The sequence below is a fragment of the Actinomycetota bacterium genome (assembly GCA_030019255.1).
Classification (GTDB): domain Bacteria; phylum Actinomycetota; class Geothermincolia; order Geothermincolales; family RBG-13-55-18; genus Solincola_A.
This window is the reverse complement of sequence record JASEFK010000013.1, coordinates 1-57,671: the sequence shown is the minus strand read 5'-3', so window position 1 is coordinate 57,671 and position 57,671 is coordinate 1. Positions and strand designations below refer to the sequence as shown.

The window sequence follows — 57,671 nt, the reverse complement described above, 5'->3', positions numbered from 1 at the left end:
AGGAGCCCCTGGCCGGTCCCCACGCCGGTTCCGGGAGGCCCAAGGTGATGATCCTGGGTGGGGGTCCCAACCGCATTGGGCAGGGCATCGAGTTCGACTACTGCTGCGTCCATGCCTCCTTCGCCTTGCGCGAGGAGGGCTACGAGTCCATCATGGTCAACAACAACCCGGAGACGGTGTCCACGGACTACGACACCTCCGACCGCCTCTACTTCGAGCCCCTCACCCTGGAGGACGTGCTGGAGATCATGGAGCGGGAGAGGCCGCAGGGGATCATCGTCCAGTTCGGCGGCCAGACCCCCCTCAACCTGGCCGTGCCCCTCATGCGCGAGAACGCCCCCATTATCGGGACCAGCCCCGACTCCATCGACCGCGCCGAGGACCGGGACCGCTTCAAGGCCCTCCTGCACAAGCTGGGGCTGCGCCAGCCGGAGAACGGGACCGCCATGTCCTTCGGGGAGGCCCTGGAGGTGGCCCACCGCATCGGTTACCCGGTGGTGGTGCGTCCCTCCTACGTCCTGGGGGGCCGGGGCATGGAGATCGTCTATGACGACCGGGAGCTGGAGGAGTTCATGCGGGAGGCGGCGGACGTCTCCCCGGACCACCCCGTGCTCATCGACAAGTTCCTGGAGGAGGCGGTGGAGATCGACGTGGACGCCGTGGCCGACGGCCGGGACGTGGTGGTGGCCGGGGTCATGGAGCACATCGAGGAGGCGGGCATCCACTCCGGGGACTCCGCCTGTGCCATCCCGCCCTTCAGCCTGGGGGAGGCCATGGTCCAAGAGATAAAGGAGGCTACCTACGCCCTGGCCCGTGAGCTGCAGGTGGTGGGGCTCATGAACGTGCAGTACGCGGTGAAGGACGACAAGCTCTACGTGCTGGAGGTCAACCCCCGCGCCTCGCGCACCGTCCCCTACGTGTCCAAGGCCACCGGGGTCCCCTGGGCCAAGATCGCCACCAAGCTGATGATCGGAAAGACCTTGCGGGAACTGGGCATTACCCGGGAGGTGGAGATCGAGCACATCGCGGTCAAGGAGGCCGTGCTCCCCTTCAACCGCTTCTTCGGCGTGGACACCATCCTGGGGCCGGAGATGCGCTCCACCGGGGAGGTGATGGGCATCGACCGCGACCTGGGGATGGCCTACGCCAAGAGCCAGATCGCCGCCGGCTCCCTCCTGCCGAAGTCGGGCAACATCTTCGTGAGCGTCAAGGACGCGGACAAGCGCGACATCGTGCACATCTCCCATCGCCTCCACGAGCTGGGCTTCAATATCCTGGCCACCAGGGGGACGGCAGAGGTGCTCCGCCGCAACGGCATCCCTGTGGAGGTAGTCAACAAGATGCACGAAGGACGTCCCCACGTGGTGGACTATATGAAGAACCGCCAGATACAGCTGATCATCAACACCCCCTCGGGAAAGAGGCCGCGCTCCGACCAGTGGTCCATCCGCAGCTACGCCGTGCTCTACAACATCCCTTTGATCACCACCATGAGCGCTGCGCGAGCTGCTTTACACGGGATGGAGTCGCTGCTGGAACGGGGCATGGACGTAAAACCCCTCCAGGACTGGCACGGGGTCAGGCCTTGAATTTTGATACCCTAGGGGGTATATCGGGATGAGGGACCACCGGTCATGCAGCCGGGAAAGGGTAAGGGGTTAACCCCGAATCCAAAATTCAAGACCTGACCCCTTTATCTCTCTTCGGGTCTCAGGAGCTTGCTCAGGAGGAGGGCGGAGGATGGGTCGTAGTACTCCAGGCTCAGGTAGTATTCGTTCCATTCCTCCCCCCGGGGAAGGTTGTTGGCCCAGAAGGTCAGGGTATATGAACGCCGGGCATCCGCAGGGATGAGGGCGAGGCTGTTCGGAGCCCGGTTGCAGGAGGACTGGCAACGCATCGGGGTGAAGGTTCTCGGCGGGAACCTGTTTCCGAGGGGGTCCTCGACCTGGGTTAGAACCAGGTGGAAGGAGCGGGGGTCCATGTTTACGTCTGAATTACCCCGGTTGTGGGCTTCCATGGAAACCGTGAGAACCCTCCCGTTCCCTCCCTCGCTAAGGTAGCATTCTTGAACCGTGAGCTCCACGTCGGGCTGGCCCACCAGGACTCCCGCCACGCGGACGCTGCCCCGGTTTATCTCTGCGGAGGCGGTGAACCAGATGCCCAGCCCCAGGATGGCGAGGGGAATGACCAGGGCTATCAGGAGCCTGGAAGGAAACAAAACCCACCTCCGGAGTTTTGGTGGTTTTGCCCCCCGACTTTGCCTCCCGGCTCACATTACATGATTATTATACACCTGCCAGGGAGTATCTTCTTCCCTGCTCCCAGCCATTCCCCGTTGCCGCCCCCGTGGTTTCCGCCGGGTTGGCCCAGGTCCGCCTCCCCCGATGTCTCCACGGGCAAAACCCGGGAAAGCGCACCGTGCGGGGTTTCGTTGCTGGACCTGGTTTCCATTGGGGATCGGGAATACCTTTCCGCTGCCGCGGGATTGGAAGTACGGGTGTGTCCGGTATAGACCTGGGTGTCCTGGTGATATGGGCGGGATACCGTTTAATCCCGCTCACCCAGGGGAATCCTATGGACATAAAGACGGGGGAGAGGATGAAGGAGATACGCATTCACGGGCGGGGAGGCATGGGCAACGTCACTGCGGCGGAGCTCCTGGCCGAGGCGGCCTTCGCCGACGGCAAGTACGCCCAGGCCTTCCCCTTCTTCGGGGCGGAGCGGCAGGGGGCGCCGGTGGTGGCTTTCGTGCGCATCGCCGACCGCCCCATCCGGGTCCGGCAACAGGTATACGCCCCGGATTACCTCATCGTCCAGGACGCGGGGTTGATCTATAACGCCGACGTCCTGGAGGGGCTGAAACCAGGGGGAACGGTTCTGGTGAACACCACCCGCCCCGGGGACGAGCTTCCCATAGGGGAGGGCTTCAAGGTGTACACGGTACCCGCCCTCAAGGTGGCCCTGGAGGTAATCGGTCGCCCCATTATCAACGTGGTCATGGTGGGGGCCTTCGCCTGCGCCACCGGCCTGGTGAGGCTGGAGGCGGTCACCGAGGCCATAAAGTTCCGCTTCCCCGGGGAGCTGGGGGAGAAGGAGGCCCTGGCCACCCTCAAGGCTTGTAAACAGATAGGGGAGTGCGGCTGATGCGCGTGTTCGTGGGCAGGAGGGTCAAGCCCGGCTCCAGCCTAGAGAACAAGACCAAGGCCTGGAGGGGCAAGCATCCGGTCTACAAGCAGCAGGACTGCATAGGCTGCCAGCGGTGCTTCCTGGGATGCCCGGAAGGCACCGTCTACCAGCTGGACAAGAAGAAGTTCGACGTCAACCTGGACTACTGCAAGGGGTGCGGAATCTGCGCCCACGAGTGTCCGGTGAACGACATCGACATGGTGCTGGAGACGGGGTGCGAGGAACCTTGAGCAACGAGGAGCTAGGGATTCCGGGCCGAGGTTCCTCGATCCGGGGAAGGCGGGAAGTTCAGGCCAGGAATGAAAAAGGGCGCATGAAAAGTCGCAGTGCCTCGATTTGACTGAGGATGTATGCGGGAATACCGTGACCTTAGTTGGTAAATGATGGGAGGTAGCCTTGCGGGCCATTCTTGAGGGTTCGAAGGCCGTGGCCGAGGCGGTGCGCCTGTGTCGCCCCCACCTGGTCTGCGCCTACCCTATAACCCCCCAGACCCACATCGTGGAGGAACTCTCCCGCATGGTGGCCGATGGCCGCCTGGACGCGGGATTCGTCCTCGCCGAGAGCGAGTTCGGCGCCGCCTCCATCGTCCTGGGGGGAAGCGCCGTCGGCGGGCGTGCCTACACGGCCACCAGCTCCCAGGGCCTGCTGCTGATGACCGAGGTCATCTTCAATATCGCCGGCCTGCGCCTGCCGGTGGTCATGACCTGCGCCAACCGTGCCGTCTCCGCCCCCATAAACATCTGGAACGACCAGCAGGACTCCGTGTCCATCCGCGATTCCGGCTGGATACAGCTCTACGTGGAGGACAACCAGGAAGCGGTGGACACCCATATCCAGGCCTTCCGCATCGCCGAGGAGCTGATGATACCGGTAATGGTATGCATGGACGGTTACGTGCTTACCCACACCATGGAACCCGTGGATATCCCGGAGCAGGAGGAAGTGGACCGCTTCCTGCCGCCCTACAAACCCGCCTACCGCCTGGATCCCGACGACCCCTTCACCATGGGGGCCATGGTGGGGCCCGACGCCTACATGGAGACCCGCTACCACGTGCACATGGACATGATGGAGGCCCGCTCGGTCATCCAGCGGGTGGCCGATGACTACGCCCGGGCCTTCAGGCGCCATCACGGCGGACTCATAGAGACATACGACCTGGAGGGCGCCGACCTGGTGCTGGTATCCATGGGTTCTCTCCTGGGCACCATGCGCGAGGCGGTGGACGAGCTCCGCCGGGAAGGCTTGAAGGTGGGCATACTCAAGGTGCGCTGCTTCCGCCCCTTTCCCAAGGAGGCCATCCACGACGCCCTCAAGGGGATAGGAGTGGTGGGAGTCATCGAGAAGGACATCTCCCTGGGACTGGAAGGCACCCTGTGCTCGGAGATTCGCGCCGCCTTCTGCGGCGAGGAGTCCCCGGAGATCTCCAGCTTCATCATGGGGCTGGGAGGAAGAGACATCACCGTGGAGGAGATCAAGCAGGTGGCCCGGGACCTGTTCACCAACCCCGCCTGCCGGGTGGAATTCCGCGGCCTCAAGGAAGAACTCCTGCGGGGGGACGAGGGGCGATAGGGCCGCGGAATGCGGAGTAGAGAGGGTAACCGGGAACGGGGGAGTGCATGGCCCTCCTGCAGGTTCCCCGGGAAGTTATGGAAACTAATGGAAAATTACTTGATTAGGGGAGCTTGGGAATGAGTGAGGGGGAAGGCAGGATCATTAACCTAATGGAACCGGGTCATACCGGTTGCGCGGGATGTGGCCAGGCCATAGCCGCCCGCCTGGTGCTCAAGGCGGCGGGCCCCAGGGTCATCGTGGCCAACGCCACCGGTTGCCTGGAAGTTTATACCACCACATACCCCCGCTCCTCCTGGGAGGTTCCCTGGATACACTCCCTCTTCGAGAATGCCGCTGCCGTGGCCGCCGGGATGGAGGTCACCCTTAAGGCCATGGGGCGCTACGAGGGGGTAAAGATCATCGCCCAGGCCGGAGACGGGGGCACGGCGGACATCGGCATGGGTTGCATAAGCGGAATGTTCGAACGCGGCCACGACATCCTCTACGTCTGCTACGACAACGAGGGTTACATGAACACCGGCTACCAGCGTAGCGGCCTGACCCCGCTGGGAGCGCGGACTACCACCAGCCCCCCGGGACGCCTTTCCTATGGGAACCGCACCAGAAAGAAGAACATGCCCATGATCGCTGTGGCCCACGGGGTCCCCTACGTGGCCACGGCCACCGTTTCCGAGCCCCGCGACCTCATGCGCAAGGTGCAGAAGGCCCTGGAGATAGAGGGTCCCAAGTACCTGCACATACTGGTGCCCTGCGTGCCGGGCTGGGGCTACGAATCCGAGCTCACCGTGGAGCTGGCGCGCCTGGCGGTGGAGACCAACCTCTTCCCCCTCTTCGAGGTGGAGAACGGGGTGATCACCAAGGTGAAGAAGCCCAAGGAGATCCGGCCGGTGGAGGATTACCTGCGTCCCCAGAAGCGTTTCGCCCACCTTTTCCGGCCGGGGGGAGAAGCGGTGCTGGAGGAGCTCAGGCGCATCGCCGAGGAGAACTCCCGCCTGGAGCCGGGCCCGGCGCGCCTCTTCGGCCCGGCGACCCCCGACTCCTGAAGGCAGGAGCAGCAAGGTGTGCCGTTCTTTCCTGATGACGGGAGGTCGTTCCTTCCACGAGGAGAACGGGGGAGCAAGCGGCAAGGCGGAAATCAAGCGGAATGAGCCGCCGGGTTGGAACCTGCCTTGCCCGCTTGGACTTCAGCGGGCGGCCAGCCCGTAGATGAGGTAATCGGCTATGGCCTCGGCCGTCTTCTCCGGGTTCAGCCGCTGGTTGAACATGAACATGTTCAACCCCAGATGCTGGGTGGCTCCGGAGATGAGGTTACCTATCACGTAGGCATCCACCTTGCGGAACAACCCCTGGTCGATGCCGCGCTGGATGAGCTGGGCGATCAATTCGGCCATACGCCGCTGCCACTCTATCACCCGGGCATCGATCTCCGGGTTCATGCCCATGACCTCCTGGATGTAGATGGAGGCGAACTCCAGGTTCTGGGAGAAGTACTCGAAGAGGTCCAGGATGGTGCGCTTGGTGCGCTCCTGGAGCTCCTGGAGGTCGGTGGGCATCTCCTCCAGATTCCGCTTGACCATCTCCTCCATGGTGTTGAGGATTCCGTCCACCAGCTCCACGAAGAGGTCCTTCTTGCTGTCGAAATAGCTGTAGAAGGTAGCCCGGGCCACGTGAGCCTCCTGGAGGATATCCTCGACCGAGCAGCGGCTGAATCCCTTGCGGGAAAACACGCGTATTCCGGCACTGACAATGTCCGCTCTCTTGTCTCTCCTGGGCAACTCGTCTCCTCCTCGCGGTTCACGAATAAGTTTTCAATTTTTATCTATTTTCCCAGCTAAATAGATTGATGTCAAATCGCATATATGTCCTTACCTTCAGCTATTTCGCTTCATCCTGAATAAAGGTGTCAGTTATGACAATCCGTGGTCCTTGCATTAGCCAGGTGGGTTGGGGAGGCAAATGGTTTCCGGGATTCGAATCGGCATCATGAATGATTATGTACGTCGATGGAGCGCCCTTGCTCCGTGGACGTCATCCTCGTAGGGCTGGGGTGCGAATTCGAGAAGGGAACATGATAAGGCTTGGTAGCGCCGCGCGTGGACAGCTTCTTGCCGGAGAAAGCGTGGGCGGCATTATATGGGATGGGTTTTGGGGACGCGGAGGATCCCATGGAAACCCGGTGGGCTGGGCGACATGGAAACATGCAGGAGTGATGGTGATAGGGGTGATGGCGATGCGGCTCGCTATTCTCGTCCTTTGAGAATGGGTTGATGGGGAACAGTGGAAATGGGATGGAATCCGACGGCGAGGGAGGGAAAGAAGGGAAGCGATTTGGTTAAACTGAGCGATGAGACGTTGCCTGTGAGTGCGGGGAGGGGAGAAGGAGAAAATGAAGGTTGGCAGTTGAATCCAAAGGTGAGAACCTGCCGGCGAGAAAGGATGGAATATGGCGAAACCGGATGCGGGCTCGAAGGGTACTGCGAATCGGATCTCCACTTCCGGAAAGAGGATCTCGGAGCTACGCCGGCGCGTGGAACGCGTCGACCGGCTCCTCCTTCAGTGCTACGGCGACCGTCCCTGGTCACCTCGTTTCCCCCACCTCCTGGACGGCCTCGTCCACACCCTCCTCTCCCAGAACACCAGCGATAACAACTCCCACCTGGCGTTCCGGCGCCTTAAGGAAAGGTTCCCTTCCTGGGATGAAGCCGCCCGCGCCCCCGTGGAGGAGGTCGAGGAGGCCATCCGTCCCGGCGGCATCTCCCGAGTCAAGGCGGAACGGATAAAGACGCTCCTGGAACTTGTGCGCCGGGACTTCGGCTCCTACTGCCTGGCCCCCCTGGCGGAGCGGGAGCCAGGTGAGGCCCTCCATTATCTTCTGGGGCTTCCCGGCGTGGGGCGCAAGACGGCCGCCGTGCTCCTCCTCTTCCAGCTCGGGCATCCCTACTTCCCGGTGGACACCCACGTCTTCCGGGTGGGGAGGAGGCTGGGAATCATACCTGACAGGTCGGGCTTCGAGCAGGCGCACGAGTTCATGGATCGCCTGGTCCCGGACGAGATGAAATACCGGTTACACCTGAACCTCATCCAGCACGGGAGGCGGGTTTGCCGGGCCGGAAATCCCCGGTGCGGAGAATGCTGCCTCCGCAAGCTGTGCCCCTACCCGGAACGCCGAGGAGGGCGGGTGGGGTAAAATGTTCATTGTCCGGTCGCCGGCGCTGGAAGGGAGCGAGTTGACGCCGAACGGCGGGAAAGGCGGAGAAATGCGCATGCGGTTCCTTTTGCTGACGGGGTTGGTCCTTGCCCTGCTGGCAGGAACCGTATCGGCTTCCGCGCAGGTGGACCGTTCGGCCATCGATGTGGTCCTCAGCCAGGTGGAAGGCATAAGGGACCTCAGCGCCGACCCCGGGGTTCCCGTGGATTACCTTTCCCAGGATCAGCTCCGGGAGAGGATGCTCCAGGATTTCGAAGAGGAAAACCCCGAGGAGGATATCAGGACCGCCTCCGAGATCATGGTCATGCTGGGGTTCATCGAGCCGGACCTCGACCTCTACCAGTTATACATCGACCTCTACACCGAGCAGATAGCCGGTTTCTACGATCCCGAGGAAAACCGCATGTTCCTGATCTCCGAGGACCAGGATATGGGAGCCATGGACCGTTACATCCTGGCCCACGAGCTCACCCACTACCTGCAGGACAGCAACTTCGACCTGCGGAGACCACCCTTTTACGACCCTCCCGAGGCGGAGGAGGTGACCGACGACGACGCCTCCTTCGCCGCCACCTGCCTGGTGGAGGGAGACGCCATGCTCACGTCGCAGCTCTGGCTGTACAGGTACATGGACGCCTCGGACATGCTGGAGATGCAGCGGGAAAGCGGCGAATTCTCCACCGAGGTCCTGGACAGCGCTCCGGAATACGTGCGGGACGGCCTTCTCTTCCCCTACGAGGAGGGGCAGGATTTCGTACGCTACCTTCACGCCCGGGGCGGCTTCAGACGCGTGAACGAGGCTTTCCGCCGACCGCCGAAGAGCACGGAGCAGATCTACCACCCGGAGAAATACCTGGCCGGAGAGGACCCGGTTCCCCTGGAGCTGGCCGACCTGGGTGGTGACCTGGGTGAGGAGTGGGAGCTGGCCTACGACAACGTCCTGGGCGAGTTCGACGTCTTCGAGCTGTTCAAGCCATTCCTCCGAGAGGGCGTGGCCGAGGAGGCGGCCGCCGGGTGGGGTGGTAATATCTACCATTATTACCGAGACGGGAACGGCGGTAAGCTCCTGGTGCAGCTCTATGCCTGGGACAGCGAGAGGGACGCCGAGGAGTTCATCTCCGCCTACTCCGACTACCTGGCGAAGCGCTTCGGGAAGGACCTGGAGGAGGGGGAGGCGAAGGGCGCCTGGAGGACGTGGACCGGGGGAGGCTATCTCCATGCCCTGAAGAAGGAGGGGGTAGACGTTTACGTGGTCCAGTCCACGGACGAGGGACCCTTCGAAGCGGCGCTGGCCGGCCTGGGGGAGAGCGGCGAGGAGCTGAGCAAGGAGCTCGTGGAAGGAGAGGCGGAGCCGGAGGGCGAGGTCCGCGACTTCGGGTGGCTGGTGATCGCCGGGGTGGCGGGACTCTTCTTCCTAGGCATTGTCCTCATTATCGTCATGTTCATCCTCCTGCGCCGGCCGTCGGGAGGGCCGGGAGGCCCCGCCACTGGAGGATACCGTCCCGGACCATACGCAGGGCCACCTCATGTGCCGCCAGGCCCCCGCATGGACAGGTCAACTCCGGGCGCGGCGCCTGGACCGAGCCTTCCCAAGCCTCCACCACCACCCTCAATCCCACCACCACCACCGCCTCCTCCACCTCCACCTGCCGGGTCAACCTGAGCTCCCGGCCCAGGTTCGCTCCCACGAGGGCCCAGGGCTCTGCCTCCTTCATCTCCCGCGCCCGGGTCTCCGGCGCCTCTAGGCCCTTTTGCTCTTACTCGAGGTCGCTCTCGTCCCCATTTACCCGGATAAGAAGAGGGGTCTCCGGCGCCTCCCGGACCTTTCTTCTCCGCCCGAGGACCCGGAGCGTTGAGGTCGATGGAGCGCCGCACTCCACATTGGGCATACGGCGAGACGATTCGATCTTCCTCGCCCGGCCACTCCACGGAACAATAGACGGCCAACGGTGCTTTAACCTATACGGCTAAAGTTCTATCCACCCCGACCGCCACGGCAAGGGTTACCCGGTCACCACTCCATCTTGGCAGCGGAGAGGAAGCGGCATTTAGCTTTTCGGAGTGGTCAACGCCGGGCGAATACGGCTCGGGTATGCACTCGTCCCGACCCGCGTCCGTTGTGCTATAATTTCCCTTGCAGCGCGGGTGAGGGCCCTTAGCTCAGTTGGCAGAGCAGCGGACTCATAATCCGCGGGTCGTAGGTTCGAGTCCTACAGGGCCCACCAGTAAAAGACCAGGTCAGAGGGCATGTTTCCCGGCCTGGTTTTCCTTTGCCCACCATCCGACCGCCAGCGAGGCCAGGGACTACGGGCTTATAGACGAATGTTTCCCGGCCTGGTTTTGCTTTGTCCGCCCTCCGGGGTAAAGCGCGCCGGAAATACGCCGGAAACTCAGGACGCGAAACGCGTTTCCGCAGGTTACCGGGATGCACCTTCTTCCTACCTTCGGGGCAGTCGTATGATCCTGGGGCCGCCCTGCAGGGCGATCTCCACGGACTTCCCCATTCGGTCCAGGTGGGTGGCGTAAAGGTGGCCGTAGATGTTGGCGGTGTTGGTGATGGAACCGGTCATCACCGCCACGGCGATAAGGTCTCCAATGTCCGTGCCCCGCGTGACCTCGAGTAGTCGTTCCACCTCCTCCGGGGTAAGGAAGCGTATCTCATGCCGTTCCACCCGTGGGGGACTTATCCCCACCTTGGGATCCCGGTCCAAAAGACCCAGGGCCATGGCCCGCCGGAGGATGACCTTCAAAACCCGGTAGCACTTTCCCACGGTGGCCGCGGAGAGGTCCTTTTCCTGAAGCCGGAGGAGGAATTCCTGTACCTCCAGAGGGGTTTCTCCCTTAAGCGCGACTTCCCCAGGACTGGGAGGAGGTGGTTGGAAACGACTTCGGAATAATCCTTGAAGGTAGTGGGCTTAAGCTCCTCCCTTTTAGCCTCCAGGAAGGAACGAGCGAACTCGGCAAAGGCAGGGTCTTCCTCCCGCACCCCGTAGGTCCCCGCAGCCACCTCCTCCAGGACGCGGCGGAGCAGGACTTCCGCGTCCCTCCTCCGGGGCCCGGTCGCCACCTCCCGTCACCGGCCGTGCTGGCCCTTGAAGCCGAAGTAGTAGGTGGCCCGCCCTGACGCATACTCACGCTTACGGATGTAAGCCATGTCTCAACCCTTATAAGCTTCCCTTCTCCTCTTCACGGCCAGGATCTCCACCGTGCGCTCGGCGTCGTCCACGTCATACATGATCCGAAAGTCGCCCACCCTCAAGCGGTACTCTCCCATGTCGCGCAGATGGAGCTTTACACACCCGCGGGGGCGCGGATCATGCTCCAGGGAGGCAATGGCCGCAAACAACCTCTCGCGTTCCTTCTGGGGCAACCTCTTCATGGCTCCGGCCACGCCCTTGGGGACGATAATACGGTACCTTTTAGAGGCCAAGGAGACTCCTTAGCTCCTCCAGGCCCATGGTTTTCCCCTGGGCTATTTCGCGCCGACTGCGCTTAACCATGGCCACAAGGTCGGGATCGCGCAGGTCTTCCAGGAGCTCCATAAGTGCCTCATACTCTTCCACCGGTAAAAAGACGGCTTCCGGTTTTCCCCTGTCGGTCAGAAAAACGATGGAACCCTTGCGTCGGGCCTCACTCAGAATTCCGGTTAGTTTTTCCCGAAATTCCCGCTTACCCACGAAAAAGTCTTCCTTCCTCACCGGATACGCCATAGTTCGCCCCTTTCCCAGTCACCGAGAAACACTACAAGAAATGATAATCAAATGGTAAACAACCCATAGGGTAAACGTCAAGATGTATCTCGTTGGCTTTATAAATATCTTACATGGAAAATAAACAACTTTTTGCTAACTAGGTAGCGTCAAGTTTATTGTGTCCCGATATTAGCCTTCCTCCCATTCCAAATTCTGAAAACCCCTGAGTCTCCTCCGCCTGGGCTTCTCGTTCTCGGACCTCAGGATGAGGTAGAGCACGGATATGAGGCTCTCCTCCGAGGAGAAGGCACAGGTGGTCCTGGACCTGCGCTTGATCTCCTTTCCGATCCTTTTAAGCTGGTTGGTGGTATAAATATAAGGGCGCACCTGCTCAGGATACTTCACGAACACGGTTAAATGAGAGAGGTTCTCCCGACGGTAGCGGACCAGACTCGGGCAGCGCTTCTTCCAGGTAACCGCGAAGAAGGAGAGGCCCGCTCCGCCTCTCCTTGGTTTTCTGTCCGGTAGATGGCTTTGAGATCTGAAAGCACCTCGGAGCAGTGGGAGCGCCTCACCTTGGTGCATGCGTTCCTCGCCGCGTGCACGCAGCAGAGCTGGTGGTGGGCTCCCGGAAAAACGGACCCCGAGGCTTCCTCGATGTCCAAAGGTCACCTGAGACCACGATATCTATGCTCTTTTACCCCCTTTCCCTGAGCTCGGAGAAGATCTCCCGCCAGGCATGGGCGCTCTCGCCCTCCGATCCCATGAGGAAGAATCCCGGGATCTCGCGGTATCCTTCGGGGTCGGTGCCCTGGGCGATGCAGAACGGCTCCTTCTTGCGGGAGCCTCGGCCGGAGGGACAAGTGGGCCAGAACCCGTGGATTCCCGGTAGTGATCCGTAGTCCTTGGATGGAGGCACCGGCAGGCAATCTTTCTGCCTTGTCAGGGCTTCAGGCCGCGCCTAATGGTGCTCTATCAGGGCGATGCGGACCCCGTTGGGGTCCTCCAGGAAGGCCAGGGTCCCCACGGTTATGGGCGTGGGCTCCATGGTGATTCTGGCTCCCTTGGCCTTGAGCTCCCGCACCGTGGCGTGGATGTCCTCCACCTCCATCCCCACCGAATACAGGCCGGGTTGCCGGGGATCGTTCTCGTCCCGGATGAGCTCCACCAGGGCGTCGCCATCGCCCTTCAACAGCACGATCCTCACCCCGGGCCGGGGGTCATGCCGGCTCTCGACCTCGAACCCCAGGACCTCGGTGTAGAACCTGACGGATTCCTCCAGGTCCGCAACCATGATGGTGGCATACCTTATCCTCATCTCGGTCACCCCTTCCCGCTCGTCCCGTACCCGCCTTCCCTTCCGCCGAAGCGCCCTCTCGGACGGAAGCTTCCCTGCTGCGATATACCCCTGAGACATTAGGGAATGTCGGCGGGAGGCCGCACGCCTTCCACGTTACCCATATTATTCCTGCTCGCTATTATCCCTGTCGCCGCGGGCGCTTCCGGGACCGCGTCTCCCGGATAATATGGCTGCGGCCGGCGCGCCAAGGCCTTCTCAATCACCTCCTGCAGGTCATGGAGGTCACGTCTCCGGGGTATGATGCGCGGCCGATGCGCTTCCTCGTCCCTACGCTCCCTCCGGGTGGGCGAACCCATTATATCTCCCGGTATCCCGGGAACCCTCCCTCATCGTCACGGGTCGGATGGTCATCCCGCAGGCCCCAGGTGCCTTTCTCTCGACCCTGGCACGCATGGAAATGACGGGGCGCTCTCATCCAGGGGGCGAGCATTGACCGAAATCGTCGGCCGGCGTCTCCCTCGCGAAAAGGGGGGCTTCTGCGACTTCATCCATAAGTTTGAGAGATTGAACCGAGTGAAGCCCTGGCGATTCCCTCGGGGAAGGACAACCTGCGACCTCATCCGTAAGGTTGAGATTGAACCGAGATTGTCGGTGCCGGCCTGTAGAATAACCTCGCAGACGCTTAAGATCAGCCGTTCCTCCCGAAGGGGAGGGCATGAAAGGGAAGTAAAGATGAAGTTCATCCACACCGCGGACGTCCACCTGGGCCGCTCCTTCAGCGGCCTGGGCGAGAAGGGGGACCGCCTGAGGGAGGCCCTCCTCGACGCCTTGGAGAGGACCGTGGAGCTGGCGCGGGAGGAAGGCGTCGATTTCATGGTCATCGCCGGTGACCTGTTCGACTCTAACGAGGTGACGGGAAGGCTGGTCCGAAGGACCCTGGGAATATTGAGGAGGGCGGCGCCGATTCCCGTGCTCATCCTGCCGGGCACCCACGACCTTCTGGACGAGGGGAGCGTGTACCGGAGGAAGGAATTCCGCGAGGCGGAGAACGTGAAGGTGTTTGGGATAGACGCACCCACCCTACGCATCGGAGAGGCCACCGTCCACGGGAGGGCCAACGACACCAAGCAGGGTGGCGTGCACCCCCTGAGCGAACTGCGACCCGACCCCGAGGCGAGGCATAACATTGCCGTAGTGCACGCCAGCGTGGAAATAGAGGGCAAGGCCGGCCCGGGTGATTACCTGGTGAGCCCGGAGGAGATCGCCTCCTGTGGCATGGACTACGTGGCATTGGGCCACTGGCATGCGCGGAACGACTTTTCCTCCGGCGAAACGGTGGCCTGGTACTGCGGATCTCCCGAGCCCACCAAGTTCGGCGAGGAAGGTGCGGGGTGCGTGCTCCTGGTGGAGCTTTCCGAAGGCACGCCGGCGGTGCGGCCCCTTCCCACCGGGAAGTACACCTGGCTGGTGAGGGAGTTCGATCTCGGTTCCACCCCGCCCGGCGAGGCGCTGGAATCCGAGATACGGTCTCACGGAGGCGAGGACGTTCTCTTGCGGGCCGACATCAGGGGCCTGCTCCCCAAGGGGGTGGAACTGGACCTGGAGGAGCTGGGGGAGAGGCTGGGGGAGCATTTCTTCCATCTGGAGGTAAGGGACGCCGGGATGCGCCTTCCCCTGGAGGAGGTGGAGGCCCTTTTCCCCGAGGGGACGGTGGGGGCGATATACGTGTCCAGGCTACGGGGTCTAATCGAGGAGGCGAAGGACGAGGAGGAGAGGTCCCTTCTCGAGGAGGCCCTGTACCTCGGGGCCAGCTACATCGCGGGGGAGCTGGAGGTGGACTGATGCGCATCAGGAGCGTGGAGACCGCGGGTTTCGGAAAGCTCCCGGACGGCAAGATACACTTTGCGGAGGGACTAACGGTCATCAAGGGGCCCAACGAGGCCGGAAAGTCCTTCACCATCCGGGCCATCTGCCAGGGCCTCTACGGCGACGCCGCGACCACGGACAGGAAGGTGCGCGAATACTGCCGGAAGTGGGGGAGCGAGGGCGACTTCTTCGTCCGGCTGGAGCTGGAGGAGAACGGAAAGAGCGTCATCGTTACCAGGGATTACCAGGAGAGGAGAAACGTCCTCTACGCGGAGGGACAGAAGGAGATAAGGGACAAGAAAAAGATCGCCCAGCGAGTGGGGGAACTCCTGGGTCTGCCCACCGAGCAGGCCTTCCTGGCCACCGCCTGCATCCGGCAGGAGGAGGTGGAGGCCCTCGACGAGGAGAAGCCCTCCATCCAAAGCATCATCGAGGAGAAGATCGCCGGCTCCGGTTCGGATACGGAGAAACTGCTGAGGAGGCTCCGCCAGAAGATGGAGGGGTTGCGCAGCAAAAGCGGCAGGAAGGGAAGGCTGGTGGAACTGGAGGCCGAGCTCCGCGAGCTGGAAGAGGAACTCGTGGAGAGGAGGGAGAGGATTCGGCGGCTGGCCGAGAACCGGAGGGAGCTGGCCCGCGTGAGCGCGGAGCTCGAGGAGGGGAAGCGCCTCCTCTCCGACAAGGAAAAGGTCCTGGAGAACAACCGGAAGTACATGAACGCCCTCAAGGAGGTCGAGAGATGGGAGGGCGAATTCGACCGGGCGCAAAGAGACCTGGACAGGTGCCGAGAGGCGAAGAGGGCCATGGAGGAGCTCAGGAAGAGTATCCATATACTGGAAAAAGAGCTGGAGGAGGTCGCGGGTCGCATAGAAAGGGCGGAGAAGTTCGCGAAGGCGGACGAGGTCTGGACGGACCTGGCGGAGGAAGTGCGCCGCCTGGAAGAGCGCCTCCAGAGGATAAGGGAGCTTGAAGAAAGCGTTTCCGCGCTTCAGAAGCAGGTGGAAGGCATGACCGCCGTGGACCCCGCGGACCTGAGGCGGGCGGTCACCCTGCCCGGGGAGATATCCTCCCTGGAGACGTCCCTGGAGGCGCAGCTCTTCGGGGTGGAGGTGAAAGCGGAAGGGGATGCGGCCTATGCCATAACCGCCGACGGCGTGAGGGTGGACGGCCCCCGGGCGGAGGCGCACCGGGAGGCGGTGGTCGAGTTCCCGGGGGTGGCCACCGTGCACTTCAAGAACCTCACCGGTCGGGAGCGTCCCCTGGTGGACGAGTTGGCGGAGAAGAGGGAGGCCCTGGAACGGATCCTCGAAAAGTACGGAGCCGCCGACGTGGAAGAGCTCGAGGCACTGGACAGGAAGTACAGGGAGAAGCGGTCGGAGTTGGAGGCGGCTCGGAGGGATAGGGACATCCAACTGGGGCAGGACTCTCTCGAGGAACTGGAGGCCGCGCTGAGGGAGAAGAGGGCCGACCTGGAAAAGGCGAAGGAGGCGCGCGATTCCCTCTTGCCCCACGCTCTCTCGGAAGAGGACCTCAAGCGCGGAAAAGAGGAGCGCGAGGCCCTGGAAAAGAAAAGGCAGGAACTGGAAAGAAAGGTCTCCGAGAACCAGGGCGTCCTGAATGCCGTGGGCGATGACGAGGATAAGCTCCAGGAGAGGGTGAGGCGCTGCGCCAGGGAGCTTCACGTGGCCAGGGTGGCCCTGGAGGAGCTGGACCCCTACAAGTGCGGCCCGGACGAGTTCGGAAGGCTGGAGCGGGAGGTGGAGGAGCTGGGAGAGAGGGTGAAGGAGTTGGAGAGCAGGGAGACGGTGCTCAAGGACCGCATAGCACAGGAGACGCTGGGAGAGGAGGACCTGGCCGCCTCGGAGGAAAGGCTCGAAAGCGTGAGGAGGAGGACGGAAACGCTCAGGCGGCGATACGAGGTGAACAGGATTATAGCCGAGAACCTGGAGTGGTCCCGGGAGCAATCCATATCTGGTTTCTCCCAGGAAATAGGGGAACGCATGGGCGAGATACTCGCCGCGATAACCGGTGGCAAGTACGGCAAGGTTGAGGTGGACGGAAACCTCGGGGTGAAGGTTTATTCGGGGGAGAAGGGGGATTTCTTAGACCTGGAGGACAGGGAGGCGACGGCCGCCCTCTCCACGGGGACCCTGGATCAAATCTACCTCGCGGCCAGGCTGGCGGTCCTGGAGGCGGTCACCGGGGACCGCAACCCCCCTCTTATCCTCGACGACACCTTCGTCAGCTTCGACGACATGGGCCGAAAGCAGAACGCCTTCGAGCTCCTGAAGAGGATCGCCGAGGAAAGGCAGGTCCTCTATTTCACCTGCCACGAGTGCCCGCCCGACCTCCAGGTGGTGGAGTTGGGGTAGCAAAGAGCGGGTTTCCAGGTTGCCCGCATCCTGGGACCGTGAGAAAACGTATCACCCGATAACCGCGGAATCCCGCATGGGTTCACGTTCGGGTTGCTCGCATCCCTGAAACGTGGGGCAACATTTTACCCATCGTTTTTTGCTACCGACAATATCCCTGACGTGAAGGTTCACGTGCGAGCAGAAGGAGTCACGCTCATGCGTGACCTCAGGGGAAAGACGGTGCTGGTGACCGGGGCGGCCGGCGGCCTGGGGAGGGAGCTTGCCCTGTGTGCTGGCAGGGAAGGGGCGTTGCCCCTCCTTGTGGACATCAACCCCCAGGGCCTCGAGGAAACCGGCGAGCTCCTTCGTGCCCTGGGAGTGGAACACAGCTCCTATGTTGAAGAAGGATCGGCATCTTATCGTCCTCACTCCCATGGCCCACTTCATGCACGCGTTCAAGAGACTCTCCCCCGGTCTCTATCGGATGACCCTGTGTAGAATGATTTACAGGGTTTACCAGCTCATGAGATAGCCTTCGCCACTGCTATCCGGGGATGAGTGCGCGGCCACCTCCCCCCTGGGTTCCCTGACCGGAATAAGTGTCCTTCACCGCCGTGACCCGTCTCATGGCGAGGTCTCGGTGTCGCACGTAACGACTGCAACCCGACCGGAATGAGTAGCCATCGTCGCCGTGACCCGGGAATGGCTTTGCATCGGGGCAGTACCCCAATCTTGTCCGCTCCATAGGGCACGGACGAGTCATCGCCCCAGGGAATCCCCGCTACCATCCTCGCCTGCAGCGGACCAGGCGATGTTCCCGACGGACGTTGTCCGGCTGGAAACAGAAAAGTCGATTGACAGTCAGGATGTTTTATAATATGAAATTAGCAATCATAATACGATATAATTTGAATACATCTGTGGATTCGCGAGGGGAAGGTCTCAAAGAGGAGGGGAGATGACCGCCAGGCAACCCAACGCCATCGAAAAGGCCCTGGACGTCCTCATGCTCTTTGCTCCCTCCAACCGGGAGCTAGGCGTGTCGGAGATAAGCTCTCGGCTGGGGCTGCATGCCGCCACTGCCAACCGCGTCATAAAGACCCTGGCCGGGCGGGGTTTCCTGCAGCAGAACCGACATTCCAGGAAATACCACCTGGGTCCGGCGGTCATGGAGCTGGCCAACGCCCTCTACCGTTCCCTCAGGACGGAGATGGTGCAGCTGGCCCGCCCCTACCTGGAGGAGCTCCGTGACGCTCTCGGCGAGACGGTGGTCTTCGAGGTGTGGACCGGGAACGCCACCTACATCGCCCACGTGGAGGAGGGACCGCAGAGGGTGCGCATCGCGGGGACGGTGGGTGACCGCCTGCCCGCCCACGCGGCGGCGGGGGCCAAGGCCATCCTGGCCTACTCCGAAGAGGAGAGGGTGGAGAGGGCCCTGGCGGAGGGAATGCCCCGGCACACGCCCTCGACCATCACCGACCCCGAGGAGTTCAGACGGCAGCTGAGGGTGGCGAAAAAGCGGGGTTACGCCGTGGACCGCGAGGAGATCGACGTGGGCATCAACGCGGTGGCCGCGCCGGTCTTCGACCACCGGGGCCAAGCGGTGGCCGCGGTGGTGGTGGCCGGCCCCTCCCCCCGCATATCGGGCACGGCGAAATCCGCGCACGTGCGCCTGGTGAGGGAGACGGCCCAGAGGATAACCCTGCGCCTGCAGATGAGGGAGGGAAGCGGGGAAGAAGGAGAGGACGCCATGTCCACCAGGGGAGCGGGAGGAGCCGGCGCCACCTCCTAGCAAGAGGCTTGTCCACGCTCCGCGCGGAGGTAAGGAGTAAGTTGAGCGCCGGGAGAAACCAGTGATGATCGCAAGGGCATGGAGAGGAAAGGCGGGGCGTGGACATGATTTTCGACGGGACAGGTCATCCGTCCCGTACAGCAGTCGCGAGCCCGCGTAGGTGTCGGGCGAGAGCGAAAAGGGTTTTCGGCGCGAATAGCTCATTCGTACCCGCTATATGACAACGGAGAAAATAGGGGGGCATTTGGGGTGGACCGGCAAGCGAGGCAATCGGTTCGACGGCGCAGAGGATTCAAGGCTCGGTAGAGGTCGGGTTCGAAACCCTCAATGTTAAGGAGGCAGGACATCATAACAAGGAGGATGCGGGGCATCAACTTGTAAGAGGATGGAGGCTTCCGAATACCCAGGGGTTAGAAATATCTAGGTCCTGCGGGCTGCGTGCTGCGGGCTTTCCGGAGGTGATGGTCATGCCGGGCTTTTCCATCTTTTCCACGCCGGAGGACGCCAACCCCCTAGCGATTAAGCTCTTCTGCGGCGGGGTGAAGGCGGTAGCCCTCCTGGCCAGGCCCTTCCTGAAGGCCATGAACGCCGTGAACTCGGCGCGTTTCCCCTCCCCGCGCAGCTCCCCGAGTTACCCCTTCGTGGACGACGGGCGCTACGACTACGGCCTGAGCCAGCCGGAGCACGGCATCCTACTGGAAAAAGATGTCAGGATACCTATGCGGGACGGCACCGAGCTCCGGGGGGACGTCTTCCGTCCCGACGCCCCGGGGCGCTTTCCGGTGATCATGGCCGAGGCTCCCTACCCGCGCTACATCCCGGTCCAGCCGGGGGTGGAGGATAACGGCGGGGTGGGCACCAGGTACCAGCAGTTCGAGCAGGCCAACCCGGAGTACTGGGTCCCCCGGGGCTATGTTTACGTGACCATCAACACCCGGGGTTACGGCGGCTCGGACCGCCCTTCCGCCTTCCTGGATTACCAGGAGGCGGTGGACTACTACGACGCCATCGAGTGGGCCGCCTCCCAGCCGTGGAGCAACGGGAAGGTGGGACTCTTCGGCATCTCCTACTACGCCATGTCCCAGTACTTCGCGGCCGCCCTCCGGCCTCCCCACCTCGCGGCCATCGTGCCCTGGGAGGGCCTCATGGAGCCCTACCGGGACATCGCCTACCGAGGAGGCATACTCAGCCGCTTTGTGGTCATGTTCTCCTTCATGATGCAGGTGACCGCCGACCGCCCCGTCCGTTCCAAGAACTTCATGCAGCTCCTCCTGACCCATCCTTACCTGGACGACCTGTGGACCTACGGGACGGGGCTCTTGGACGGGCGCACGGATACTCCCCGCATCCCCGACGACGTGAAGCTCATCGAGGTGCCCATGCTCTCGGTGGGCAACCTCAACGACCCGGACCTCCACCTGCGGGGGAACGTCAACGCCTTCACCGGGGCGAGCAGCAGGGAGAAGAAGCTCCTGCTGTATAGCGGGACCCACTGGGGTTCCGCTTACCAGCCCTGGGCCAACCGGGTGGTCCTCCGCTTCTTCGACCACTACCTCAAGGGCAGGCCCACGGGCCTGGAGAGGGAACCAGCGGTGGACGTGCAGGTGCGCACCGGCTCAGACACCTTCACCCACGTCTACGGCAACCAGTGGCCGCTGGAGCAGACCCGCTGGACCAGGTACTACCTGGACGCGCGCCGGGAGGAGCTGGTCCCCGAGAACCCCGGGGAGGAGGCCTCCGCGAAGGCGGTGTGGCGGGAGGAGCCGGAGGTGGGGAGCAGCCACCAGGTCACCTTCCGGACCCCTCCCCTCGAGGAGGACGTCACCGTGGCCGGGCCCATCACCGCCCACCTGTGGGTGTCCACGGAGGGCCGGGACGTGGACCTCACCGTGGAGCTGAGGGACTACGACCCCCAGGGGCGGGAGACGCGCTTCGCCTACGTGATCGCCGGCTCTCCCGACGAGCCCGTCACCCGCGGCTGGCTCCGTGCCTCGCGGAGGGCGCTGGACCCGGAGCGCAGCAAGCCTCACCAGCCATGGCATATCCATAACCGCAGCGAGTGGCTGACCCCTGGGGTGCCGGTGGAGGTGGACGTGGAGATCTGGCCCACGGGGATGGTCTTCAGGGCCGGCCACCGCATCGCCCTCACCGTACATTGCGGGAAGTATAAGAGAAAGGGAGAGGCTTACTTCCGCATCCGCCCCCTTCCCTTTCTTCCCACCATAACCATCAGGAACTCCCTTTACCAGGCGTATTCCCCTCCCGCGGGGGAGACCCGCGTCCACACCGGCGGCAGGTACGCTTCCTGGCTGGAGCTCCCGGTCATCCCGCCCGACCCGGCCCCCGTCCACCGGGTGACCATCCGCGACGATCGCTTCGAGCCCGACGCGGTGAGCGGGAAGCTGGGGGACCGCTTCGAGTGGACCAACGCAGGGTCGGAGTACCACTCGGTGACCGAGGCCTGCGGGCTGGGACTGTGGGATTCCCAGCTGGTGCGGGGCGAGCGCTCCCGCAACCCCGAGACCTGGTGGTTCAAGCCGCCCTGGGCCGGCACCTTCCGCTACCGGGACATGGTCTGCGGTTTCGAGGGGACGCTCGCGGTTTCACCGCGGGTTCCGGACCGCGTGGAGCCGGGGAAGAAGGTGAAGGTCATCCTGGGCCTGGAGGCACCCCTGGAGGGGACCGGCTTCGACGTCCAGCTCCGTTCCGGGGGCGGCGAGTGGGAGACGGCCAGGGAAGGGGTGGCGGAGAAGGAGGTCGAGCTCGACCCGCTTGCGGCGGGCAGGTACGAGGTGCGCTGCCGCCTCCGGAGCCTGGGGGAAGGCGAGGAGGCCCGCACGGAATGGTCCCCGCCCACCTCCTTCGAGGTGAAGTGAAGGATGCGAGGAACCGCTTGTCGAGCGCAGGCCATCGGAGGCGCTCGCGGATTCAGGAAACAAGGGGTGAGTATGGACAACTGGGAAAAGGATAGCAAAGTCTTCTGGCACCTCACGGCGGCGTCCTGCGCGCACGTGGTGGAGGAGTACTTCTGGCCGGGAGGCTTCCTGGAAGCGGCCCGGGAGGTGGCACCCGAGGCCTTTGAGAACGCCTCCCTTCCCATCATCGTGGGGGTCAACGCCTCCATGATCGCCGGCTGCGCCCTGGGGGCGATGAGGCGCAAGAAGGACCCTTCCTTTGGATTGAGCATGGCCAGCCTGCTCTTCTTCAACGCCCTGTTGCACCTTGGCGCCTCGTTGAAGGCGCGCAAGTACGTGCCCGGCCTGGTCACCGGCCTGGCCCTCTACGTCCCCCTGGCCACCAGGGCATTTTCTGCCTACTGGAGGTCCGGGAAATACAGGTTTTCCACCACCATCCGCGCCGCGGTGCAGGGTATGGCCCTCCACTCCATACCCTTCGTAGCCTTCGCCGTGCGGGGCGCCCTGCAGAAGAGAAAAGGGCAGTGAGGCTCCGGACTTTCGGGTAAAGCCCTCGGTCGTTGTGTGACTTGCCGGTTGGAGGAGATGGGACCGCAGGCGGGAAAGGAGCTGGCTCGCGGTATGGCAGGCGCTGCGTTATTGGCAGAAAAAGGGAGGCGGGGTCATGGGTATCGGTAACCTGTTGGTGCGCATGGGAGCGATCTTTCCCCATCCCCTGACCATGGATCACCTGCGGGGAATGCCCCGTCGGAAACTTACCCCCGAGGAGGAGAAGAAGCCATATGCTAAATATTTCCATAAGGAACTGGCGGAGATCCCTCCCGGGGACCTGGAGAGGGTGAACGCCGGCCCGGTGGACCCCGACTCCGCCACGCCCGTCGAAGCGCGGAACGACCTCCTCCGGCCAGGATACCTGGAGGTGGAGACCGGCTACACGGTAATGCCCGACGGGAGCGGCTTCGCTGCCACCCTGGTGCGCATGCCGGGGGTCACCCCCGAGATGCTGGACTGGTGGTTCAACTGGCATCCCCTGGAGGGGCTGCGCTACGCCCTGTGGTGCCCTCCCGCGCACGTGGACATCGGGGTGCGGGACCCGGCGCGCCACCTGGACAGCTCGGGCATCCCCCTGCGGGTGAGGAACGAGGGGAGCGTCCATTACCCGGTGGAGGGATTCAACCTCAAGTCGGCGCAGAAGCTGGCCATCCGCTTCTATCCCCCGCACGAGTTCGGGCTGGACATGGAGCTCTTCCGGGAGCCGAACATCAGCCGGGCCTACTGCGCCGACGTCACCCTGAGCCTCTTGCGCACGCCCTTCTGCGTCTTCCTGCACGCCGTGCGCCCCGTGGAAGGCGGCGTGGAGTACCGCAGCCGGTACTGGATCGGCTACACCATGCGCGGGGGAAGGCCGGTACGGGTGAGAAGGCCCATGCCCTTCCGGATGCTGGACCTGGCCCGCAACAACTGCGTGCACAGCCTCATGGAGTACAACAACCTGGCCTCCTTCCTGCCGGAGCTCTACGCCGAGATGGGAGGTCGGATCGAATAACCTAAGGGGCCAGTTTTCAATCTGCAGCCAGAGGGCGAGTTGCGCTTGTCGTGGAGGGAGGAAAAGAAGCGGGCGTAAACCTGGCCTTTAGGTGTTCCTATGATCATCACGCGCTCCGGACATGGAAACGGGTGGTGGAGGAGTCCAGTCTCTCCCATTCTACCTCCGCATCTCTTCCCTCCACGGCCTCGAACACGGCGGCCATGTGTCCGGCGAGAAGGGGGTTGCTGTAGGGGTTGTCCACGACCACCTCCAGGAAGCCGGGCTCGTGCCTGAGTTCCCTGGCGTAACCCTGACCCCACAGGGGAAGCGGTTCCAGGACCTTGTGGTATCGGGCCGTGCGCTCCGTTTCGGTATTAACACCGTTTCGATCGGTGAGCCCTAGATCCTGCAGGTGCCTTAGAGTGGTTTCCTTCTGGGCTTGCACGATAAGCGGGTAGATGTCCTCCCCCAGCTCCTTTTCCAGCTCCCGGAAGACCACCTCCGGGGTGTATCCGTCGAGGAAGGTCATGCGCACGCCGCGGCGCGTGTCGATTATCTTGCCCTCGTTCTCGCGCCACTCCAAATAACCAAGCTCCGAAGGGAATCCACATATCCGGCACTTGGCGAGCGGGAGACCGTTGGCTTTGGAGGGCGGGAGCTCCACCCGCATGCGCTCCGAGATCTCCGGCTTGGCACCGGAGGGCTCGATATGGATAACGTCGTCTCCTCCCACTTTCTTCCAGGAATGGACGAAGGGGCTTCCTTCCAGGCTCTCGAAAGCGCCCAGCACTATGGCAGCCATGAGCTCGCGGTTGTAGGGGTTGCGTATTATCGCCTCACCGTAAGCGCCGGGCTTGTACTCTAGGACCTCGGCATAAGCCTGGCCCGTGGCCGCCGCAAGGCGGCAGAAATAGCGGACTACCAGGTGCCTGCAAGGTCCTATCCGGAAGAGGTTGAATGGCGGGCGCCGGATGAGGGTGTCGATCACTTCCCGGGCGGCGTCGCGCTGCGCCTCGAAGACCAGGTGGCCGATGGATATTCCCATCTTCTCCTCGATGCGGGAGAAAACCTCGTTGAAGATGTCCGACTCGACGATCACTACCCGGCTTCTCCTCTGAAACAACTGGGAAATGGTGCCGTTGTCGTTCCACCTGATGCTGCGGGGAAACCATAACGGTGCGCCACACCGACATCGCAGAAGCCTCATTCCCATCACCCCTCTCCGGTCGCTCCCTCCCAGAAGCGCGAGTATATTATAAACGGATTAGGGGGTGGGAACGCGTTCCCCGGTGAAGAGGTCAGAGAAGCGGTGGCGCAGTTCCAGCTTGCGAACCTTGAGGGTGGCTCCGTAAGGCATCTCCTCCGGTGGGATGATGCGCACCGCGCGCGGGCACTTGTAACCGGCGATGTGCTCCCGGCACCAGGAAAGGATCTCCTCCTCGGAGGCACGCGTCTCCGGCTTGAGGGTCACCACGGCCACCGGCACCTGCCCCTTGGTAGGATGGGGAACTCCGATCACGGCGGCGTCGGACACGGCGGGGTGGGCCAGGACCTCCTTCTCCACCTCCACGGAGAACACGGAGTAGCCTCCGCATTTGATAACATCCTTCTTGCGGTCCACGAAGTACAGCCTGCCCAGGCGGTCCTTCTTACCCATGTCCCCGGTACGCAGCCAGCCGTCGCTTATGAGCTCCCGGGTGGCTTGGGGGTCGTTCCAGTAACCCTTGGTCACTCCCGGCCCGGCTACGGCCACCTCTCCCACTTCCCCGGGAGGGAGGACGTTGCCGTATTCGTCCAGGATGCGCACCCGGACCGGCCACACCGGCCAGCCCACGCAGCCCCGCGGGTACTTGATACCGGGGAGGGCCAGTTTCAGGGTGGCCGTTCCGGCCAGCTCCACCATGCCGTAGACCTCTACGAAGAGGGCTCGGGTTCGGAAGGGACCCAGCTTAATGAAGGAGCCTTTCCTCCGGAAGGTCTCCACCAGTTCCTCGGGCATGGCGTCGGCGGCGCTCCCCAGCATCCTGAGGCTGGAAAGGTCGTACTTGTCCAGCCCTTCGGCGAGCATCATAGCGTACATGGTGGGTACCCCCACGAAGAGGTTGACCTTCTCCCGCACCATGGCCTCCAGGGCTTCCCGGGGGGAGAAGTGGCGCATGTAATAGGCCTCCAGGCCCACGCAACAGCCCATGATGATGCACCCGAAGCCCATCACGTGGGACGCGGGAAGGCAATACAGTCCCTTACTGCGCGGACCCACGGGGATGATGGCTGCGGCGATCTTCTGGGCGGTGACGAGGTTACGGGAGGACATCACCGCTCCCTTGGGATAGCCGGTGGTGCCCGAGGTGTAGAAGATGGCCACCGGCTGGTCGGGATCCAGGTCCACCGGTTCCGCCTCGCCGACCGCGCTCAAGCCTTCGTCCAGGGAGATAAACCCTGAAGGGCATTCCTCCCGCGGCCCGGCCATCACCCAGCGCTTGATGGTGGGGAGGTTTTCCTTCCTGCGGATGTTGCCTGCCAGGACCTCGGAATCGACGACCAGGGTCTCCGCCCCGCAGTTCTCCACGATGTAGCGTATCTCCTCCGCCTTGAGCATGAAGTTGAGAGGAACGGCCACCGCCCCGGCGGCAATGGTGCCCATGATGGACATGGGAAGGTCGGCGTTGTTGGAGGTGCACAGGGCCACCCTCTCCCCAGGCTTGACCCCGATCTCGCGGAGAAAGGCGCTCACCCGGTAGGCGAAGCGGGCGGCGTCCTGGTAGCTCACCCGCTTCAGGGGAAAATCTTGGTAGCGGAGCGGCTCGTGGAGGACGGACATGGTCTTGTCTCCCCGTATGTCCGCCAATTTCTGGGAAAAGTTGGAAAGTGTGAGCCGGCGGTCGAAAAGAAGCTTAAACTTGTCCGGAATGACGCTCATCCGTATCCCCCCTCGCTCATCAACAGCCTGGGCGATGAGATTCGTTTATAGCTTCGGGTGATTCGAAACAGCTGTGCTCTCAGCCCTCGGCAATCCCCTGCTTCTACGGCGATGTGGGCGAAGCTCGGGCGAATCTGGTACCTTTGGGAGCCGCTTTGCTATTCCCTGCCTGAACGATGATACAGGGTAATGGTTTTTAGGCTATCCGGCGATTGCGTACCTCCCCCCTGCGATTCCCAGCCTGAACAATCAAATAATTATTGTTCGTAGATTAATGATAGCCTTACCCGTATACTTTGCAAGCAATGCGAGTATAGCGTTTTAGGCCTGCGCATCCAGGAAGGCGGGGATCCGGTAACTTGAAAGCGGTCGCTTGCTCTCGGATTAAGTCCAACCCCATTTTCAGCATTGGCCGGTTGATATGAGGGTGCCGGTCTCGTGAGGACAGGAACGAGAGCGTGGTCGGATGGGGGCAAAAGAGGGTGTCGGTCAGGCGAGAGGTAAAGGAGCACGGCCATGAGAAGGCTGCAACGAGAGTTCGGGCAGGCCAGGTAAAGGCGCCGTGGCAGCTGTTGCAGCGATTTCAGGAAGTTGAAAGGGGGTCGCAGCGGTTCTCTTCCCAGTTGTGATAATACCTGGTAAACATTTCCATCCACTTGACAGGAGCCCGGGGATCGCGCCGCAGGGCCTCGCGCGCCGCCTTCAACAGGGGGCGGCCGCTGTAGCGGTAACGGAAGGCCCCGACTCCCCAGTGGTCGCGGATCATGCGCCGCAGCTCCGCCTCGCTCCTCGATACCAGCACCTTGCGCAGGTCCCACCTTCGCCAGTCGGTGATTATCCAGGTGATGTAGGGATGCTCCCAGACCTTCCTTTCGTATTCACGCAGAGTATCGCGGGAGGCGTCCCCCTTCCTCACCGCCTCCACGGCCACCTCGGCGGCCAGCTCCGCGGAGAACCAGGCGCTGGGCACCCCGTCCCCAAAGGCGGAGGCCTCGAAGCCGGCGGCGTCGCCGATGATCAGGATGCCGTCCCCGTAGACGGGCATGTTCCTGGTCTCCGGGATAAGGCCGGCGTAGATGGGGCAGACGTCCCAGGTGACCGCTCGCAGTTTCACTTTGGGGGCAATGTCCCGTTTCCAGCGGGTTACCTTTTTCTGGAAGTTCTCGAAGTAACGCGGGAGGAGCCTGGCTAGGTTGGGAATCTCCCCTCGGGTTACCAGGAACTGCCCCAGGCCGGGGTGGATGCTCTCCCGGTAGGTGAAGATGTACAGGGTGGAACCGAAGCCCAGCGGGGCTCCGATGCCCTCCTCCGGGAGGGCATGGAAGAACTCCATGGAGAGGCCGAAGGTCTCGTCCACGTCCTCCTTGGCCATCTCGAAGTCCCATACCATGTAGAGCTCCAGGGCCTCCGGCAGGTACTTGCGGCGCAGCCCGGCCTGGATGGCCAGCCGGTTCTGGGTACCCCCGGCGTCGATGAGCACCTTGCAGCGTATCTCCTCCCCCCGGTCGGTGATCACTCCCTTCACCGCCCCCTTTTCCAGGATGGGCTCCACGGCGGTGGTGGAGGTGCGCAGCTCCACCCCCGCCTCCACGGCCCGGTCGGCCAGCCAGGTGCAGAAGGGCCGGCAGTAGGCGGCGTATCCCAGGGCTAGGGGTTTGGGCACTCGGAGGGTGCTGTCAGTGGCATATATCTCTCCGTCGCGGATGAAGCGGTTGACCACCCTGCAGATGGGCCTCTCGATAGGGGGATTGCCCTCGCGGATGAAATCGGGGCCGAAGGTGAACCCGTAGAAGGGGATGACCAGGCCGGAGACCACCTTTTCGCCGGGGACCCTGGCCCTCTCCAGGATGATGGTGTCCAGCCCGGCCTGGGCGCACCTGCGGGCGGCAACGGGTCCCCCGAAGCCCGCCCCCACCACCAGTACGTCGCAGCTTTCCATGGCCGCGGGTAGCTCAACCCCAATCGGTGCGGAAACCGGTCCCCCCTGGAGGCCAGGAGAAGACGATGGCTTCCTTATCGCACACGTACCAGCAGGCGGCGCATTCCATGCATTCGGCCAGGGTCCTCACCCGCGCCTTCTTCCCCTTTATCTCGAAGCATTCCGCAAGGCAGACCCGCACGCAGTTGGCGCATCCGTCGCACCGCGACTCGTCCACCTTGATGAAGTCGCCGGGGTCCCCCACCCATTCCACGCCGGGAAAGCGATCGGACGTCCTGACCTCCATGAAACGCACCTCCTCCGCCCGGGAAGGGGCAGAACCTTCCCGCCTTTTGAGCAGCCCTGAACCAAAGTCTAATTCCGGCGCCGACGCGTGTCAAAACAGGAATAGGGTGGTCTCTCAACCTTTTTCACCCCGAAAGCGCCTACTGAAACGATACAGCATCATATAGAGAATCGTCGGGTGGATGTGAGGGACCGGTCGGTGAGTGGAGCGAAGGTAAGCTACCGGCAAGTGAGGTTCTCTTCCTGGAACACTTAATAAGGTTTTGACCGGGTTTGTAAAAATATACCCGTTTTCCCCGAGGGAGGGGAGAAGGGGTGGGATCGTTAGGGTTCAACCGGGTTCATAAAAATATACCTGTTTCTCCTCATGATGGTCGAAAAACGTTGGACAGCCCAGGCCGGCCCAGAACACCGCGTCAACACCTGTTTTTACGGATGGAATGGGGGTTAAGGTCCGGGAGCAGTTGATATATGTATGGATGAAATAGGTCTCCAGGCGGCGCAGCTTCAAAACATGGCAGGGATGATTTCCGGTGAAAGAACCGCATGGCTATGAGCGGCTCTCGCTCTTGTGCCGCTCCCCGCACGTCGGTCTGGAGGAGCTTCCGGGAGGAGGGATGGTCATTGGAGCTAAGGGATGCTCTGGAGGAGCTCCGACATGTCCAGGGGCCGGAGAACGTCTCCCGCGAACCCGCGGTGTTGGACGGCTATGCCTGCAGGCCTTCGCCGAGATCGTGGGGCAGACCAGCAGTTGGTGTCCCCACCGCCCGGCGGCGGTGGTCCTTCCGGGCAGCACCGCGGAGGTGCAGGCGGTGGTCAGGATATGTCTCGAGCACGGCCTGAGGCTCAAGGCCATGAGCACCGGGTGGGGGATATGGAACATGGTCAGCGGGGAAGACGTGGTCCAGGTGGACCTGCGCCGGATGGACCGCATCCTGGAGATCGACGAGCGCAACATGTACGCCGTGGTGGAACCCTATGTCAGCTGCGCCCAGCTGCAAGCCGAGACCATGAAACGGGGCCTTAATTGCTACATCATAGGGGCGGGGGCGGGAACCTCTCCCCTGGCCAGCGCCACGTCCCTCTGCGGGTACGGATGGTCGGGGCTTACCACCGGTTACAGCGCCAGGAACCTGCTGGGGGTGGAATGGGTCCTCCCGGACGGAGAGGTGCTCCGGCTGGGGAGCCACGGAAGCGGGCTGGGCTGGTTCAGCGGGGACGGACCGGGGCCCAGCCTGCGGGGCGTGGCGAGGGGGTTCATCGGCAACTGCGGCAGCCTGGGAATATTTACCGCTTGCGCGGTGAAGCCCTTCCCGGGGGCTACCATCATCAGCTGCGAAAGATAAAGTCTTCCCTGGACCCCGGGGAAGCGAGCGATGCAGGATTCTACATCTCGCTGGACCCGGCGAGAACAGTGAAGGAGGCGGTGGAAAGGACGCCGGAGATGGCGGTTTTTCTCCGGGAGAGGATGAGGGAACTGGGCCTGGAGGAGGGAACGGGGCCAGCCCGGGGAGAAGGTCGGCCTGACACCGGCTCCTGAAGCATACCATATCATGGTAATCTGCGAGTTAGGTCTTGGAAGACGAAGCCCCCTTCCGTGCCTCGCGTTCAACCACCTCCCTGGACAGCAGGCAGACCTTGTCCAGCGTCCTGGAGAATAAGGTGCATCTTATTTCCTCCCCCTCACGTCAGGTGTCCTCATCATGGGCGGGAATCAGGGATATCATGGTCTTGGTGAGCCCGGAGGGGGTTGTGCGGGGGATGGGGTCGAAGATGCGGCGGTTGGAGCATGGGCGGCGGATGGTAAGGAAGGGAGGCACCGATGAGGAAAAGGTGGAACGGGAACTGCTGGCTCCATGCGGCCTTTACTGTGGGGTTTGCGCGGTTCTCATCGCCTATCGTGACAACAATGAGAACCCGCGAGCTCCATTTTCTATTTTCGTCTTCTGGAATGAAAGGAATCGGTGGAGCTCCTTCTTTTCAATCATGAAAACGGATGAGGATGGTCGGGACCTCCCTTTCCCTTGCCGCCTCGAGGGCCTCCTGGACGCCGCGGAAGTCGGCGAGGGCATGGAGGTTGGCCATGGTCGGCGGCAGGAGGGGAAATTTTCCCTCTGCGCACCGGCGCAGCGCCTCACCCGGGGCTATCCACAGGCAGGCGGTGGTCTCCGACCGGTCGTGGTCCGCTTCCTGGTCGCCGGGAGCGGGGGCCAGGAAGAAGCGGGTGTCATAGCGGATGGGAGAGAACTCCGGGGTTATCCAGTGGGCGAAGAGGACCAGGCGGTCAAGGGCCAGCTTGAGACCAAGACTTCGTACCATATCCTGGAATTTCACCGTTCCCTCGCGTACCCTGGCACAATACTCCCGGAGAAGGGCGCTTGCCACTTCCGGTTGGTGAGCAGTACCCTCCGGGTCCGGCGAGGCCAATAGGATACCGGCCTCCTCGAAAAGTTCCCTCACCCCGGCCACCATGAGTCCAATCCCTTTAGCCGGAGGAGTTCCGTCCCCGCACAGCTTTTCCAATTCCCCGGGGAGAGGTTCACGACACAGCTTTTTCCATCCGGGATCGCAATCCCCGCTTTCCAGCTCCCCTCCGGGAAAGACGTGCATCCCGCCGGCGAAGACGCTGTTCGCGTGGCGCTTCACCATGAGCACCTCCAGGCCCCCAGCCTGGGGGGAGTCGCGCAGGAGAAGCACGGAGGCAGCGTCCCTGGGGACCACCGGGTGCGCACCTTTACTTTCGCACGGATCAACCATGTGCCGTTACCCCCGCGATTCTTGTTATCCGACGCCCGAAAGGGTCAGGCATCCCGGAAGCGTTCGTCCTCGGCCAGCCTTTTTTCCAGTCCCAGCAAGCCGGTGAACTCGGCGAAACTCATCAGCTCCTTTTCCAATCCCTTGCTGGTGCCTTTTTCCAGAAGATAAGCATAAGCCTTGCGAAGTGCGTGTGCCGCGGCGAATATGCCGGTGAGCACGTATCCAACGCTGATGAAACCCATGGAATGATACTCTTCGAGCTCCAAGACCGGGGTCACGCCGCCCTCGATAACGTTGACCACCAGCGGCGCGGGAACCTGGCGCGCGATGTATTCCAATTCTTGCCGAGAACGGGGAGCTTCCACAAAAATGAGATCCGCACCCGCCTCCCTGTATAGCTTGCCCCTTCTCACCGCCTCCTCCGGTCCCATGACTTCCAGCGCGTCCGTCCTTCCCACGATGATGAAGGGGCGATCTTCACGCGCGGATACTGCCGCCCTTATCTTGGCTGCATGTTCCTCGGCCGGGATCACGCTTTTCCCGCGCATGTGGCCGCAGCGCTTGGGCCAGGCCTGGTCCTCCAGGATTATACCTGCGGCGCCGCAGGCGATGAGTTCGTTCACCATGCGCTCCACGTTGAGTATCCCTCCGTACCCGGTATCACCGTCTACAATTACCGGGATATTTACCGCACGGCAGATGCGGCGAGCCAGATCCAGGATCTCGGTCTGGGTGAGAAGGCCGATGTCCGGTTCGCCAAGATAGCTGGCGCTAGCCGCAAAACCGCTCAGGACCACGGCGCCGAACCCGACGGCCTCGGCGATTTTGGCGCTCAGGACGTCAAAGACGCCCGCGGAGAGGAATATCTTGCGCTCGCTGATCAGTGTATGCATTTCCACACCCTTTCCTTCAGCTTTTCGGCTTTCCCCGCGTCGGGGAAGTTACCTAGCGTATTACCCGTTACCGGTCGAAACACGCATGGAAACAATTTTCCCCGATCATAGGTTATGAATAAGATTCTCAGGGTTCGTTTCGGTCGTGCTCCTGGAAGCGGGGGCGGTGCGCCGGGCAGCGGGCTACGCATGGGCCGCAGCGGACACCGCTAATCCCCGGCAGGCCCAGCTTGATGTACTGCCGCAGGCAGGAGGCCTTGTCCGTTCCTTTCCCATCCTCGGAAAGGGCACCCGCGGGGCAGGCGCGGACACAAGCGTAGCCGCATTTCTCGGGTCGACAGAGGGAAGGTTCCAGGGGTGTTCCAGCCGGAAGCTCAGCATCGGTGAGCAGGGCCACCAGGCCGATGCGGGGGCTGTGCTCCAGGGTCAGCAGCAGATTGTTCAGGCCTATCTCGCCCATGCGTGCCTCCACGGTCATGTGCCGGAAGGAGAGATTCTCCCGGAGGGCCTTCTTGTTCACTTTTCCACGCCGGTTTTACGAATATTTTTATTTTATAACATGTGGTATGTATCATGCGGGACGCGGAACCCGCGATTTCTATGGTGGGAAGGCCGATCTTTGGAGGTCCGAAGGAAGTCCGCTCCGATGCGGCTGTTGCGGATCCTGGGCCCGACGGGCAAGAAAGGCGAGGAACCGCCGCGCTGTACCGGTGGAAGAGGTACGAAAAGTGACCGGGGGCAGGAAAGTGGACGTGAAGTCGATTTTGCGCTTGAGGGTGGAACCGGGAGAAGAGCTTCTTCCGGGATTCGCTTGCTATCGTTCCCTGGATCGGGCGGTGGAGTTGTCGCCCGTTCTCTTCATGCCGGGGGCGAGAATAAAGACACTGGCCCTGGGCAAGATCATCCTCACCCTGGACGGGGATACGCAACGCCTCATCGGCTTGCGGGCTTATACCCCTTCGGGACGTTGGAAGGTAGAGGGGACCGAGGCGCCACCGGAGGCCGATGCGCGGGGGGCGGTGGTCTTCACCCACGATTTTCATGGTCAGGACCTGTGTTTTCACAACCTTTACCCCGGGTACGAATTCCACCCGCCGGACAATAGCCTGCGTGTCCGCCTGCCGGGGAAATACGACCTGGTCATAAGGGTGGGTGATTCCCTCCTGCTGGGCTTGGATCGCGAGGGTCTCTTGACCGACTTCTGGTTGGAACGGGTGAAATTCACAGCTTGAGTTCGGGGCAGGAACCGAGGTGGGGAGAGCGACCCTCCCCCAGCACGGCATGGATTTCGGGCATGAGCTCGCTTATCTTTATGGCCTGGGGACATTTCTCCTCGCATTCCCCGCAGCCGGTGCAGGCGGATGCCCTTTCACCCTCGGCCAGGAAGCGGTGGTAGCGGAAGCGTGGGGTGAGCTGGTCGTCGTACATCACCAGGCTGTTGTAAAGGTTCAGGTTCTCCGTGATGTCCACGCCGTGGGGGCAGGGTTTGCAGTACCCGCAGCCGGTACAGGGGACGGCCGCCCTCCCCCGGAATCTGCGGCGGACCTCCTCGATCAACGCCAGCTCATCGTCGCTCAGCCTGTGCCGGCCCGAAAGTTCGGCCGTCCGCAGGTTCTCCTCCAGCTGCTGCATGGTGCTCATTCCGCTGAGGACGGTGGATATCCCCGGCTGTTCCCAGAGCCAGAGGAGGGCCCATTCGGCGGGTGTCCGCTTGACGGGGAAGGATTCGAAGACCTCGGCTATCTGCCGGGGCGGGCGTGCCAGGTTACCGCCCAGGAGCGGCTCCATGACCACCACCGCTAGTCCCTTCTCCGAGGCGTAGCGCAGACCGCGCGTTCCCGCCTGGTTATCCACGTCCATGTAGTTGTACTGTATCTGGCACATGCACCACCCGTCGTAGCCGTCCACAATTTCGCAGAAGGCTTGAAAGTCGTCGTGGAATGAAAACCCTATACCTCCTATGCGGCCGTCCCGGAGCGCTTTTTCTGCCCTGGAAAGGAGATCCAGGCGCTTGATGTCCTCCCACCTCCTCCGGTTCAGCCCGTGGAAGAGATAGTAGTCGATATGATGGGTCTTCAGCCTCCTCAGTTGCTCTTCAAGGAAGCGGTCGAAGTCCCCGGGCTTTTCCACCAGCCAGACCGGACACTTGGTGGCCACCCGCACCTTCTCCCGATACCCGCCGTCCAGGACTTCGCCTAAAAAGGTCTCGCTCCGGCCGTTATGGTAAGTATAGGCGGTGTCCAGGTAGTTAACGCCGCGATCGATGGCATGGCGGATCATGGCCGCCGCCTCTTCGAGGTCTACGTTCTCGCTTACGGGTATGCCATCCGTGGTGGGAAGGCGCATGCACCCGAACCCCAGGATGGAAACCTCCCACTCGCTATCGCCGAATCTCCTGTACAGCATATGACCATGCCTCCCTTTCACAGGTATGCGAAAACATTATATCTTTCCGCGATATCCACGCTCTTGAATGGGGACGGAGCTCCGGAGCCGGTCCGTGCCCGCGAGGATATCTGCAGGAGGAAGGGGTTACGCTCGCATTATGCACGCTCAAACGGATTTTGCCCTCTATCATGAGGCGAGGAACAGCCGGCGGAGGTCCTCGAGGATGTCGGCGATTCCTACCCCCGGCCCCGTGTAGGGAGATCAATTTCTCCCGCTTCCCCGCCCGCTGGCCTCGTGGAAGGAGTTGTTCCCGGGGAAAACGAAGAAGGATTTGGGTGCGCAGTGGCCTCTGCGCTTCCGCCCGAGGGGCGGGACATTTCGGGAAAATCGGGGCGCTGGCCCAAAGAAACACGGTGAGGGGACGCGAATATAAGGGTAAACGGCACCTGCAAGAGAAGGAGTTGCAGTCCTGACGGGTGGGCGGATCGAATCTCGGCGATAGGGGCTTCACCTCAGGTATCAGCGAAGAGAAGGTCGGGCCATGACGCTCAACGAACAGGGCAGCAGGCGGTATCGCCGCGAAATGGCGTTCCTTCTGGCCAAGATGCTGGCCATCGCCACCCCCATCGGCCTGGCGGGGGTGGTCTTCATCGTCCATCTGACCCTCTCCGTGAGGGGTGGGTACTGGATTGCCGTTTTCGGCCTCGGAATCCCTGTCATCCTCTCCGCCGTCTTTTTCTGCGTCCTCTTTGCCGCGGAGACTTATATCAAGCCCCTGATCCGCATCGACGAGTTCTGCTCCCGGCTGCGGGCCGGCGATTTTTCCCGGCTGGAGGACCTGGAAGGAGCCGGGGTGATGCGCGAAGTGGCCTCCACCCTCAACGAGATGAGCGTGGCGCTTGCCGCTTTCATCGAGCGTGCCGGCGAGAGCTCGAGCAAGCTGGCCGAGGCCAGCGATGCACTGCTCCAGATAACCGAGAACAGCAATACCAACCTGCAGGACATATCGCGTTCCGTTTTCGACCTGGCCGGTGAGGCCGAGGAGCAACACCGGGGAATCTCGCGCCTGGAGTCTTCCGCTACCGAACTGTTTCAGAACATCCGCGAGGTGGAGGAGGCGGCGAAGAGGGCCCTGGACTTCTCCGAGGAGGTGAAGTCCGCCGTCGGTAGTGGTGCGGAAGCGGTGCGGGAGGCGGCGGAGAAGATGAGGGAGATACGCGAGGCCACCGTGCGGCTGGCGGAACTGGTGGGTGAGCTTGACGAGCATTCCGGGGAGATCGGCCTGATCATCGAGGTCATTTCCTCCATCGCCGACGAGACCAAGCTCCTGGCCCTCAACGCGGCCATAGAGGCGGCCAGGGCAGGGGAGCAGGGGCGGGGTTTTTCCGTGGTGGCCGCCGAGGTGCGGCGGCTGGCCGAGGATTCCTCCACCGCGGCAGGCCGCATCGAGAGGCTGGTGAACGAGATCAAGAACCTGGTGAGCAGGGCGGCCGGGGCCATGGAGGAAGCCAGCGGCAAGGTGGGGGAGGGCATGGAGGTGAGCGACAAGGCCCATGAGCTTCTTTCCCGCGTTAATGCCGTTTCGAGGGAGATAACCCGGCATATTGACTCGGTTATCGAGGCCGCTCGGGCCACCGGACCCCTGAGCGAGGAGATGGGCGAGGCGGTACGTTCCATCGCCGCCGTCTCCGAGGCGGTGGCCGGCAACATGCAGGAGATATCTTCCTCCCTTCAGGAACAGGCGGCTGCCATGCAGGAGATCACCGCCCTGATGCACGAGCTGGACCAGATCGCCGACGGACTCAAGGCGGTCATTGACGCCCACTCGCTGGGCCGCTGAGGTTTGTCGCCATCCTGTCAGGAGGTGATGGAAGGTTTTTCCTTTCGGGCCAGGCGTTCCCTTTCCGCGGCGGAGGGCTCGCGCCTGGGTCCCTTCCAGGAAAAGGACTCCATTACTTCAGGGTTGAGGATGTAATCGGGTTTTTCGCCCCGCAGGAGCTTTCCCAGCTGCTCCGCAACCACCGCCCCCTGGTGGGCGGAGACCTCCTCGGTATCCCCGCCGATGTGGGGGGTGGCGATGACGTTGGGCAGCAGCAGCAGGGGGTGGTCGGAAGACGGGGGTTCCTGGGGGAAGACATCCAGGGCGGCTCCTGCCAGGTGTCCTGACCGCAAGGCCTCCAGGAGAGCCTCGTGGTCCACCAGGGAGGCCCGCGAGGTGTTGATGAAGAAGGCCCCTTCTTTCATGGCGGCAAAGGCCTCGCGGTTCATCATGCCCCGGGTGGCCTCGCTTTTTGGCGCGTGGAGGGTAACGAAGTCGCTTTCGGCGAGCAGCTCCTCAAGGGAGACCTTCTCGGCGTGGTAAAGGGCGCCTTCCTCCTCTCCCACCCCGGGGTCGTAGAAGAGGACGCGGGCGCCGAAGGGGTGCAACCTCAGGGCCACCCGGCGTCCCACCTCGCCCAAGCCGATAATGCCCACTGTCTTGCGCCAGAGTTCCTTTCCCTCGAACTTCATGTAGGCCTCCGCCATGCGGGAGAGGTCCCCGGCCTCAACGTTTCCCTCCCGGAGGAAACGGGAGGCTTCCTGCAGTTTCCGGGCCAGCATGATCATAAAGGCCACGGTGAGGTCGGCTACGGCGTCTGCGTTCCTGCCCGGGGTCCAGATGACCGGGATGCCGAAGGCGGTGGCCGATTCCAGGTCCACGTTCACCGGGTTGCCGCGGCAGACCACCACTACCCTGAGGCCCGGTGACCGGTCCAAGGCCTGGAAATCCACCACGTCCAGCTCGGTTACCAGGATGTGGTAACCGGAAACGGCACCGGCCAGGTCCTCTCCGCCTGCGTATATCCTCATGTCCCGGCGCCAGGGCCGGTAGTCCACCTCGCAGGTGCGGGACAGCTCGGAGAGCGCTTCCCGGTCCATTTCGGCGGTGACCAGGGCATGGGGTCGGAAGGTCGTGGACCTTTCGGTTCCCTGTACGCCCGGAGCCTTCAACAGGGACGCGGCCATGAGCCCGGAGAGGTGGGCGTCGCAGGCGGAACGCAGGGAGCAGGCTTCCCTCCATCCCGCGTACAGGGCCTGGTAATCATCCCGGTCCGGGCCGGGCTCGCATTTCCTTTCGGCTAACTTCAGGGAATGCAGGGCCTGGACGTGGTCCTTGAAGAGGCCTGCTCCCACCCCGGCGCACACCGCCGCGCCCAGGGCGGACACCTCGGGGGTGGCGGCGACGGTGAGGGGACGCCCCAGGACGTCACTGAGGATGGTGGTCCAGAGGGGGCTCCTGGAAAGGCCGCCGGCCACGAAGATCCTTTTCACCTCCTCGCCCAGCACCTCCTCTACCTGTTCCAGGTTGGCGCGGGCGGAACAGGCGATGCCCTCCAACACGGCGCGGCCGAGGTTTCTCCTCCCTTCCCGGCCCGGGGGAGCGGCCATGTGGGAGAGGGCCAGGTTACCCACCGGTATGGAGATGGTGCGGGCGTCGAAGACGGCCGTGCCCAGGGAGGAGAACACCCCCGAGCTGCCGGGAGGGGCGAGGCGGGCCTCGGCGAGCAGCGCTTGCAGGGGGTGCCGGTACTCGCAGTACAGCAGTCCGGCGAACCACTCCAGCACGTAACCGGCGGTAAGGCCATTGCTCTCCAGGACAAAAAGCCCCGGGACCACGTGGACCCCGGTCCAAAGCCTTCCCTCGGAATCCAGCACCGGCGCCGGGGTGACCGCCTGCAGGGGCATGGTGGTTCCGGCAATCACCGCCAGGTCCCCGGGTGCCACGGCTCCGACCCCCAGGAGTCCGCACTGGGTGTCCGCGCCTCCGGCGACCACCGGTATTCCGGCGGGGAGGCCGAGGTGGGAGGCCGCCTCTGGTGACAGTTCCCCCAGGCGGGTTCCGGAGCTCACCAGGTCGGGAAATATCTTTTCCGGGAGGCCGAGGGAGAGGATGAGGTCCGCGGCCCAGCGGGAGCGTGCAAGGTCCAGGAGCAAGGTTTCCCCGGCCTGGGAGATCTCCGCCACCGGCTCGCCCCCCAGCTTCCAGGCCAGCCAGTCGGAAAGGCTGAGGACCGCGGTCGCCGCCTCCAGCACTTCCGGCCGGTGCTCGCGCAGCCAGAGGAGGCGGGGAGCGGTGAACAGGGGACTGGGCCAGTGACCGGCCAGGGAATGGATCTCCTTTCCTCTTTCCGCGGCCAGGGCCAGGGATTGGGGAAGGGCCCGGGCGTCCTGGTTGGGCACGGCGAAAAGCACCTTTCCGCGTCCGTCCAGGAGGACGGTGGTGTTGCGCATGCTGGTGACAGCGATGCCCAGTACCTCTCCCGGCCCCGTCCTGGCTCGCTCCACCGCCTCGCAGCTTGCCTCACCCAGCTTCTTCCAGGTAACCTCCAGGTCCAAGTCGTACCCTAGGCCCATGGTTTCCGGGGCTGGACGAGGAGTCCATTCCCGGCGGGCGGCGAAAATTTCTCCCGTGTTCACCTCCAGGAGAAGACACCGACCCGAACCTCCTCCCGCGTCCAGCGCTGCCAGAAATTCCCTTCCCATCTTTCCCTCCCTACCTCGCGCGGTTGGTAACAACTTCAGGTTTCAGGCTGACCACGTCCCGTCCCAGCCTAAAGGCCCGTTTGCCCAACCCGGTGACCGGGAACCGCGACGTTCGCGGGGAGCGTTGCCCCTGGGCGCGACAACCATATTTTAGGCCATGGGACGTTTGTGCGGCGTGGAATGCATTTGAGCGACCTGCGCGCAGGTCTTTATGCCATGAGGGGTTCGGCCGAATACATGTCTAGGCATGAAGTTGTGGACGGGAACACCCCCGTTACCCGCCTGGTCGATCCTGGGAGCAGCTTTCCGCTGTCGGTTCAGCCGGGTGGACGGGAGGGCGGGCCGGACGAGCGGGGGTCGTAGGTGAAGGGGAAGGGTTGGAGCGCTACAGGGTGATCATCGTGGGAGGGGGACCGGCGGGTTCCCTTACCGCCCTTAACCTGCTCCGGCTTTGCCCCGGGCTGGCCGGCCGCATCCTCATCCTGGAGGCCAAGAGTTTCCCGCGGGAGAAGATCTGCGGGGGAGGGGTGAGCGGGCGCGTCACCCGGAGGCTGCGCGAGCTAGGCCTGGACCTGGAAAGCCTGCCCCGGGTTCCCCTGAAGGGATTTACCATATGCTTCCAGGAACGGCGTTACCGCCCCGGGTTTGGCAACCGGGATTGCTTCGTGGTGCGGCGGAGCCTGCTTGATGATTTCCTGCTGCGTGCGGCGGAGCAGAGGGGGGCAGAGGTGAGGTTCACCCCCGCGGTGGGGGCCTGCCGGGAGAGTAGAGGGGTGAGGGTGATGACCGCCGACGGTTCCCTTTACCGGGCCGAGGTGCTCGTGGGCGCGGACGGGGTCAACGGAAGGAGCCGGGAGTGGTTCGGAGTGCCTCGGCGCGGCCGCAAGTCGCTCCTTTTGCAGGTCGACCTTCCATTCCCTGCCGAGGCCCCGGATCTGCGGGACAGGCTGGTCCTGGATTTCACACCGCCTCGCTTCGGTATCCGAGGATACGCGTGGTTCTTCCCCTCCCTGGACGAGGAGGGGAACAGGGTGGTCAACGCGGGGATCACGGGCGGGGATTTCTCCCGCGGCAGCGCCAGGCGGCTCAAGGAGTGCTTTCTGGCCGTGGTCCGCGACCACCCGGAGATGGCGGCCGCCGTCCGGGAACCGCGCTTCCGGGCTTACCCGGAGCGGAGCTTCACCCCTTTTCAGCGTTTCTGTGTCCCGCGGGTCATCTACGTCGGTGAACAGCTGGGGGTGGACGCCTTTACGGGCGAGGGCCTGGGGATATGTGCCGATTCCGCCGCCACGGCTGCTGGGTCGATCATCGAGGCTCTCGATGCGGGTGATTTCTCCTTCCGCGGTTATGCGGCGGATCTTTTCCGAGCTCCCTTCTTTCCCCTTTTCCTCATCGGTGCCACTTACTGGCCGCAGAGCAGGTGGGGCCAGCCCTGCTTCCTCTTCTCCATGTCCACGCGCCGGCCCCCGGCCGGGGGAATGAACATCATAGACTACTATTCCAGGGTCTTCTCCGGGTACCTTCCCGGCGGGGAGATCTATGCCCTGCGCTTCTGGCGCATCGCCCTCCGGGACGCGCTGGGCATTCTCCCGGAATGGCTTTCAAGGTCCGAACCGACGCGTTGGGGATAAGGTTCCGGAGTCACCACGTCCGCGCCGATGCGTGGGGAATGAGACTCTCGGCACGGGAAAAGGTAAAAGAGGAATTTGCCCGTTTCCATCTCCGGGGAGCGTGGTTTCAACCACCATGCCTCGCGAATCGAGACCTTTACGGTCAGCGGTGAGGCATCCCGCGAGCGATCTGGGTCTTTTATTTCCACGGGCTTGGACGCGCTTGCTGACCCCATACCTCGGATAAGGATCTGTCCCCTCCGCGCTCGTTATTCGATACCCTGAGGGCTATCAAAATTCAAGACCTGGCCTCATCGATTTTCTTGAGCATGTCGACGACCACCTGGAGGGTCACGGCCAGGGACTCCGGCCTGACTCGCTCAACGGTATCCAAGCGGGTGTGGTAATGGGGCACCAGGCGGGAAGTGTCCTGGCAGCATATGGAAATACTAGGGATACCCGCTCGGGCAAAAGCGCTGGCATCGGTGGCTCCCACGGGCATGACTGTCACTTTCATGGGATAACCGTTCTCCCGCGCCGCCTCCTGGGCCAGGTCCACCAGGTAGGGGTCCATCTTCGCCCCGCACCACAGCTCGCGCCTGAAGGCGGTCAGGTATTTCTCGTCGTAGATACCGTCCAGGAAAATCGCGTAGGTGGGGAGGGAAAAAAGCTCGTCCTTGTGCCGGGCGGCGTAGCGCTTGGCTCCCCGCAGGCCCGCCTCCTCCGCGGACATGGCCAAAAGGACGACCTCCGTCTGGCGAGGGCGGAACCCTTCTCTTTCCCGGGCATCCTGGAGATAGCGCGCCAGGCCGCAGAGGACGCTTATCCCGGCCATGTTATCCATGGCCCCGGGCACCACGTCCCGTGTGTGAAAGAAGGCGAAGGGCACTATGAAGGGGGTAAAGACCAGGCATACGTAACCGAGGACCCGAAAAGCGGTGGTATCCGGTGTCCCGGTGGAGCCGGCGATGGTACGCGCCAGGGAGGCGGCCAGGAGGACCAGGGGCCCGGTGAAGGCCAAGGCCATGGCCGGAACCGCCAGTCCCTTCAGCCAGTACCACACCTTGAACTCGTAGGCGGAGTCCAGGTGAGCGGAAACGATAAACCTCCGGCGGACCTCCCCTTCGGGAGGAATGGTGCCGATCACGTTCTCTCCCTTCCTCCTGGGAAAAAGGAAGTCGATGAGTTCCCGGTAGCGCACCACCTCGAAAAACAGGATGCCCACGCAAGCCGCGGCTATGATGAGGGCCAGGGGAGGAAGCACGTAATATAGGACCAGTGCGGCCAGGTACCCGGCCACCAGGAAGGGGAAGAAGCCCAGGAAGGCTCCGGGGCTGCAGGTGAATTCCTCGAACCGCACCTCCTGGCAAGCATCCTCCACTTCCCGAGCGAAGAGCCGGCCCAGCTCCCTCTCCGCTTCGCTGCATGATTCGCGAGGCCCGATCTCCCTCATCACCCGGTCTACCAGGCCGTACATGTAATCAGCGTAGCGGTCCGCCTCTCCCATACCCTCCTCCTTTCATGGGGTCAGGTCTTGAATTTTGCATCTTCAACCCAACTTCCCTGCACCAACCCTTAAGGGCGAAGATCCTCGCCGGAATGTCTCGGTCGCCCGGCAGCCGGATGCAAAATTCAAGACCTGACCCTTTTAACTAAGGTGGCTCCCAGCAATATGATAACGGCCATGTAATAGAAAGACAGGATGGCTATGACCACGCCCGCCAGGGATCCGTAAACCACGGCCAGGTCCCCCAGGCTGGAATAATACCAGGTTATTGCGAGCTGGAGGGGATTGAGGAGCAGGGAGGAGAAAAGGGCGCCCTTCCAGGATTCCCGGAGGCCGGGGCCTTTTTCCACCGCGTAGGAGTAGATGAAGCAGAGGGCCACAAACTGCAGGAAGGTCGCCAGGATGTAGGATGCCAGGAGCAAGAGGATCTCAAGGACGGCGCTCCATCCGGTGGCCAGCGTGGCCAGGTAGTGGGCACCGAAACCGGCCAGGATCGCCGATCCGAACACCGCCAGGATGACCAGGCTCTTGGCCTTCTTCCGCGGCCACTTTGGCTTTTCCCTCTCCCACAGGCGGTTCATCCACACCTGCAGGGAGTCGGTGACCTTGGTGCTGGTATAAAGGAGGCCGAGGATGCCGATCAGGCTGATAACCGTACCCCTGTTTATGGAGGTTTCTATAGCCTCCTCGACCACCGCGCGAATCCCGGGAAGGTTTCCGGCCAAGTAGTCAAGGGCTCTTCCCACCAAGTCCGGTCTGCCCCGAAAGACCAACCCGAGGATTCCCATGCCCAGGATGAGTATGGCAAAGATGGAAAGGAAGGCGTAAAAGGAAAGGGCCGCCGCTGCCTGCAGCCCGTCATGGCGGTTGAATTCCGCCCACACCTCTATTCCGGCCCGCATCCATCCTGAAATGCGGTCACGGGCACTATCCAACCTGGCTTTGAGGGGCCTGAAATTCAATCGCCCACCTCCCGAAACCGGCTTTCCGACCTTCACAATTTTACCAATCCGGATCGGTAGAGGGCACCAACGAACCGTCCTGGCTGCGGCTGGAAGTCGTTACTCGCTTGCTCCGGCTCGACCGAAGTCGGCGGAAGTACTGGTTAGTGTTGCTAGTGCAGGTTGCTTGTTGGAGAAAAGGCGTTACGTCGAGAGGTAAAGCCGCCTCAGCGCGTGATCGAAGGATGCCGAACCCGTAAAAACTCCGTGTTGTCCTGGTCGATCGCGAAACTTGGGAAGTTCCACCTGGTCGAAAGGTTCCGGGCCTACAGCACCCACCCCGGGTGCCGGTCACAGAAATCGCGCATGTAGGGATGGAGCCAGGAGGCCACCTCGGGATCCAGGTAGAAAGCCGGGTAGAGAAGGTTCTGACCTTGCTCTATCATGCCGGCCCGGAGGGCGATGCCTTCCATCTCGCACCCGGGGTAGATGCGGATCCCCACCGTGACCGTCACCTGGGTGGGAGCGAGTTCCAGCATGAGTTCCAGGCTTTCCCGGACCGTACGCTCGTTTTCTCCAGGTCCTCCCAGGAGGAGGAAACAGTTGGTGCGGAATCCCAGTTCCTTGGCCAGGGATACCGATCGTACCACGTGCTCGCGGGTGAAATCCTTCCTGAGTGAGGCCAGGATGTCCTCCGAGCCGCTCTCGTTGCCGATGCTCATCCCCACGCATCCCGCCGCCCTCAGGGCTTCCATGATTTCCGGGTCATAGAACAGGGGGTTGAAGGTGCACCACCAGCTTACGCTGGTCCTTCGGGCCGCGATTTCCCGGCAGAGCTCTAACGTGTAATCGCGGGGATGGTTGAAAAGGGAGTCGGTGAAGACAGCGAAGCGGATGCCGTAATCCGCCTCCAGGGAGGACAGCTCGTCGGCCACTTTCGAGGGCGGGCGGACGCGCACCAACCGCCCCTCGATCGTCGGGTTGGTGCAATAGATGCAGCGCAGGTGGCATCCCCGGCGGGCCTGGAGGTTGGCGGTGTAGGCCGGGGTCCTTCCCGGAATCCAGTCATACCGGCGGACATCGAATAATTTCCGCTCTGGAAGAGCAAAGGAGCCGGGCGGATGGCGAAATGCCGGCGGGTTTACCCACCCGCGGCCACCGCGCCGGACGGCCAGGCCGGGAAGGGAATCGAAGCTGGTCCCGTTTTCCAGGCACTCGAGAAGGTTCACGAAGGTACATTCTCCCTCCCTTACCACTCCCATTTCCAGGTCCAGGTATTCCAGGCATTCCAGGGGAAAGATGGAAAATCCGGCGCCGCCCAGCACCACCGGGGCATCCGTCACCTCCCGCATGGCCTGGACCAGCTCCCGCAAGGGCGGCAGGTAAAACTCGGAGGCGAACATGTCCTGGTTGTCGATGTTGCGGATGGAGAGCCCGATGCATTCCGGGTGGAAATCCCTTATCCGTTCCAGGGTCTCTTTCACCGGGTCGGCCGAGAACATGAGGTCCAGGCACGACACTTCATGCCCGGCCAGCTGGACCGCGGAAGCGATGCAGGCTATGCCCAACGGGAAAGGCACAAGGTTTTCCCGGCAGCGGTTCTCGCTTATGAGCAGGACCCGCAAGGTGAGAGCACCTCCTCATCCGGGGACCGGTGCCTTCCCGGCGTTCAGCGGGCAGACCCTCTGGCATTCCGTGCAGCTGAGCCAGTAATTATAGCCGGTGGTGTTGACCACCATCTCGAAGTTCTCCCGGCCGTAATCGTCGGTGAGCACGTGACGGTATATCCCGTGTTTGACGGAATAGCCTAGGCATGCCATTTTCTGAAAGGATCCGACGGCGTAAGCGCCGGCCGGGCACCTTTCCCGGCAGGCATTGCAGCCGGGCGGGCAGGGTTCCTCCCCTTTTTCCGGGCTCCCGGGAAGGGAGGCGGCGGTAACCACGGCCCCCAGCCGCAGAAGGGAGCCGAAGCGGGGATGGTAGACCATGCCGCTCCTGCCGAAGGACCCCAGGCCGGCCTGGACAGCGGCATGTTTCAGGGAAACGAGTCCCCATGGCTCCAGGCCGTGGAAGACCAGGGGAGCGTAGGCGGGGATGACCACCGCGGGGTGCCCCAGCTCTTCCAGGAGGCGGGAGAGGGCCAGTCCCACCTGGTCCAGGTAGGAATAGGAGGTGTGATAAGCCCTCTGCAAGAGGTGGAGGGTATAACCAGGGGAAGTGAGGACCGTGCGGGGCACGGTCACCCCGTAAACGATGACCGTGGCCGCGTCCCGGCAAATCCTGGAAGGATGATGCTCTCCCGGAGCTTCGCCGAAGCGCTCCACGGGAGCGAAGCCGAAGGCGTCCACCCTTTCCTCCAGCCAGCCGGAAACCTTGTTCTCGAGCTCCATGGACATTCCAAGCCTCTCCTTTCTATTCCATTCCCGATGGGCATAGCCCTATTTAACCACAGGCGGGAAAAGCAGGCTCCACCCCTGGGCGCCCTGCTACAACCTTCTGGACGGGGCCAAGGGACACCCCGGCTACGGCTTACTCGGCGCCGGCGAGGAGGCGCGCGGGCAACCGGGCATGCAAGAGAAAGGAGCTTGTTCTATAATGGGGCAAAATGAGACAAGAACCGGTTTCCAATTTTCCGTTCCGGAGCTGGGCGGTATGGGCAAGGCTTAGGATGACCGGATCGGGGGAGGGGCCGGATATGAGCGAAAACACTTCCTTGGGGAGCAGCCCGCTCTTCTCGGGCGAGGCGGAGATGATCCAGGTCGCAGAGGGCATCCACATGCTTCGCCTATGGGCCAACGTGTGCATCGTGGAGTCGGGGGAAGGCATCGCCCTCTTCGACGTGGGCTTGCCCTTCCACGGCCCGCGGATCGTGGAGGAATTGCGCCGCCTAACCGACAAGCCGGTGCTCTACATCATCTACGGGCACGGGCACGCCGATCACGCCTTCGGAACTCCTTTCCTGCTGCGGGACGCTGAGGAAAGGGGACATCCACGCCCCCACGTCATCGCTCACGAGGCCCTGCCCCGACGGTTCGACCGCTACCGGAGGATGCTCCCCTACCACGAGCGCATCAACCGCATGCAGTTCGATATCCCAGAAGGCATCCCCGCCTTCCCGTGGGAATACGTGTATCCGGACGAGACGGTGCGGGACGAGACGACCATCCGTTTCGGGGAGATAACCTTGAAGCTGCGCCATGCGCGGGGCGAGACGGACGATCACTTGTGGTTATGGATCCCGGAAAGAAGGGTGGCCTGCGTCTCCGATTTCTGGGTCTGGTCCTGCCCCAACGTGGGGAACCCCTTCAAGGTCCAGAGGTATGCCCTGGAATGGGCGATGGCCCTGGAGCAGGTGGCGGAACGTTCACCGGAGGTCATGCTCCCGGGTCACGGTAACCCCCTGGCGGGCGAGGAGGCTGTGAAGGAGGCCTGCCTCGAGGTTTCCGGGGCCCTGAAGCACCTGGACCAACAGGTAGTGGACATGCTCAACCAGGGGTTGTGGCCGGAGGAGATACTGCATTCCTTCACCTGGCCGGAAGAATATGCCGGCAGCCCGTACCTGGCCCCCATCTACGGCCATCCCTACTTCGTGATTCAGGCCCTGCTCCGGGAGTATCACGGTTGGTATGACGGCAACCCCTCCCACCTCTTTCCCGCCGCCGAGGCGGAGATAGCCCGGGAGGTACTGGCCCTGGCGGGCGGAGGGGAGAGGGTGCTGGCAAGGGCGAAAGAGCTCGAGGAGAGGGGCGACCTGCAGCTCTCCCTTCACCTCCTGGACTTCATCCTGGCGGGCGGAGGGGACGGGAGGCGTGAGGCGATGAAGGCGAAGGTCCGCATCCTGGAGAGGATGGCCGGGGAGGAAAGGAGCCTCATCGCCAGGAACATTTTCCTGGCCGGCGCCAGGGAATTGAGGAAAAGGCTGGAAGCCCCGGAAGCGGGCGGAGAGGATTGAGGGTTAAGGCATGCAAGCCGCCACCATCTCCCTTGCCGTTTTCGCGGTATCCTTCGTCTTCTCCATGATGGGGGCGGGAGGTTCCCAGATACTGGTACCCATCCTTTTCTGGCTGGGCCTGGATTTCAAGGCCGGGGCCATCCCCCTCGGTCTCCTGGTCGCCTCGGTTACCTGTTTCTCGGCCGGCCTAGTCTATTACCGGAGGGGACTGGTGCGCCTGAGCACCGGCTGGCCCTTCGCCCTGGCCGTTCTCCTTGGAAGCCCGCTGGGCGCCCTGCTGGCGCGACCCACTTCCTCCCGGACCCTCATGATCGCCTTCGCCGTGGTGAACATCCTGGTGGGACTGCTGGTCCTCAGGGGCCGGAGCCTGGCCGGGGAAGGGCTTTCCCGGAGAAAGGAAGTTTTAACCGGGCTCCTGGTGGGATTGGGGATCGGGTTCATGATCGGCTTCATCGCCCGCGACGGGGGCCCTTTCACCATGGCTGTCCTGGTGCTCATGGGCCTCGACGCTCGGGAGGCGGCGGGTACCGCCCCCTTCATTGTGGCCGCCGGCTGCCTGGTGGCCTTCCTGGTGCACGCCTTTGGAATGTCCGTGGAGGGGATAGTCCTGGCTGCGGCCCTCCCCTCCGCCCTGGTCGCCTCCCAGCTGGGAGCCAGGTTCATGAGCCGACGGCTGGAGTCCCGGACCGTGAGGCTCCTCTTCACCGCGGTGATGGTCGTGGTGGGGGTGGTGATACTGGTCCAGGCCCTGTGAGCGGCGGGTGCGGAGCTTAGGCTTAACGCGGCGGTTTTCGGGCCTCCACTTCCAGACGGATCGCCTGCACGTGGACCAGGCCTTCTTCGTCGGGGGGGAAGTCACGCAGGTAACCATCTACGAGCTCGGATATGAATTCCTCCCTCCGCTCCTCCGGGATGCGCTGGGTGAAGGGCAGCCAGGTACTCCGTATCCACCCCGCCATCCCCTCCTTTCCCCGGTGGACCATGTCCTTTTCCATGAGCTCCACGCGCACCGGGTCCAGGCCCGCTTCCTCCAGGAGGGGCACGTATTCCTCGGGGTGGAGAAAAAGATAGGGAATTTCCATGTCATGGAAATACGTGGACCATCTCTCGCTCGCCATCAGGGAGACCAGCACGCGTGCCACCTCGGCGGCGTTGCCTCGCCCGGCCATCTGCGCCAGCAGGATACCGCCCGTCTTGAGCGCCCGGGCGATTCCCCGCAGGGCCGCCGACTGGTCCCGGACCCAGTGGAGCACGGCGTTGGAGAAGACGATATCGAAGCGCTCGTAGAAGTCGAGACGGGAGGCGTCCGCCACCTCCCAGGCAAGGTTGGGATAGCGGCTGGGCGGATAGGAACGGCAGGCATGGTTGATCATCTCCGGGGATATGTCCACCCCCAGGACCGAGCCGCGGGGAACCCGTTCCGCCAGCTCCGCGGCCAGCATGCCGTCACCGCACCCCAGGTCGAGGATGTGTTCGTCTCCCCGGAGGCGCAGCTTGTCCATCAACTCCCGGCCCCACTTCTTCTGCTGGGAGGAGAAGTGGCGGTAGTCCTCCGCGTCCCACAGGTAGGAAGTCGTCCTTTCGGTCAAGCCGTTTCCCCCTCTTCGTCAACCCGGGCCTTTTCGCTGTCCTGCCTGGTAATCATTCCCATCAAGGAGAGGTCGGAGCCTAGAGGCCCGCTTTCCGGCCCGTGGCTCCCCACTTTCATGCCCAACCTCGCCTTCAGGCTCAAGGTTGTCCTTCCCCTCAACCCTCAATCACCATAATCAATCACCATTATTCTTAACACATGTCCGAACCCGTGGTCAGCATTGCACCTGAAAGCCTGCCAGGTTTTTCGTGCCGGGCGATGGCCTGGAATCCTGGGGCGGCATGGATCGATTGAAACGTGAACCCGGTGCCGGGGGTGCGTGAATGGGTTATGCTGCCCGCAACCTTATTTTGGGCGGTCCTGCACGGCCGGCGTGGCCGTAAGGCCTCCTGCCTTGCGGGAAATCCAAACTCCCCGGCTGCAGGCCGTTGCCGGTTGGCCCAATGCAAGAAACTCAAGGAGTCTTTCGCGGGCGCTGGTTACAGGTAGTAGTCGGGAAGGGAACCGATGGGGGAGAGGTACGGGGTATCGTCTCGACGGGCGTTTTCGAGGTCGGAAAGAGCAGGGAGACAAACCTGTCATCCAGGTCGGATGGGAGGAAGAGGAAGTAGGGGAGACCCTGCGGGCGGAAAGAGATTGAGCGTGACGCGGGGCTGTTTTACCATTAAATATGCGTGGGGGGCGGGGACGAAGAAATATCCACGGCCGTCCCCGATGGGCTGGAGCGGTTTAACGATAAACATGTACGAGGAAAACAGGAGTGGATTGGAAAAGGTGTTTAACCTCATCGGCTGGAAGCCGAGTTTAACGATAAATACTTGCGAAGAAGCGAGGGTGGGCTGAGACCCGGGAGGTACCTTCAGGGAAGGGAGTGGCTGTCTTGGCGGACGAGGACCCCATCGAGGAAGCGGCGCGGCTGATCGCCGCCGCCAGGAACCTGGTCGCCTTCTCCGGTGCCGGGGTATCCGCGGAGAGCGGCATTCCCACCTTCCGGGATCCGGGGGGCCTCTGGGACCGCTTCGATCCCTACGAGCTGGGTGGAGGGGACATCTTCTCCGCCCTCTTCCGCGGGTCCAAGATTCCCGCCTCGGCCACGACCTTTGTCTCCGAAATGCTCGAGGTGCTGGAGAAAGCCCGTCCCAACCCCGGTCACCTGGCCCTGGGGGAGCTGGAGAGGATGGGCATCCTCCGCTCGGTGATCACCCAGAACATCGATAACCTGCACCGCGAAGCGGGTAACACCAGGGTCATCGAGGTACACGGGAACATCTTCCGCCTGGCCTGCCTGGGTTGCGGGGGCAAGATCAGTCTGAGCCGGGAGGACCTCTTTACCCTGGGGCACAGGCTGGTGGAACTGCTGCAGGCGGGGGACCTGCAGGGCCTCATCTCCCTGGCCTCACGCTGCTGGTGCGGGGGGATATGCCGCCTGGACGTGGTGGGCTTCGGGGAGCCGGTCCAGGACATGCCCCAGGCGGTCCAGGAGGCGAGGACTTCGGATGTCTTCCTCATTCTGGGGACCTCGGGAGCGGTGTACCCGGCCGCCTACCTGCCGGAATACGCCAAGGGCGCCGGGGCCAAGCTCATAGAGATAAACGCCACCGGCTGCTATTTCCAGGAGCTGGTGGACGTGGGCATCATCGGCAAGACGGGCGAGGTGCTTCCCCGCATCGTGGAATGTGTGAGAAGTATCCTGGAATGAGTTGATCCCCGCTCGATCTTAGCCGCTGGGTCACCCGGGAAAGGGTGAAGAGGGAGAGTCGCATTGCAGCGAATCCCTCGGAAGGCACGTAATGCAAGCCCGAAAATTCGCCGGGAGGGATACATCCTGCGGGCCCCACGGCCGATGAGATACGGGTGACAGGGAGGAAAAATCTGTACGACCCAAAAGTAGTCCCGTGCTCGAAGGCGATGATTTCACGGCAAGCGTGACCAGACTGGCAATCGTGCATGGCCTGGAGAATGGGGATGGGAAAGGACCTCGGGAAAGACCGTCGTCGGCATGGCCGGACCGCACATGGGAGATGAATCCCTGCCGCGTGCCCCTCGGGGCCCCAAGGCTTGAACGGTCATTTGCAGATGGGGTACATGTTCACGAGATGTTGCTCCCCCTTAGCCTCCTCGCCTATACTATGCAACACGAGAAATTACATCACTCGGAGGCCAAGAGGTGTTCTCGCAACAGGAGTGGCAGCAACAGGTCGAGGAAATAATCAGGGACCGCACCAGGTATTCCCCTTACTATCTTCTCCTGGGTATGAGGGTGAAGGAACTGCGTCCCGGAATGTCCCTCCTGGAACTGGAAGCGGGGCCTCACCACCTTGATGAGCGGGGGCAGGTCCACCCGGGGGTGATTTTCTCCCTGGCCGACGCCGCCGCCGGGGTGGCGGCCGTAACCCTGGTCCCGGGAAGCTCCCGCCGCGTGGTCACCGTGGAAATGAAGTTGAACTATATCCGTGGTTGCACCGGTGGAACATTGACCGCCGTAGGAAGGGTGACGGGCGAACACGGATCCACCATCATCTCGGAGGTCGATATTCTAGGGGAGGATGGCGAACAATTGGCCAAAGGTCTGAGCACCCTCCTGAATTTGGGTCCGGGGCGCCCGCTCGTTATGCCCCGTGAAAGATAGTGGAAAACTGGGACGGAGTAGATCCCCGCAAGTTTTTCGATTAACGCCGAATTACTCCACAATCACGTTTTCGGGGAGGCGCCGGGTGAGGATGTCCGCCGCCTCCTCCACCATTTCTTCCAAGACCTGCCCGGCAGGCTTGATGTCCTTGATCAGGCCCGCTACCTGGCCGGCAAAGCCGCCGATGTATTCATCCCGATTGGCCTGGATGAAAGCAGCCAGGAGGGCCGATGAGACCAGGACCTGCAGGGGGAAGGGCAGGGGCTCCAGCCCAGATTCCTCCCAGAGGGTATGGAATTTACTGGTAATGGAGCGCAGGGTCTTGCCGGTGAACATGGTGGACACCTTGGTGTCCTCGTCCGTGGCCTCCACGATGTGGCGCTTGATGATCTCCGGGGCTCCTCCCTCCACTGTGGCCAGGAAGCGGGTGCCCACCCACACGCCCACGCAGCCCATGGCCAGGGCGGCGGCCAGGCCCCTGCCGTCGCCGATGCCTCCGGCGGCCAGCACCGGGACCGGGTAGGCGGCATCAATGCAGGCCGGCACCAAGGCCATGGTGCCTATCCTCCCGGTATGACCCCCGGCCTCGTGCCCCTGGGCCACCAGTAGGTCGATGCCCGCCTCCGCCATCCGCCTGGCGTTCTTGGTGTTACCGGTGATGGCCAGGACCTTGGTGCCCACGGCGTGGGCCTCCTCGACCATAAATCCCGGGTTTCCCAAGCCCGCGCAGAAGAGGGGAACCCTCTCTTCAAGGCACACCTTAATGGCCTCCCGGGGACGCATGGTGGTTGAATCCGTCTTGACCATCACCTCCACGTCGGGAAGGTTGAGGTCCTTTTTGACCTTCCGTATCCATTCCTGGTGCGCCTGGGGCAGAGTGCGCAGGAGCTGGCTCAGGGGCACTTCTCCCTCCCCCTCCGCCTCGGGAAGGTCCACGATGTTCTTGGGAAGAAGTATGTCCACCCCGAAAGGTTTATCAGTGCGCGCTCTTATCTCCCGGATGGCCTGGCGGAGTTCGCCTATAGAATATCCGCTGGCCCCCAGCACGCCCAGGCCTCCAGCCTCTGAGACGGCCACCACCAGGTCCACCGGAGCACCTGTCTCTTCGCCCAGGAGGTTGGGCCCCATCCCCGCGCTGAGGATGGGATACTCGATGCCCAGCATGTCGCAGAGCCTGGTACGCAGAACCCGCTTTCCCATAATCTTCCCCCTTCCTCCCCGCCGACCAGCCCGTTCGCAGACGGTTATTTTTCACCTGATGAATAATATACACCGAATTTCCCCCTTTTCCATCTGAGGAAACAAGGGTGGCTTTCCATGGGAGTCGTGATCTGCATCTCCACGGTTGAAACCCCTACTTTTCGGCCTCGGGGTCACGCACTGCCCGCCTGTGCCCTGTACGGCATGGCTTCAGGTCCAGATTCGCCAGAGACAGCCGTACTCGGAAAACAAGCACGGTTGACGTCCAGTTCTTAATATGGCCAAGCCAGCCTTCGAACCACACATCGTTTGCGGATATCTGAACGCGGATGGATTCCCGGTGCCGCCCGGAGATGGTTGACGCGTACGCAAACCTTGTGTACCAACACCCTGAAACGCATGGATTTCCCGAGGATCGACCCACGGCGGCAGGGCGCGGAGGATAGGCATGGAACACGATAAAGTTCTTGCGAACCGGTTTGAAAAATTCTTGCGCCTGCTCTAAAGAACGGGACCGGCCGAGAGTTCGCTGGACGATACGGGAGCTGGCCCTGCGCACAAGGTCTACCGACTTACACCTCAAGGTATGGAACTGCTGGATCTCTGGATGTCCGGGCTGGACGACGTCCTCGAGGTCCTGAAGACGCTGAAGGAGCGTTACCGGAAACTGGAAAGCAGGCCTTGAACGGATCACCACTTGAACGGCGAAGCCCCCGATCATTCGATGCTTGCCCGCCCCGCCCGCCGGCCGAGAGATGTGGAGGACATTAACCGTTCATCGGCTTCCTGCCTTGCGTTCCTTCCTGCGCGCAAGCAGGGCACTGGGAACGGAAAGTAAGCCTAGCAGGCAACCCAGGGCCAGCAATGCCGCTCCACTACCCGTACCGCAAAGTGGGAGCACCTTGAACCCGGAGGTCAACCTGGCCCTGGAGCCGTCGGGATTCATGACCACCAGGTCGTAGCTTCCCGGATCCACGCCCCAGAGGGTCACCGCGCAGGTGAGACGCTTTTCGGAGGCGAACTGCATATTAAGGCCATCGATAGTTCTCCCGCCGGCTTCCAGGCGGACGACGGCGCCGGGCTGGAATCCCGAACCGGCGAGGTCGAGATTGAGGAGCAAGGTGTGCTGGTAGGCCTGGGCGGGGCCAACGGAAGAAACGTCCACCTTCTTCAGGCTCAGGATGACGGGATACTTCCCTACCTGTATGTCCAAAACCTCGATGCCTCCGGCTGGCTCCCGGACCGTTCCCGGCAACGGCTGTTCCTCCCCGCTTGCGGGGTCGACAAGTACCGGATTCCAGTAGGAAGGATCGGTGACGTGAAGGTCGAGGAGATCGAAGGAGTCGTCCGATTTCCAGAACGCCAGAAGCATCGTGCCGTCTTCACGGATGAAGGAGTGCGCCTCTAGGGTCTCCAGGTTGGAGCAGGAAAAGGTCACCGGTGGACTTGAAAACGGGATGGTATTACCGAAAACCTCCTGGAAAGCGGTGAAGCAGTGGTAGGAAGGCTTGGGGTTGAAGCCCGAATCCAAAAGGCCGTAGCGATCGATGTCGTTGAGATGGGTATCCCTGAGGTTGTACCAGAGAACCCGGTTCACGTCGGTGCTTGCGTAGTTGATCATGGTGCGGAGGAGGTAAGCGGCCTGGGTGTCCACGTCCACCCCGGGAGGCGTCTGTTCACAGGTGGTCCATCCCACTTCCGTTATCCACACTTGGAGGTCCTTGGGGGTGTTTTGCGATACCAGCCAGTGGACGAACTGGACCAGCCAGCGGCTAAGGGCTTCCTTGGGCCTCAGCAGGTCCTCTTCCGGCTGACCCTCTACCCCGATGGTCTCGGCGTAGGGATGGTAGGCTACGGCATCCACGTATTCCGCGGCTCCCAGGGCCAGGCACGCGCCCATGAAGTCCGACCCCAATCCCGCCATTCCTCCCATGACCACGAGGGCCCCGGGATCCGCGGCGCGGATTTCATCCGAGGCGTCGGCTAGAATCTCGAGGTATACCTCCGGGTCGGGCTCAGGCTGCCAGAAGGCGGGTATGTTTTCCTCGTTCCATACCTCCCACGCGGTGACCCGGCCCCGGTACCTTGAGGCCACGGTCCGGACGTAGTTCCTCCACGCCTCCAGGTCCGTGGGAGGGTAATTCCAGTCCTTTCCACCATTTGCCCAGTAAGGCGAGGTTCCCAGGATACCCAGGATGGAAACGCCGTTTTCCGCGGCCTCCTGTACCACCAGGTCGGTTCCGGAGAAGTCCCATTTCCCGGGAGCGGTTTCCAGGTCGTACCAGGCGAAGTCGCAGCGCAACCAGGCCAACCCCGCTCCCTTCAGGGCGGCCATTTCACTTTCGATAAGCGGGTAAGGATAGAGCTTGATGTGGCTGGATACCGCCCCGAAACGCGTCCCCACCATCCCGGTCGAAATCCCGGGCGGATTTGCACTGCTACTCCGGGCCGTGGAGACGGCGGGAAAAGCAAGGAAGGCGATGCATATGGCGCCGGAAACAAGGAAAGCGAGTGAGGACATTCGCTTTCTCCCCGCTTTAAGGCATTTGCTCCCGTCCGCGTTTTTAAGTTTCTTCCCATTCATTTCCACCCCCTTAATCCCTTAGGGGAGTGCGTTTCGCAAGGATGGTTCGGCTTTCGTAAACCTGGTTCACGCCTGAAAAGCGCATACACGCCCCTTTTCACCGGCAAACGATGATTCGCCTTGCGGGCGATCGGAGTCTTCCCTCGAAGCCTTGATCCGATATTGGTAAAATAGTCCAGTTCGGCCTTATGGCCATGTTGCTGAATTTGATGCTCATGGAACAGGGACACGGAGACTTATGAAGAATTCCTATCCCCTACTCACGTTTGGATTAGCGCCCTCATCTCCATTTAACAGAATCGAACATAATAAGTCAAATGGTTCAGCCGCGCAGGCTTCGACCCAGGAAGCCATACGCAACTATGATCAGGCGTGTTGCCATATTGCCCACTTGAGAATCTGTTGGCCTTGTTGAGCTCTTCTTTTCCGTTTGACTTGCTCTTCCAATTCCGTGAAAACACTCTCCATTACTAGTTTCTTCCCAAGCTGGCCTCGAGTTGCATAAAGAGGCTGACATCCATTGCTGGGCTCTGGAGTGGATTGCCGCGAAAATGCGTTTATCCCTCCAGGATTATTGGAAAAAATAAGACCTGAAGCCAGCGGTTGATGATCAATGGTCCACGAGGAAGGAAGATCGGAGGTGGAAAATGGCGGAATGGGTCTGCAAGAAGTGCGGTTACGTCAGGGATTCACGCTGCAAGCCCAAGAAATGCCCGAACTGTGACGCCCAGAACGCCTTTGAGAAGAAGGAAAGCAAGCCCAAGTAGCGGGGATAAGGGAGCGAGCGGCAGGAAGGTGTGCATAGCCAACGGAAGCCCTTGAGGCCGGAATTCCGGAAGCCATCGTCCGATTCCTTCCCCGGCAACCGGGACGTCCGCCGACCGGGTCAAGGCCCAAAGGTTTGAGGAAGGGATGAAGAAGTGTGGGGAAAGGCCGGTTCCTCCCGCAATTCCAGGGCGCAACGCCGGGTTCCCTTATCATGTGGTGGTGTTCCTGCCCTTCTCTCCCTCGGGGTTGGCAGCACGCAGCTTTTCCTCCAGTTCCCGGACGCGGGCCTTGAGCTTCTCGATCTCCCGCTCCAGCTCCAGGACCTTGCGGACCCCGTGGACGTTCAGCTTCTCTTGGTCGATCAGCCTGTGCACCGTGCGTAAAGTCTCCACGTTACGGTTGGAATACAGGCGCGTGTTTCCCTCCGTCCTCCCGGGACTAACCAGCCCGGCGCTCTCGTAACGTCGGAGGGTGCTGGGGTCGCAATTGAGCATACGAGAGACGACCCCTATGGTGTAGAGGGGTTCGTCGTCCTTGAAAATCTCGTTCTTGCCGGCACCCTTTTCCATGCTTTTGTTATAAGACAAGCAAAATAATATGTCAACATTTATTATATATCTTGACATAATATAAAATAAAATCTAACATAAATTGTGAGATTTAATCGCCCAGGAGGAGGTGATCGGCAGTTGGTCGGACTTTATAGGTGTCCACGCTGCGGAAGTGCGGGATCCATAGAGTTCGACATGTGCCAGGTTTGCCTTTACGAGTTCGGGAATACGGATGATGCAGAGGTCTTGACCCGCGGTTTTATCGGTGAAGTGGAGAATTTCTCGGAAGAAGCAGAAATCGGGAGAGGTGAATTGAGTGACCGGAGGGCTCTGGCTGGAGTGTGAGCCCGGAAGATAAAGAAGAAAGGAGGTGGGAGCGATGTCCCTGGTGAGATGGAGTCCGTTCTCCCTCCTGCCTTTCCGGGGATGGTTCTCGAGGGGGTGGCTGTGGGACGAGCTCGATAACCTCCCCTGGTTCGGGGGCTTATCCTGGTGGCCGAGCATGGATGTCTACTCGGAAAAGGGTGACATGGTCATCAAGATGGAGCTTCCGGACATGAATCCGGAGGATATCCACATAGACCTCAGTGACGGCTGCCTTACCATCTCCGGGAGGCACGTACACGAGGAGAAGGAGGAGGACAAGAATTATTTCCGCCGGGAGAGGTTCGCCGGCTCCTTCACCCGGCATATCCCCTTGCCCAAGGAGGTGAAGGAGAGCGACATCACCGCCCGCTTGAAGAAGGGGGTACTGGAAGTGAGGATAAAGGGGGCCGGCAAGGAGGTTTCGGCCAGGAAGAGAATCCCCATCGAGGCCTCCTGACCTCCCGGCGGGTGGGGGGAGACCGATGCAAAAAGCGGGCCGTGGCAGCCCGCTTTTTATTGTACCGATAGGGATTCCTGGGGAAAGAACACGGGGTTAAGGGATAGCCGAGCACGACTTGTCCTGAAATCGCGAAGTGGCCGGTTGAACCCCGTGTTTCCGTTTCGAGAAGGGGAGACGGAGCGGCAGGCGGCAACCCGGAAAGACTCCAAGCCATCCTCGGCTTCGGGACGGATAGATCCCGTTGGAAGGCACTTCCTTCGCCCACCGGATCTCGGTGATTGAGAAAAGGTGAGGATGGACGCGAAGCATAGGAGCGAATATCGTGGCCTTTGCTGATGCGGCGGTAGCGTATACGAAATTGTGTCACCAAATCCATAGACATTATGGAGAGCA

Annotated in this window: 50 protein-coding genes and 1 tRNA gene (1 of these 51 running past the window's edge); 25 read left to right on the top strand and 26 right to left on the bottom strand. The window is 62.3% G+C overall.

Annotated elements, in window-relative coordinates; translation table 11 throughout:
• On the top strand, positions 1-1,589 hold the 3' portion of the coding sequence (gene carB, locus QME84_10635) for a carbamoyl-phosphate synthase large subunit (GenBank protein ID MDI6874721.1). 1,681 nt of this gene lie to the left of the window's left edge; the window shows 1,589 of its 3,270 coding nt (coding positions 1,682-3,270); its start codon lies off the left edge, out of view; it ends in the stop codon at positions 1,587-1,589.
• 104 nt (positions 1,590-1,693) lie between these two features.
• Here carB and QME84_10630 read toward each other — a convergent pair whose 3' ends face one another.
• Positions 1,694-2,218 (bottom strand): hypothetical protein, encoded by a 525-nt coding sequence (locus QME84_10630; protein ID MDI6874720.1) that lies wholly within the window; start codon positions 2,216-2,218, stop codon positions 1,694-1,696.
• Between the two features lie 380 nt (positions 2,219-2,598).
• Here QME84_10630 and QME84_10625 point away from each other — a divergent pair, with 380 nt between their 5' ends.
• The 4 genes from QME84_10625 to QME84_10610 all read left to right on the top strand — a co-directional run bounded on the left by QME84_10625 (position 2,599) and on the right by QME84_10610 (position 5,804).
• On the top strand, positions 2,599-3,144 hold the full coding sequence (locus tag QME84_10625; protein ID MDI6874719.1) for a pyruvate ferredoxin oxidoreductase subunit gamma: 546 nt from the start codon (positions 2,599-2,601) through the stop codon (positions 3,142-3,144).
• Positions 3,144-3,416 carry a 4Fe-4S binding protein gene (locus QME84_10620; protein ID MDI6874718.1) on the top strand — a complete coding sequence of 91 codons (273 nt, stop codon included), beginning with the start codon at positions 3,144-3,146 and terminating at the stop codon, positions 3,414-3,416. The genes QME84_10625 and QME84_10620 overlap by 1 nt, the downstream gene beginning before the upstream one ends.
• A gap of 166 nt (positions 3,417-3,582) precedes the next feature.
• Positions 3,583-4,758, top strand: coding sequence for a transketolase C-terminal domain-containing protein (locus QME84_10615; protein MDI6874717.1), 1,176 nt, complete (start codon positions 3,583-3,585; stop codon positions 4,756-4,758).
• Positions 4,759-4,877: 119 nt separating this feature from the next.
• The gene (locus QME84_10610) at positions 4,878-5,804 is read left to right on the top strand and encodes a thiamine pyrophosphate-dependent enzyme (protein MDI6874716.1); all 927 of its coding nucleotides are present in this window, start codon (positions 4,878-4,880) and stop codon (positions 5,802-5,804) included.
• Positions 5,805-5,945: 141 nt separating this feature from the next.
• Here QME84_10610 and QME84_10605 read toward each other — a convergent pair whose 3' ends face one another.
• The gene (locus tag QME84_10605; protein MDI6874715.1) at positions 5,946-6,536 is read right to left on the bottom strand and encodes a TetR/AcrR family transcriptional regulator; all 591 of its coding nucleotides are present in this window, start codon (positions 6,534-6,536) and stop codon (positions 5,946-5,948) included.
• Between the two features lie 752 nt (positions 6,537-7,288).
• Here QME84_10605 and nth point away from each other — a divergent pair.
• The 3 genes from nth to QME84_10590 all read left to right on the top strand — a co-directional run bounded on the left by nth (position 7,289) and on the right by QME84_10590 (position 10,194).
• Positions 7,289-7,948 carry an endonuclease III gene (gene nth / locus QME84_10600; protein MDI6874714.1) on the top strand — a complete coding sequence of 220 codons (660 nt, stop codon included), beginning with the start codon at positions 7,289-7,291 and terminating at the stop codon, positions 7,946-7,948.
• 76 nt (positions 7,949-8,024) lie between these two features.
• Positions 8,025-9,632 carry a hypothetical protein gene (locus QME84_10595; GenBank protein MDI6874713.1) on the top strand — a complete coding sequence of 536 codons (1,608 nt, stop codon included), beginning with the start codon at positions 8,025-8,027 and terminating at the stop codon, positions 9,630-9,632.
• A 486-nt stretch (positions 9,633-10,118) separates the two neighbouring features.
• Positions 10,119-10,194 (top strand) — tRNA-Ile (locus tag QME84_10590).
• A gap of 213 nt (positions 10,195-10,407) precedes the next feature.
• Here QME84_10590 and QME84_10585 read toward each other — a convergent pair.
• The 7 genes from QME84_10585 to QME84_10555 all read right to left on the bottom strand — a co-directional run bounded on the left by QME84_10585 (position 10,408) and on the right by QME84_10555 (position 12,979).
• Positions 10,408-10,719: a hypothetical protein gene (locus QME84_10585; protein MDI6874712.1), complete on the bottom strand. Its 312-nt coding sequence runs from the start codon at positions 10,717-10,719 to the stop codon at positions 10,408-10,410.
• Positions 10,716-11,036 carry a hypothetical protein gene (locus QME84_10580; GenBank protein MDI6874711.1) on the bottom strand — a complete coding sequence of 107 codons (321 nt, stop codon included), beginning with the start codon at positions 11,034-11,036 and terminating at the stop codon, positions 10,716-10,718. The genes QME84_10585 and QME84_10580 overlap by 4 nt, the downstream gene beginning before the upstream one ends.
• A 90-nt stretch (positions 11,037-11,126) precedes the next feature.
• Positions 11,127-11,399 (bottom strand): type II toxin-antitoxin system RelE/ParE family toxin, encoded by a 273-nt coding sequence (locus QME84_10575; GenBank protein MDI6874710.1) that lies wholly within the window; start codon positions 11,397-11,399, stop codon positions 11,127-11,129.
• Entirely contained in the window at positions 11,389-11,646 is a 258-nt protein-coding gene (locus tag QME84_10570; GenBank protein ID MDI6874709.1) for a type II toxin-antitoxin system Phd/YefM family antitoxin, read from the bottom strand. The genes QME84_10575 and QME84_10570 overlap by 11 nt, the downstream gene beginning before the upstream one ends.
• A gap of 204 nt (positions 11,647-11,850) precedes the next feature.
• The gene (locus QME84_10565; protein MDI6874708.1) at positions 11,851-12,246 is read right to left on the bottom strand and encodes a transposase; all 396 of its coding nucleotides are present in this window, start codon (positions 12,244-12,246) and stop codon (positions 11,851-11,853) included.
• Positions 12,247-12,358: 112 nt separating this feature from the next.
• A complete protein-coding gene (locus QME84_10560) occupies positions 12,359-12,580 on the bottom strand; it encodes a transposase (GenBank protein MDI6874707.1) in 222 nt (73 codons plus the stop codon).
• Between the two features lie 42 nt (positions 12,581-12,622).
• Positions 12,623-12,979: a VOC family protein gene (locus tag QME84_10555; protein MDI6874706.1), complete on the bottom strand. Its 357-nt coding sequence runs from the start codon at positions 12,977-12,979 to the stop codon at positions 12,623-12,625.
• 714 nt (positions 12,980-13,693) lie between these two features.
• Here QME84_10555 and QME84_10550 point away from each other — a divergent pair.
• The 6 genes from QME84_10550 to QME84_10525 all read left to right on the top strand — a co-directional run bounded on the left by QME84_10550 (position 13,694) and on the right by QME84_10525 (position 23,431).
• The gene (locus QME84_10550; protein MDI6874705.1) at positions 13,694-14,803 is read left to right on the top strand and encodes a DNA repair exonuclease; all 1,110 of its coding nucleotides are present in this window, start codon (positions 13,694-13,696) and stop codon (positions 14,801-14,803) included.
• Positions 14,803-17,196, top strand: coding sequence for an AAA family ATPase (locus tag QME84_10545; protein ID MDI6874704.1), 2,394 nt, complete (start codon positions 14,803-14,805; stop codon positions 17,194-17,196). Before QME84_10550 ends, QME84_10545 begins: the two co-directional genes overlap by 1 nt.
• Before the next feature lie 940 nt (positions 17,197-18,136).
• A complete protein-coding gene (locus tag QME84_10540) occupies positions 18,137-18,970 on the top strand; it encodes an IclR family transcriptional regulator (GenBank protein ID MDI6874703.1) in 834 nt (277 codons plus the stop codon).
• Between the two features lie 461 nt (positions 18,971-19,431).
• The gene (locus QME84_10535) at positions 19,432-21,846 is read left to right on the top strand and encodes a CocE/NonD family hydrolase (GenBank protein MDI6874702.1); all 2,415 of its coding nucleotides are present in this window, start codon (positions 19,432-19,434) and stop codon (positions 21,844-21,846) included.
• A gap of 72 nt (positions 21,847-21,918) precedes the next feature.
• Positions 21,919-22,413 (top strand): HXXEE domain-containing protein, encoded by a 495-nt coding sequence (locus tag QME84_10530; protein ID MDI6874701.1) that lies wholly within the window; start codon positions 21,919-21,921, stop codon positions 22,411-22,413.
• A gap of 136 nt (positions 22,414-22,549) precedes the next feature.
• Positions 22,550-23,431: a hydrolase gene (locus QME84_10525; GenBank protein MDI6874700.1), complete on the top strand. Its 882-nt coding sequence runs from the start codon at positions 22,550-22,552 to the stop codon at positions 23,429-23,431.
• Between the two features lie 106 nt (positions 23,432-23,537).
• Here QME84_10525 and QME84_10520 read toward each other — a convergent pair whose 3' ends face one another.
• The 4 genes from QME84_10520 to QME84_10505 form a co-directional block, all read right to left on the bottom strand.
• Positions 23,538-24,512, bottom strand: a complete 975-nt coding sequence (locus QME84_10520) for a hypothetical protein (protein MDI6874699.1) — start codon at positions 24,510-24,512, stop codon at positions 23,538-23,540.
• A gap of 165 nt (positions 24,513-24,677) precedes the next feature.
• Positions 24,678-26,333 carry an AMP-binding protein gene (locus tag QME84_10515; GenBank protein ID MDI6874698.1) on the bottom strand — a complete coding sequence of 552 codons (1,656 nt, stop codon included), beginning with the start codon at positions 26,331-26,333 and terminating at the stop codon, positions 24,678-24,680.
• A 583-nt stretch (positions 26,334-26,916) separates the two neighbouring features.
• On the bottom strand, positions 26,917-28,272 hold the full coding sequence (locus tag QME84_10510) for an NAD(P)/FAD-dependent oxidoreductase (protein MDI6874697.1): 1,356 nt from the start codon (positions 28,270-28,272) through the stop codon (positions 26,917-26,919).
• A 13-nt stretch (positions 28,273-28,285) separates the two neighbouring features.
• The gene (locus tag QME84_10505) at positions 28,286-28,558 is read right to left on the bottom strand and encodes a hypothetical protein (GenBank protein ID MDI6874696.1); all 273 of its coding nucleotides are present in this window, start codon (positions 28,556-28,558) and stop codon (positions 28,286-28,288) included.
• Between the two features lie 733 nt (positions 28,559-29,291).
• Between QME84_10505 and QME84_10500 the strand changes: the two genes are divergently transcribed.
• Complete coding sequence (locus QME84_10500) at positions 29,292-29,903, top strand: FAD-dependent oxidoreductase (GenBank protein ID MDI6874695.1); 612 nt, start codon at positions 29,292-29,294, stop codon at positions 29,901-29,903.
• Positions 29,852-30,097, top strand: a complete 246-nt coding sequence (locus QME84_10495; GenBank protein ID MDI6874694.1) for a hypothetical protein — start codon at positions 29,852-29,854, stop codon at positions 30,095-30,097. Before QME84_10500 ends, QME84_10495 begins: the two co-directional genes overlap by 52 nt.
• 440 nt (positions 30,098-30,537) lie before the next feature.
• On the opposite strand, the gene QME84_10490 is transcribed toward QME84_10495, so the two are convergent.
• The 3 genes from QME84_10490 to QME84_10480 all read right to left on the bottom strand — a co-directional run bounded on the left by QME84_10490 (position 30,538) and on the right by QME84_10480 (position 32,727).
• Positions 30,538-31,278 (bottom strand): NUDIX hydrolase, encoded by a 741-nt coding sequence (locus tag QME84_10490; GenBank protein MDI6874693.1) that lies wholly within the window; start codon positions 31,276-31,278, stop codon positions 30,538-30,540.
• 80 nt (positions 31,279-31,358) lie between these two features.
• Positions 31,359-32,207: an isocitrate lyase/PEP mutase family protein gene (locus QME84_10485; GenBank protein ID MDI6874692.1), complete on the bottom strand. Its 849-nt coding sequence runs from the start codon at positions 32,205-32,207 to the stop codon at positions 31,359-31,361.
• Between the two features lie 127 nt (positions 32,208-32,334).
• A complete protein-coding gene (locus QME84_10480; GenBank protein ID MDI6874691.1) occupies positions 32,335-32,727 on the bottom strand; it encodes a hypothetical protein in 393 nt (130 codons plus the stop codon).
• Positions 32,728-32,935: 208 nt separating this feature from the next.
• On the opposite strand from QME84_10480, the gene QME84_10475 reads away from it, so the two are divergent.
• Positions 32,936-33,439 carry a hypothetical protein gene (locus tag QME84_10475; GenBank protein MDI6874690.1) on the top strand — a complete coding sequence of 168 codons (504 nt, stop codon included), beginning with the start codon at positions 32,936-32,938 and terminating at the stop codon, positions 33,437-33,439.
• On the opposite strand, the gene QME84_10470 is transcribed toward QME84_10475, so the two are convergent.
• Positions 33,429-34,613 (bottom strand): aldo/keto reductase, encoded by a 1,185-nt coding sequence (locus QME84_10470; protein ID MDI6874689.1) that lies wholly within the window; start codon positions 34,611-34,613, stop codon positions 33,429-33,431. The genes QME84_10475 and QME84_10470 overlap by 11 nt on opposite strands.
• A 523-nt stretch (positions 34,614-35,136) precedes the next feature.
• Here QME84_10470 and QME84_10465 point away from each other — a divergent pair.
• Positions 35,137-36,435 carry a methyl-accepting chemotaxis protein gene (locus QME84_10465; GenBank protein MDI6874688.1) on the top strand — a complete coding sequence of 433 codons (1,299 nt, stop codon included), beginning with the start codon at positions 35,137-35,139 and terminating at the stop codon, positions 36,433-36,435.
• A gap of 17 nt (positions 36,436-36,452) precedes the next feature.
• Here QME84_10465 and QME84_10460 read toward each other — a convergent pair whose 3' ends face one another.
• The gene (locus QME84_10460; protein ID MDI6874687.1) at positions 36,453-39,119 is read right to left on the bottom strand and encodes an NAD(P)-dependent oxidoreductase; all 2,667 of its coding nucleotides are present in this window, start codon (positions 39,117-39,119) and stop codon (positions 36,453-36,455) included.
• Positions 39,120-39,496: 377 nt separating this feature from the next.
• Between QME84_10460 and QME84_10455 the strand changes: the two genes are divergently transcribed.
• Positions 39,497-40,750: an NAD(P)/FAD-dependent oxidoreductase gene (locus tag QME84_10455; protein MDI6874686.1), complete on the top strand. Its 1,254-nt coding sequence runs from the start codon at positions 39,497-39,499 to the stop codon at positions 40,748-40,750.
• 277 nt (positions 40,751-41,027) lie between these two features.
• Here QME84_10455 and QME84_10450 read toward each other — a convergent pair whose 3' ends face one another.
• The 4 genes from QME84_10450 to QME84_10435 all read right to left on the bottom strand — a co-directional run bounded on the left by QME84_10450 (position 41,028) and on the right by QME84_10435 (position 45,573).
• Complete coding sequence (locus QME84_10450) at positions 41,028-42,236, bottom strand: M20/M25/M40 family metallo-hydrolase (protein MDI6874685.1); 1,209 nt, start codon at positions 42,234-42,236, stop codon at positions 41,028-41,030.
• Positions 42,237-42,361: 125 nt separating this feature from the next.
• A complete protein-coding gene (locus tag QME84_10445; GenBank protein ID MDI6874684.1) occupies positions 42,362-43,198 on the bottom strand; it encodes a YihY/virulence factor BrkB family protein in 837 nt (278 codons plus the stop codon).
• A 305-nt stretch (positions 43,199-43,503) separates the two neighbouring features.
• Complete coding sequence (locus QME84_10440) at positions 43,504-44,802, bottom strand: radical SAM protein (GenBank protein MDI6874683.1); 1,299 nt, start codon at positions 44,800-44,802, stop codon at positions 43,504-43,506.
• A gap of 15 nt (positions 44,803-44,817) precedes the next feature.
• Positions 44,818-45,573 carry a hypothetical protein gene (locus QME84_10435; protein ID MDI6874682.1) on the bottom strand — a complete coding sequence of 252 codons (756 nt, stop codon included), beginning with the start codon at positions 45,571-45,573 and terminating at the stop codon, positions 44,818-44,820.
• Positions 45,574-45,872: 299 nt separating this feature from the next.
• On the opposite strand from QME84_10435, the gene QME84_10430 reads away from it, so the two are divergent.
• Positions 45,873-47,129: an alkyl sulfatase dimerization domain-containing protein gene (locus QME84_10430; GenBank protein ID MDI6874681.1), complete on the top strand. Its 1,257-nt coding sequence runs from the start codon at positions 45,873-45,875 to the stop codon at positions 47,127-47,129.
• Positions 47,130-47,139: 10 nt separating this feature from the next.
• Positions 47,140-47,883 carry a sulfite exporter TauE/SafE family protein gene (locus QME84_10425; GenBank protein ID MDI6874680.1) on the top strand — a complete coding sequence of 248 codons (744 nt, stop codon included), beginning with the start codon at positions 47,140-47,142 and terminating at the stop codon, positions 47,881-47,883.
• A 22-nt stretch (positions 47,884-47,905) separates the two neighbouring features.
• Here the strand turns inward: QME84_10425 and QME84_10420 are convergent, their stop codons facing one another.
• Entirely contained in the window at positions 47,906-48,718 is an 813-nt protein-coding gene (locus QME84_10420; GenBank protein ID MDI6874679.1) for a methyltransferase domain-containing protein, read from the bottom strand.
• Between the two features lie 882 nt (positions 48,719-49,600).
• On the opposite strand from QME84_10420, the gene QME84_10415 reads away from it, so the two are divergent.
• On the top strand, positions 49,601-50,419 hold the full coding sequence (locus QME84_10415; protein MDI6874678.1) for a Sir2 family NAD-dependent protein deacetylase: 819 nt from the start codon (positions 49,601-49,603) through the stop codon (positions 50,417-50,419).
• A 468-nt stretch (positions 50,420-50,887) separates the two neighbouring features.
• The gene (locus QME84_10410; GenBank protein ID MDI6874677.1) at positions 50,888-51,349 is read left to right on the top strand and encodes a PaaI family thioesterase; all 462 of its coding nucleotides are present in this window, start codon (positions 50,888-50,890) and stop codon (positions 51,347-51,349) included.
• A 51-nt stretch (positions 51,350-51,400) separates the two neighbouring features.
• On the opposite strand, the gene QME84_10405 is transcribed toward QME84_10410, so the two are convergent.
• Both QME84_10405 and QME84_10400 read right to left on the bottom strand, forming a co-directional pair.
• Entirely contained in the window at positions 51,401-52,549 is a 1,149-nt protein-coding gene (locus tag QME84_10405; GenBank protein MDI6874676.1) for a nitronate monooxygenase, read from the bottom strand.
• Positions 52,550-53,324: 775 nt separating this feature from the next.
• Complete coding sequence (locus QME84_10400) at positions 53,325-54,956, bottom strand: cellulase family glycosylhydrolase (protein MDI6874675.1); 1,632 nt, start codon at positions 54,954-54,956, stop codon at positions 53,325-53,327.
• Positions 54,957-55,780: 824 nt separating this feature from the next.
• Here QME84_10400 and QME84_10395 point away from each other — a divergent pair.
• Positions 55,781-55,900, top strand: coding sequence for a rubredoxin (locus tag QME84_10395; GenBank protein MDI6874674.1), 120 nt, complete (start codon positions 55,781-55,783; stop codon positions 55,898-55,900).
• Positions 55,901-56,110: 210 nt separating this feature from the next.
• Here the strand turns inward: QME84_10395 and QME84_10390 are convergent, their stop codons facing one another.
• The gene (locus QME84_10390; protein ID MDI6874673.1) at positions 56,111-56,470 is read right to left on the bottom strand and encodes a MerR family transcriptional regulator; all 360 of its coding nucleotides are present in this window, start codon (positions 56,468-56,470) and stop codon (positions 56,111-56,113) included.
• A 361-nt stretch (positions 56,471-56,831) separates the two neighbouring features.
• Between QME84_10390 and QME84_10385 the strand changes: the two genes are divergently transcribed.
• Positions 56,832-57,275, top strand: coding sequence for an Hsp20/alpha crystallin family protein (locus QME84_10385; GenBank protein MDI6874672.1), 444 nt, complete (start codon positions 56,832-56,834; stop codon positions 57,273-57,275).
• Positions 57,276-57,671: the final 396 nt, after the last annotated feature.

Coding starts and splice junctions, on each gene's coding strand:
- QME84_10625 (MDI6874719.1), top strand. CDS start 2,599: ATGAAGGAGATACGCATTCACGGGCGGGGAGGCATGGGCAACGTCACT.
- QME84_10620 (MDI6874718.1), top strand. CDS start 3,144: ATGCGCGTGTTCGTGGGCAGGAGGGTCAAGCCCGGCTCCAGCCTAGAG.
- QME84_10610 (MDI6874716.1), top strand. CDS start 4,878: ATGAGTGAGGGGGAAGGCAGGATCATTAACCTAATGGAACCGGGTCAT.
- QME84_10595 (MDI6874713.1), top strand. CDS start 8,025: ATGCGGTTCCTTTTGCTGACGGGGTTGGTCCTTGCCCTGCTGGCAGGA.
- QME84_10565 (MDI6874708.1), bottom strand. CDS start 12,246: ATGCACCAAGGTGAGGCGCTCCCACTGCTCCGAGGTGCTTTCAGATCT.
- QME84_10555 (MDI6874706.1), bottom strand. CDS start 12,979: ATGAGGATAAGGTATGCCACCATCATGGTTGCGGACCTGGAGGAATCC.
- QME84_10550 (MDI6874705.1), top strand. CDS start 13,694: ATGAAGTTCATCCACACCGCGGACGTCCACCTGGGCCGCTCCTTCAGC.
- QME84_10545 (MDI6874704.1), top strand. CDS start 14,803: ATGCGCATCAGGAGCGTGGAGACCGCGGGTTTCGGAAAGCTCCCGGAC.
- QME84_10540 (MDI6874703.1), top strand. CDS start 18,137: ATGACCGCCAGGCAACCCAACGCCATCGAAAAGGCCCTGGACGTCCTC.
- QME84_10535 (MDI6874702.1), top strand. CDS start 19,432: ATGGTCATGCCGGGCTTTTCCATCTTTTCCACGCCGGAGGACGCCAAC.
- QME84_10530 (MDI6874701.1), top strand. CDS start 21,919: ATGGACAACTGGGAAAAGGATAGCAAAGTCTTCTGGCACCTCACGGCG.
- QME84_10525 (MDI6874700.1), top strand. CDS start 22,550: ATGGGTATCGGTAACCTGTTGGTGCGCATGGGAGCGATCTTTCCCCAT.
- QME84_10515 (MDI6874698.1), bottom strand. CDS start 26,333: ATGAGCGTCATTCCGGACAAGTTTAAGCTTCTTTTCGACCGCCGGCTC.
- QME84_10510 (MDI6874697.1), bottom strand. CDS start 28,272: ATGGAAAGCTGCGACGTACTGGTGGTGGGGGCGGGCTTCGGGGGACCC.
- QME84_10505 (MDI6874696.1), bottom strand. CDS start 28,558: ATGGAGGTCAGGACGTCCGATCGCTTTCCCGGCGTGGAATGGGTGGGG.
- QME84_10485 (MDI6874692.1), bottom strand. CDS start 32,207: ATGCATACACTGATCAGCGAGCGCAAGATATTCCTCTCCGCGGGCGTC.
- QME84_10470 (MDI6874689.1), bottom strand. CDS start 34,613: ATGCTGTACAGGAGATTCGGCGATAGCGAGTGGGAGGTTTCCATCCTG.
- QME84_10465 (MDI6874688.1), top strand. CDS start 35,137: ATGACGCTCAACGAACAGGGCAGCAGGCGGTATCGCCGCGAAATGGCG.
- QME84_10460 (MDI6874687.1), bottom strand. CDS start 39,119: ATGGGAAGGGAATTTCTGGCAGCGCTGGACGCGGGAGGAGGTTCGGGT.
- QME84_10450 (MDI6874685.1), bottom strand. CDS start 42,236: ATGGGAGAGGCGGACCGCTACGCTGATTACATGTACGGCCTGGTAGAC.
- QME84_10435 (MDI6874682.1), bottom strand. CDS start 45,573: ATGTCCATGGAGCTCGAGAACAAGGTTTCCGGCTGGCTGGAGGAAAGG.
- QME84_10430 (MDI6874681.1), top strand. CDS start 45,873: ATGAGCGAAAACACTTCCTTGGGGAGCAGCCCGCTCTTCTCGGGCGAG.
- QME84_10425 (MDI6874680.1), top strand. CDS start 47,140: ATGCAAGCCGCCACCATCTCCCTTGCCGTTTTCGCGGTATCCTTCGTC.
- QME84_10405 (MDI6874676.1), bottom strand. CDS start 52,549: ATGGGAAAGCGGGTTCTGCGTACCAGGCTCTGCGACATGCTGGGCATC.
- QME84_10400 (MDI6874675.1), bottom strand. CDS start 54,956: ATGGTGGGGACGCGTTTCGGGGCGGTATCCAGCCACATCAAGCTCTAT.
- QME84_10395 (MDI6874674.1), top strand. CDS start 55,781: ATGGCGGAATGGGTCTGCAAGAAGTGCGGTTACGTCAGGGATTCACGC.
- QME84_10390 (MDI6874673.1), bottom strand. CDS start 56,470: ATGGAAAAGGGTGCCGGCAAGAACGAGATTTTCAAGGACGACGAACCC.
- QME84_10385 (MDI6874672.1), top strand. CDS start 56,832: ATGTCCCTGGTGAGATGGAGTCCGTTCTCCCTCCTGCCTTTCCGGGGA.